Below are 55,720 nucleotides of genomic sequence, written 5' to 3'. Positions count from 1 at the left end.
GCAGCGCGCGCAAGGGCCGCCTGCTCTCGCTCTGGACTCCCGAGGACAAGCAGTTCTGGGAAAAGGAGGGCGAGGCCGTCGCCAAGCTCAACCTGTGGATCTCGGTGCCCGCGCTGTTCCTGGCCTTCGCCATCTGGCAGGTCTGGAGCGTGGTCGCCGTGAACCTGCCGGCTTTGGGCTTCAAGTACTCGACCAACCAGCTGTTCTGGCTGGCCGCGGCGCCGGCGCTGTCGGGCGCCACGCTGCGCATCTTCTACTCGTTCATGGTGCCGATTTTCGGCGGCCGGCGCTGGACGGCGCTGTCCACCGCGTCGCTCCTGATCCCGGCCATCGGCATCGGCTACGCGGTGCAGGACAACACCACCGGCTATCCCACCATGCTGATCCTGGCGCTGCTGTGCGGCCTGGGCGGGGGCAACTTCAGCTCCAGCATGGCCAACATCAGCTTCTTCTTCCCGAAGGAGCGCAAAGGCTCGGCGCTGGGCGTGAACGCCGGCCTGGGCAACCTGGGCGTGTCGGTGGTGCAGTTTTTGAGCCCGCTAGTCATCACCCTGGGCATCTTCGGCATCTTCGGCGGCGACCCACAGGTCATGGTGCGCAATGGCGACCCGCAGCACGTGTGGGCGCAGAACGCTGCCTTCATCTGGGTGCCGTGGATCGCCATCGCTGCGTTGGCCGCTTGGTTCGGCATGCACGACATCGCCGACGCCAAGGCGAGCTTCGCCGCGCAGGCGACCATCTTCCGCGCCAAGCACAACTGGATCATGTGCCTGCTGTACCTGGGCACGTTCGGCTCGTTCATCGGTTTCGCCGCCGGCTTTCCACTGCTCATCAAGGCCCTGTTCCCCTCGGTCAACCCGCTGGCCTACGCCTGGCTCGGGCCGCTGGTGGGGGCGCTGGTGCGGCCCTTCGGCGGCTGGCTGGCCGACAAGATCGGCGGCGGCGTGGTGACGCTGTGGAACTTCCTGGTCATGGCGCTGGCGGTGCTGGGCGTGCTGTACTTCCTGCCCAAGGGTTCGGGGGGCTACGCGCTGCCGTTCGGGCCGGCCGAGGGCAGCTTCACCGGCTTCTTCCTGATGTTCCTGGTGCTGTTCTGCACCACCGGCATCGGCAACGGCTCCACCTTCCGCATGATCCCGGTGATCTTCCTGAACCAGAAGCTGCGCGGTGTGCGCGAGGGCGATGCCGCCGCACAGGCCCAGGCCGTGCGCGACGGCAACACCGAGGGCGCGGCGGCCGTGGGCTTTGCCGGCGCTTTAGGCGCCTACGGCGGCTTCTTCATCCCCAAGAGCTACGGCAGCTCGATCGCCGCCACCGGCGGGCCCGAGCTGGCGCTGTGGATCTTCAGTGCCTTTTATCTGCTGTGCGTGTTCGTGACCTGGTGGTACTACGCGCGCCGCAACGCCGAGATGCCGTGCTGATGCAGCAGCGCACGACGGCCTTTGTCCCACCCTTTTTCCCCTTGCCGGCCCACCACGACAACACCATGAAGGAAACACGATGAGTCACTTCCTCGACCGCCTCACCTATTTCTCACAGCCGCGCGAGAGCTTCGCCGGCGGGCACGGCCAGGTCACCGGCGAGGACCGCACCTGGGAAGACGCCTACCGCAATCGCTGGGCGCACGACAAGATCGTGCGCTCCACACACGGTGTGAACTGCACCGGCTCGTGCTCGTGGAAGGTCTATGTCAAGGGCGGCATCGTCACCTGGGAAACCCAGCAGACCGACTACCCGCGCACGCGCTGGGACATGCCCAACCACGAGCCGCGCGGCTGCTCGCGTGGCGCCAGCTACAGCTGGTACCTCTACAGCGCCAACCGCGTGAAGTACCCGATGGTGCGCGCGCGCCTGCTGCGCTCGTGGCGCGAGGCGCGCCAGACCATGGCGCCGGTGGAGGCCTGGCGCAGCATCGTCAGCGACGACGCCAAGCGCACCGAATACCAGAAGGTGCGCGGCATGGGCGGCTTTGCGCGCTCGAGCTGGGACGAGGTCAACGAGATCGTCGCCGCCGCCAACATCCACACCATCCAGAAGCACGGCCCGGACCGCATCATCGGTTTCTCGCCGATCCCGGCGATGTCGATGATCAGCTACGCCGCCGGCACGCGCTACCTGTCGCTGATCGGTGGCGTGTGCATGAGCTTCTACGACTGGTACTGCGACCTGCCGCCGTCGTCGCCGCAGGTCTGGGGCGAGCAGACCGACGTGCCGGAGAGCGCCGACTGGTACAACTCCAGCTACATCATCGCCTGGGGCTCGAACGTGCCGCAGACGCGCACGCCGGACGCGCACTTCTTCACCGAGGTGCGCTACAAGGGCACCAAGACGGTGGCCGTGACGCCCGACTTCTCCGAGGTCGCCAAGCTGTCTGACATCTGGCTGCACCCCAAGCAGGGCACCGACGCCGCCGTGGCCATGGCCATGGGCCACGTCATCCTCAAGGAGTTCTACTTCCCGGACAACGGCGAGCGCAGCGCGTATTTCGACGACTACGTGCGCCGCTACACCGACATGCCGATGCTGGTCACCCTGAAGGAAAAGGTGCTGGAGTCGGGCGAGACGGTGCTGGTGCCCGACCGCTACGTGCGCGCCAGTGATTTCGACGAGGCGCTGGGCCAGTCCAACAACCCCGAGTGGAAGACCGTGGCGCTGGACGACAGCGGCCGCGTGGTGGTGCCGCAGGGCGCGATCGGCTTCCGCTGGGGCCCGGACGGTCGCGCCGACGAGGGCCAGTGGAACCTGGAGCAGAAGAACGCCGACGACGGCAGCGAGGTGCGCCTGCGCCTGTCGCTGCTGGAAGATGAGGCCGCCGCGCCCGAGACCGCGCGCGTGGGCTTCCCGTACTTCGGCGGCATCGCCTCCGAGCACTTCCCGAACAACCCGCAGTCCGACGTGCTGGTGCGCACCGTGCCGGTGCAGCGCCTGCAGCTGGCCGGCGGCAGCACGCTGGTCGCCACCGTGTTCGACCTGCAGGTGGCCAACTACGGTGTGGCACGTGGCCTGCCCGGCGAGTTCGCGGCCAAGGACTTCGACGACAACCACCCCTACACGCCCGCTTGGCAGGAGCAGATCACCGGCACGCCGCGTGACCAGATCGCCACCGTGGCACGCCAGTTCGCCCAGAACGCGCACGACACCGAGGGCCGCTCCATGGTCATCATCGGCGCGGCGATGAACCACTGGTACCACTGCGACATGAACTACCGCGGCGTCATCAACATGCTGATGATGTGCGGCTGCATCGGCAAGAGCGGTGGCGGCTGGGCGCACTACGTGGGCCAGGAAAAGCTGCGCCCGCAGACCGGCTGGACGCTGCTGGCCTTCGCGCTGGACTGGATCCGCCCGCCGCGCCACCAGAACTCGACCAGCTTCTTCTACGCCCACACCGACCAGTGGCGCTACGAGAAGATCGGCGTGGAAGAGGTGCTCTCGCCGCTGGCCGACAAGAGCCAGTACGGCGGCAGCATGATCGACTACAACGTGCGCGCCGAGCGCATGGGCTGGCTGCCGTCGGCCCCGCAGCTCAAGACCAACCCGCTGCAGGTGGTGCGCGACGCGCAGGCCGCCGGCCAAGACCCGAAGCAGTACACGGTGGACGCGCTCAAGAGCGGCAAGCTCAAGCTCAGCTGCATCGACCCGGACCACCCGGACAACTGGCCGCGCAACATGTTCGTGTGGCGCTCCAACATCCTGGGCTCGTCGGGCAAGGGCCACGAGTATTTCCTCAAGCACCTGCTGGGCACCGGCAACGGCGTGCAGGGCAAGGACCTGGGGCCGCAGGACGCCAAGCCCCAGGAAGTGGTCTGGCACGAGCAGGCGCCCGAGGGCAAGCTGGACTTGGTGGTCACGCTGGACTTCCGCATGAGCACCACCTGCCTGTACTCGGACATCGTGCTGCCCACCGCCACCTGGTACGAGAAGAACGACCTGAACACCAGCGACATGCACCCGTTCATCCACCCGCTGTCCACGGCGGTGGACCCGGCGTGGCAGGCGCGCAGCGACTGGGACATCTACAAGGGCTTCGCGCAGAAGTTCAGCGAGCTGTGCCCAGGCGAGCTGGGCGTGGAGCGCGAGATCGTGCTCACCCCGCTGCAGCACGACTCGCCCGCCGAGCTGGCCCAGCCCTTCGGCGTGGCCGACTGGACGCGCGGCGAGTGCGACCTGATCCCCGGCAAGACCGGCCCGCAGATGACGGTGGTCGAGCGCGACTTCCCGAACGTCTATAAGCGCTTCACGGCCCTGGGCCCGCTGATGGACAAGCTGGGCAACGGCGGCAAGGGCATCAACTGGGATACCAAGCTGGAGGTCACGCAGCTCGGCCAGCTCAACGGCGTGGTGCGCGATCCGGGTCCGACGCAGGGCATGCCGAAGATCGAGAGCGACATCGACGCCTGCGAGGTGGTGCTGCACATGGCGCCCGAGACCAACGGCCACGTAGCCGTGAAGGCCTGGGAGGCGCTGGGCAAGCAGACCGGGCGCGACCACACGCACCTGGCGCTGTACCGCGAGGACGAAAAAATCCGCTTCCGCGACATCCAGGCGCAGCCGCGCAAGATCATCAGCTCGCCCACCTGGAGCGGCATCGAGAGCGAGACGGTGAGCTACAACGCCGGCTACACCAACGTGCACGAGCTGATCCCATGGCGCACGCTGACCGGCCGTCAGCAGTTCTACATGGACCACCCGTGGATGCTGGCCTTCGGCGAGGGCTTCACCAGCTACCGCCCGCCGGTGGACCTGAAGGCCACGGCCGAGGTCATGGGCCTGAAACCCAACGGCAACCCGGAGATCCAGCTGAACTTCATCACGCCGCACCAGAAGTGGGGCATCCACTCGACCTATACGGACAACCTGCTGATGCTCACGCTGAGCCGTGGTGGTCCCATCGTCTGGGTCAGCGAGGAGGACGCCAAGCGCGCGAACATCGAGGACAACGACTGGATCGAGCTGTTCAACGTCAACGGCGCGCTCACCGCCCGCGCGGTGGTCAGCCAGCGCGTGAAGCCCGGCATGGTCATGATGTACCACGCCCAGGAAAAGATCGTGAACACCCCCGGCTCGGAGATGACCAAGGTGCGCGGCGGCATCCACAACTCGGTGACGCGCGTGGTGCTGAAACCCACGCACATGATCGGCGGCTACGCGCAGTTCAGCTACGGCTTCAACTACTACGGAACCATCGGTACCAACCGGGACGAATTCATCGTCCTGCGCAAGATGAACAAGGTGGACTGGCTCGACACCCCGGTGGCCGACCAGCTCATCAAACCCACGTTGGATCAAGGAGAGACGGCATGAAAATCCGCGCACAGATCGGAATGGTGCTGAACCTGGACAAGTGCATCGGCTGCCACACCTGTTCGGTCACCTGCAAGAACGTCTGGACCAGCCGCCCCGGCATGGAGTACGCCTGGTTCAACAACGTCGAAACCAAGCCCGGCATCGGCTACCCGAAGGACTGGGAGAACCAGGACCGCTGGAACGGCGGCTGGGTGCGCCGCGCCGACGGCTCGATCGTGCCGCGCCAGGGGGCGAAGTGGAAGCTGCTCATGCGCATCTTCGCCAACCCCAACCTACCGGAGATCGACGACTACTACGAGCCCTTCACGTTCGACTACGCCCACCTGCAGTCGGCGCCGGAGATGAGCACCTCGCCCACGGCCAAGCCGCGCAGTCTCATCACCGGCCAGCAGATGGACAAGATCGTCTGGGGCCCGAACTGGGAGGAAATCCTGGGCGGCGAATTCGCCAAGCGCAGCCAGGACAAGAACTTCGACGACATCCAGAAGGAGATGTACGGCCAGTTCGAGAACACCTTCATGATGTACCTGCCGCGCCTGTGCGAGCACTGCCTGAACCCGGCGTGCGTGGCATCGTGCCCCTCGGGCTCGATCTACAAGCGCGAGGAAGACGGCATCGTGCTGATCGACCAGGACAAGTGCCGCGGCTGGCGCATGTGCGTCTCGGGCTGCCCGTACAAGAAGATCTACTACAACTGGAAGAGCGGCAAGGCCGAGAAGTGCATCTTCTGCTACCCGCGCATCGAGGCCGGCCAGCCCACGGTGTGCTCGGAGACCTGCGTCGGCCGCATCCGCTACCTCGGCGTGCTGCTGTACGACGCGGACCGCATCCAGGAAGCGGCCAGCGTCGAGCGCGACCGCGACCTGTACCCGGCGCAGCTGGACATCTTCCTCGACCCGCATGATCCGGCCGTGATCGCCCAGGCCAGGATCGACGGCATCCCCGACAAGTGGATGGAGGCCGCACGCAAGAGCCCGGTCTACAAGATGGCCGTGGACTGGAAGGTGGCGCTGCCGCTGCACCCCGAGTACCGCACGCTGCCCATGGTCTGGTACGTGCCGCCGCTGTCGCCGATCAGCTCGGCGGCCAACGCCGGCCACCTGGGCGTGAACGGCCAGATCCCGGACGTGAACCAGCTGCGCATCCCGGTCAAGTACCTCGCCAACCTGCTCACCGCCGGCGACACCGCCCCCGTGGTGCGCGCGCTCGAGCGCATGCTCGGCATGCGCGCCTACCAGCGCGCCAAGCACGTCGAGCGGCGCATCGACACCGATGTGCTGAACCAGGTCGGCCTGACGCAGCACGAGGCCGAGGACATGTACCAGATCATGGCCATCGCCAACTACGAGGACCGCTTCGTCATCCCGACGACGCACCGCGAGTACGCCGAGAACGCATTCAACGTGCGCGGCGGCTGCGGCTTCTCGTTCGGCAACGGCTGCTCGGACGGCGTGTCCGACGTGAGCCTGTTCGGGCAGGAGAAGAAGCGCACCATCCCGATCAAGGCGGAGGTGTGAGCATGGCGCAGCAAGAACCGCACAACATCCCGGTAACGCAGCGCGTGGCCGGGCGCCACCCCGGCGCGGTCAGCCTGCGCGTGCTGGGCGCGCTGCTGGGCTACCCCGACGCCGCGCTGCGCGAGCACCTGTACGAGATGGAGGCGCTGCTGGCGGCCGACGGCGTGCTGTCGGCCAGCCGCCGCGCCGGCGTCGCCGCGCTGGTGCGCCATCTGCAGGAGGGCGAACCGCTGGCCGTCGAGACCGAGTACGTCGAGCTGTTCGACCGGGGCCGCGCCACGTCGCTGTACCTGTTCGAGCACGTGCACGGCGACTCGCGCGACCGTGGCCCGGCCATGATCGACCTGGGCGAGACCTACGCCAAGGCCGGCTTGCTGCTGGTTGAGGACGAGCTGCCCGACTACCTGCCGGCGGTGCTGGAGTTCGTCTCCACCCAGCCGCCGCGCGAGGCCAAGGGCTTCCTGGGCGAGATCGCGCACCTGCTGGACGCGGTGCACGCCGCCCTGGTGCAGCGCACCAGCCCCTACGCCGCGGCGCTGGCGGCGCTGCTCGACCTGGCCGGCCACAAGCCCAAGGCCGACACCCCGGTGCCGGTCGAACCCCCGCTGGACGAGAGCTGGCAGGAGCCCGCCGCCTTCGACGGCTGCTCCTCCGCCGGCCAGGCCCGCCCCGGCCAGCCCCAGCCCGTGCACATCGTGCGCAAGAACCCACTTCCGTCGCAAGGAGCCTGAAACCATGGACTCGCTCTACCGCTTCCTCTTCCAGGTCTACCCCTACGTGTGCTTCGTCGTGTTCATCGTGGGCAGCCTGATCCGCTTCGACCAGAACCAGTATTCCTGGAAAAGCGATTCGTCCCAGATGCTGCGCACCGGCCTGCTGCGCTGGGGCAGCAACCTGTTCCACTTCGGCATCCTGTTCCTGTTCTTCGGGCACATGGTGGGCCTGTTCACGCCGCACAGCGTGTACGGCATCTTCATGAGCGCCTCGACCAAGCAGATGCTGGCCGTCACCGCGGGCGGCATCGCCGGCGCCATCTGCTTCGTCGGCCTGACGATGCTCCTGATCCGCCGTCTGAGCGACCCGCGCATCCGCTACACCAGCCACCCCACCGACATCGCAGTGCTGGTGGTGCTGTGGGTGCAGCTGTCGCTGGGCCTGCTGACACTGCCGCAGTCGCTGCAGCACACCGACGGCAGCGCCATGCTGATCCTGGCCGACTGGGCGCAGCGCATCATCACCCTGCGCCCGGTAGACGCCGCCGCGCTGGCCGGCCTGCACTGGTCGTTCCTGGTGCACATCGTGCTGGGCGTGACCATCTTCCTGCTGTTCCCGTTCAGCCGGCTGGTGCACGTGTGGAGCGGCTTCGCTTCCATCTTCTACGTGCTGCGCCCCTACCAAGTCATGCGCTCGCGCCGCCTGAACGTGCCGGCCGGCCAGAACCTGCCCGGCCAGCCCAGCGCCGTGCCGACGCCCAACGTGGCCGACGCCATCGACAACCCGCGCGCCGCACGGTAAATAGCGCCCCGCCTAGGATACGGCCATGACCGCCACTGCCCTTGCCCCCCAGGACGCCCGCATCAACGGCGTCGCGCTGGCCGATGCCGGCGAGCAGATCACCCCCGAGGAGCTGCGCCAGCGCGCCTGCACCGAACTGCTGCGCCAGGCGGCGCAGAAAGACGGCCTGCTGGCGCAGGACGACCCGGCGCCGCAGGCCGGCGCCATCAGCGAGGCTGCCAGCGAGGCCATCGAGCAGTGGCTGGAGCGCAATCTGCAGGTCCCCGATCCGACCGAGGAGGCCTGCCAGCGCCACCACGCGGCGCACGCCGCGCGCTACCGCCAGGGCGAGCGGGTGCACGTGCGCCACATCCTGTTCGGCGTGACGCCGGGCGTGGACGTGGGCGCGCTGCGCTCGCGCGCCGAGGCCTGCCTGCTGGACGTGCGCTGCCATGACAACAGCGAGGAAAGCGGCTTCGCCAAGGCCGCGCGCGAGCTGTCCAACTGCCCGACCGGCGCACAGGGCGGCGACCTGGGCTGGCTCAGGGCCGAGGACTTCGCGCCCGAGATGGCGCAGGAGATCTTCGGCCGGGCCGAGATCGGCGTGCTGCCGCGCCTGGTGCACAGCCGCTTCGGCCTGCACGTGGTCGAGGTGCTGGCGCGCGAGCCCGGCACGCCGCAGCCCTACGAGGCGGTGCGCGGCGCGGTGCAGCTGGCGCTGCGTCAGCAGTCGTGGGTGACGGCCCTGCGCCAGTGCCTGCAGCTGCTGGCCGCCGATGCCAACGTGCAGGGCGTCGAGCTGGACGAAGCCAGCTCGCCGCTGGTGCAGTAACGCAGCAGCCCGCTGCCCGCCGCACGAGTCGACCCGTTGGCCATGGACCAGCCCGCCGGCACCGTTCCCGACGAGCTGCTGCAACGCCTGCAGCGCTTCCACTCGGACTACTTCCCGCTGCACCAGCAGCGCTTCCAGGACCTGGTGGCCCAGGGGCAGAGCCCGAAGACGCTGTTCATCGGCTGCTCGGACTCGCGCCTGGTGCCCTACATGCTGACCGGCACCGGGCCGGGCGAGCTGTTCATGGTGCGCAATGTGGGCGCCTTCGTGCCGCCGTACGACGGCTCGCACGGCCACCACGGCACGGCGGCCGCGATCGAGTTCGCGGTGCTGAGCCTGGAGGTCAGCCGCATCATCGTCTGCGGGCACAGCCACTGCGGCGCCATCAAGGCGCTGTATGGCGAGGTGCCCGACGAGGCACAGAACCTGCAGCGCTGGCTGGACTTGGGCCGCAGCGCGGTGCTGCCGGTGCAGGCCTGCGACGAGGCGCTGCGCCGCACCGAGCAGCGCGCCGTGGTGCTGCAGCTCGAACGCCTGATGGAGTACCCGATGGTGCGCAAGCGTGTCGAGGCCGGGCGCATCAGCCTCTATGGCTGGCACTACGTCATCGAGGAGGGCGAGGTGCATGTGTTCGACGTCGAGCATGGCGGCTTCGTCGCCGCCTCGCGCGCGCAGTGCAGCGGCACCGGGCCGTATGCGCCGTACGTCGAGCACGACGGGCAGGTGCTGCTGGACTGATGCCCGAACGCCCCATGCCCCAGGCTCCTGCCGGGCAACAGCCTGCCGAGGAGCTGCTGGCCGCACTGCTCACTCAGCGCCAGACCATCCTGCCCAAGCGCCTGGGCGCGCCCGGACCCGACGCGCACCAGCTGCACGCCATCCTGCAGGCCGCCAGCCATGCGCCGGACCACGGCCAGCTGCTGCCCTGGCGCTTCGTCCTGGTGCCGCTATCGGCGCGCGCGGCGCTGGGCCAGGCCTTCGTGCAGGCGCTGTTGGAGCGCGACGCCCAGGCCAACGCCGAGGAGCAGGCGCGCGCCCGCGAGAAGGCGCTGCGCGCGCCGGTGCTGCTGCTGGCGACGGTGGATGAGCGCGCGGACGACGAGGAACACGCGCAGGTCCCGGTGCCGGAGCGCATCCTGTCGGCCGGCTGCGCCGTGCAGGGCCTGCTGCTAGCGGCCACGGCGCTGGGCTATGGTTCGGCCCTGACCAGCGGCAAGGCGCTGCAGTCGGCCGCGCTGCGCACGCTGTTCGCCCTGCCGCCGCATGAGCGCGCGCTGTGCTTCGTCAGCATCGGCAACGTGCTGTCGCGCAAGCCGCCGCGCGAGCGGCCGGCCGCCTCCCAATACACCGCGCTGCTGGTGCCCGGCCAGGGCACGCAGCCGCTCGACCTCACAACCGGAAGCATTCCCCCATGACCACGCCATCCACCACCCACGAGATCCAGCACTTCGACGACCTGCTGCGCGCCGCGCGTGCGCAAGCCGAACACCAGCGCCTGCTGCTGGTGTTCGTCACCGCCGAGCTGCCCGAAGGCGCCAGCGCCGCCCAGCGCGAGGGCTTCGCGCGCGGCGAGGGCGGCGCGCTGATGCCGCTGATGTGCGTGGACAAGCTGCCTGCCGAGATCGCGTCCTTCGACACCTTGGTGCGCGAGTCGCGCGAATACCAGCTGCCGGGCCAGGACTGGCAGCTGATCTTCGCTGCGGCGCTGGTCGGCACCAGCGCCAGCGGCCCCAGCGATGCGCAGACCGACAGCGCGCTGAACCGCATGGTCGAGTCCATCAAGGGCGGCGTGGTGGACGGCTACCTGGCCTTCGACCGCAGCGGCCAGCCCGTGCAGCTGGGCCGGGCATGAGCGGCGGGGCACGCGTGTCGCTGCCGGGGCTGCGTAGCCCTGGCGCGGGCTTCGACGAGCCGTTCGCCATGCTGGACGCCTGCCACGACCGGGTGCGCCGCTCTCTCGATCTGCTGCAGCGCCTGCGCGCCTACCTGCAGGACACGGGCTGCGATGACTCCGCCCGCCAGGCGGCGCGCGACGTGCTGCGCTACTTCGACCTGGCCGCGCCGCTGCACCATGAGGACGAGGAGCTGCACGTCTTCCCGCCGCTGCTGGCGGCAGGCGATGCGCAGGTGCGGGAGGTAGTGCTCCAGCTGCAGCGCGACCATGTGGCGATGGCCGGGCGCTGGACGGCAGCACGTGGCGCGCTGCTGGCGCTGGCCGAAGGGCTACAGGACACCTTCACGCCCGGACAGGAGCAGGCACTGGAGGATTTCGCCCAGGGCTACGACGAGCACCTGCGGCACGAGGATCTAGCGGTATACCCGGCGGCCCAGGCGCTGCTGGACCAGGAGCGCCTGCAGGCCATGGGACAGGAGATGGCGCAGCGCCGCGGGGCGACCGTGCAGCTATCGAAAAAATAGCTGCAGGCCCTTAAAGCATGAAGGCTGCAGCCGAGTTTGGTTAAAAAAAGGTGCCTCAGTGCACCACCACCGGGTTCTGCGCCAGGCCAGCGTAGCTGTCCAGTGTGTCTTCCACTTCCTGCTGCGTCGGCGCGTTGCGCTGCCACGCCAGGATCTGTTCCTGGAACATCTCGGCCCAGGAGCCGTCCAGGTAGACCTCCTTGCCCGAGCGCTTGTCCACGATCTCGAAGCCGTGGCGCACCAGCTGGGGCGGCAGGGCAGCACCATCGGCCGCGGGCGCGGCGGCCTCGGCGTCCGGCTGCATGTGGACGACCACGAAGGAGTCGGAGTCGTAGAGCATGTGCATGGTGTTCTCCCTGTTGTCTGGTTGCAACCACCAGATGGCCCCAGTGTGCCCAACTTCAACCCGGCGCGCGTCGTTCGCCCCAGGCCGTCAGGGTGTAGTACGTTCCTGCAGCTTCAGGTCGGCGAAGTCGCCATTGGCCTGGGTGATGCGGATGCGCACCGGCAGATAGTCCAGCTGCGTGCCCAGCCACAGCTCGGCCTTCTGGTCGTAGTCATGGCCTTCGCGCGGCACGCGCTGCAGCTTCAGCGCGGGTGTCTCGCCGATGGGCAGCTGCAGCACCTCCGGCCCCTGCACGGTGAAGGCCCAGCGGTCGGCGCTCTTCACGCCCACCGTGGTCAGGGTGATCTGGGTGCCCGTGGGGTAGCGTTCGGGGGCGGCGGCCAGCATCGCGCCCAGCTGCAGGAACACGCTCAGCCGGTCCTGCGCGCCTGGTGCCAGCGGCGCCGGCGGGGCATTGCTGCTGAACGTCACCTGGCCCGCGCCGAAGTCGAAATGCGCCGCGCGCTCGCTGCGGAACTTGTCGCCGAAGCGCTCGGGCTGCAGGCCATGGGCGGTGATGCTGCCCCGGCTGCTCTGCGAGCGCGTGCCGACCAGGAAAGCCTTGATCTGCTGGCGCGCTTCGTAGTGCGCGCCGTCCTGGCGCCAGTCCAGCTCGGCACTGGCGTGGTATTGCAGGCGCTTGGCCTGGCCCTGCACCTCGAAGGCCAGCTGCGCCGACGCCGGCAGGCGTACCGGCGGCAGCGGGCCAAGGGGCAGCGCGCCACTGCCGCCGGGCGGACGGATCTCCACACCCGTATCCGCCAGGGCTCCTGCGGCGGGACGGGGCGCCGTCTCGCTCTCGGCCGGGGCCACCGCTGCTGCGGGCTGCACGGCAGCCTCGGGCGCAGGCGCGGCATCCGCGCCCGCCTGGCTCGCCGCCGCCCCTGCCGGTACTGGCCGCTCATCGGCGGCCGGCTCGGTGCGGGCAAGCAGCGTGTCGCCCGGCTCGGGCAACAGATCGGTCGGATAGGCGGACAGCGCGGCCGATTCGGTCGGCAGTGGAGCTGCCTCGGCCGGTAACGGCTGCGGTACGGGAACGGGACTTGAAGCGGGTGCCCGAGGGCGTGGCGCAGCCCGGCGCGGCGCTAGGCGCGCAGCCGGCGCAGGCGCGGCCGCAGGAGGTGCAGAGGGTGCGGCAGCAGCCGGCGGGGCAGGGGGCAGCAGACGCGTCTGGAAGGCCAGCGGCGCCGTCTCTCCTGGCTGGGTGCCACCGGCGCGCAGCGGCAGTGCTGCCAGCACCGCCCAGTGCCCGGCCAGCACCACGGCGGCCAGCAGCGCCAGCCGTGCGCGGCGCGGACCGGTACGCCCGGCGCCGCTCATGCGCAGGGCCTGCCACGCCGGCTCGCCCGGCCAGGGCGGCCCTGTACGCCGCCTAGAATTTCGCGTTTTTTCCGGTGTCCCATCACACTGCTGGATTGCCCGGGTGGCCGGCAGTTCCCGTGCCAGGGGCGCCGCACGTCCAAAGCCCATGAAACTTGCCACCTACCAGGACAGCTCGCGCGACGGCCAGCTGGTCGTCGTGTCGCGCGATCTGAGCCAGGCCCATTATGCGACCGGCATCGCCAGCCGCCTCCAGCAGGTGCTGGACGACTGGAGCTTCCTGGCGCCGCAGCTGGCCGATCTGTCGGCCGAGCTGAACGCCGGCCGCGCACGCCATGCCTTTCCCTTCGAACCGGCGCGCTGCCTGGCGCCGCTGCCGCGCGCCTTCCAGTGGGCCGAGGTGCAGACCGGGGCGCAGGCCGCGACGCGCGCCACGCCGCCGCTGGTGCAGGGTGCCGGCGACGCCCTGCTGGGGCCGTACGACGCACTGCGCCTGCCCGGCGACGACCTGGACATCGACTTCGAGGCGGGCCTGGCGGTCATCGCCGGCGACCTGCGCCAGGGCGCGACGCCGGCGCAGGCGCTGGACGCCGTGCGGCTGGTGATGCTGTCCAGCAGCGCCGTGCTGCGCCAGCCGGCCGAGGCCGAGCGCGCTGCCGGCCTGGCGCCGATGCGCTCGCGCCCGGGCACCGCCTTCAGCCCGGTGGCCGCCACGCCCGACGAGCTGGACGGCGCCTGGCAGGACGGGCGCGTGCAGCTGACGCTGCAGTGCAGCCTGAACGGCCGGCGCCTGGGGCTGTGCGAGGCGGGCGCCGGCATGGCCTGGCACTTCGGCGAGCTGCTGGCGTACTTGGCCGGCACGCGCCACGTGCGCGCTGGCAGCATCGTCGGCAGCGGCGCGCTGGACGGGGTGGATGCGGCGCGCGGCCAGGCCAGCATCGCCGCGCGGCGTGCGGCCGAAGTCGCCGCCACCGGCCAGCCCGTCACCGGCTACCTGCGCTTTGGCGACGCGGTGCGCGTGGAGATGAAGAACCGCGCCGGGCACAGCGTGTTCGGCGCCATCGACCAGGAAATCGCGCCACTGGCGTGAGCCATGAGTTTTCATGAGCCAAATCTGCCTTTGGCCCTTATTTTTTCTGGGCTTCTGGCTATTGTTTTGATAGTTGCGTAAGGGTGCTCGCGTGTGCTGCGCCCTATGGCCATACAAGCCTGTGCCATGCCGCAGGCGAACATGTCGTTGACGCGGCGGGCGACCGGAGCGCGGCCCGCAGGGCCGGTTCGCATGGCGGCGCAAGACGGAGCGCGCTGCAGTGGCCGGCAATGCCCCCCGCGCGTGCGCGGGACGCAGCGCGCCGCTAGACTGGCTGGCTCCCAGCATCCTTGACGCGGAGCCCGCCACCATGAAGATCATCGACTCCATTGCGCTGCAGGCCGCGGCCATCGCCGCCGTGCGCCGCGACATTCATGCCCACCCCGAGCTGTGTTTCGAGGAGGTGCGCACCGCCGACCTGATCGCCGCCAAGCTGACCGAGTGGGGCATCCCCATCCACCGCGGTCTGGGCACGACCGGCGTGGTGGGCATCGTGCACGGCCGCGACGGCGGCGCCTGCGGGCGCGCCGTGGGCCTGCGCGCCGACATCGACGCGCTGCCGATGCAAGAGTTCAACACCTTCGAGCACGCCAGCCGCCACGCCGGCAAGATGCACGCCTGCGGCCACGACGGCCACACCGCCATGCTGCTGGCGGCGGCGCAGCACTTTGCCGACCCGGCGCAGCGCGACTTCGACGGCACGGTGTACCTGATCTTCCAGCCGGCCGAGGAGGGCGGCGGCGGCGCGCGCGAGATGATCCAGGACGGCCTGTTCGAGCAGTTCCCGATGCAGGCGGTGTTCGGCATGCACAACTGGCCCGGCTTGGCGCTGGGCAGCTTCGCCGTCAGCGCCGGGCCGGTCATGGCGTCGTCCAACGAGTTCAAGATCACCATTCGCGGCAAGGGCGCGCACGGCGCCATGCCGCACTTAGGCATCGACCCGGTGCCGGTGGCCTGCCAGATGGTGCAGGCCTTCCAGGCCATCGTCAGCCGCAATAAGAAGCCTATCGAGGCCGGCGTGATCTCGGTGACCATGATCCATGCCGGCGAGGCCACCAACGTCGTGCCCGATGCGTGCGAGCTGCAGGGCACGGTGCGCACCTTCTCCATCGAGCTGCTCGACCTGATCGAGCGGCGCATGCGCGCCGTGGCCGAGCATACCTGCGCGGCGTTCGAGGCCACGTGCGAATTCGAGTTCGTGCGCAACTACCCGCCAACGGTGAACAGCGCGGCCGAGGCGGCGTTCGCCGCGCAGGTGGCCGCCGGCATCGTCGGCCAGGACAACGTGCGCGCCCAGGAGCCGACCATGGGCGCCGAGGACTTCGCCTACATGCTGCAGGCCAGGCCCGGCGCCTACCTGTTCATCGGCAACGGCGACGGCGACCACCGCAGCATGGGTCACGGCGGAGGGCCGTGCACGCTGCACAATCCCAGCTACGACTTCAACGACGAGCTGATCCCGCTGGGCGGCACCTTCTGGGTCGAGCTGGCGCGCCAGTGGCTGGCGCAGCCGTCCGCCGCCGCCTGAGCGAAGCGCCGTACCGGCGCCCAGCCCCGCCCACGTGGCGGGTTTTTTTCGCGCCAGAAAAAGCACGACCGTTCGCATCCTGACTACACTGCGGCCTTTGCCACCTTGCAGGAGACCCGCATGTCCGATCTGAACGCCACCTTCGAGGCCGCCGTCGCCAACTCCAAAACCCTGAGCGAGCGTCCCGACAACCCGACGCTTTTGAAGATCTACGCCCTGTACAAGCAGGCCACGGCCGGCGACAACCAGGACAAGAAGCCGAGCTTTTCCGACATCGTCGGGCGCGCCAAGTGGGACGCCTGGGAAAAGCTCAAGGGCACCGACGCCGACACCGCCAAGCAGCAGTACATCGACCTCATCGAATTGCTGCGCGGCTGAGCTCGGCCAGCGCCGCATCGCGCTCGGCCTGGCTGGCGGCGGCCAGCCGGCGCACGGCGGCGTGAAAGCGCGGCCAGTCGCGGCCTTCGCGTTCGAACAGCGCCAGAAAGGCCGGCACCTGGTCGTCGTAGGCGCCCTGTGCGGCAAAGCTGGCGTTGTTCGCCTCGCGCACCCAGCGGTCGGTAGGGATGAGCTGCGCCGTCGATATGCCGGCCTGCAGCCACTGCGCGCGCAGCCGGGCGTAGTCCGTAGTGAACTGCGCCAGCGCCTCGGCCTTGCGGGCGGCATGCGCGGCGTCCAGGCCGTCCGGCAGCGGGTTGTCAGCGTAGATTCCGGCCAGCCGCGTCCGGGTGCCGCCGGTCAGTTCGCGCCACTGGGCGCGGCGGGTTTCGCTGGCGGCGTACTGCCGGCGCGCGGCGGCGTCGCCGTGCGCATCCAGCCAGGCCTGTACGCCCAGGTGCTCCACGGCCGTGGCATAGGACTCGTTGAAGGCGGTGTCACCGCTGGCGTAGGCCTGCTGGTGCGCCAGCTCGTGGAACACCAGGCGCACGAAGTCGCCCTCGGGCCAGCCGATGAAGGTCGACAGCAGCGGATCGCCCCCCAGCCAGTTGCTGTAACCCAGGGTGGAATACGCCGGCACCGGGTACACGCTCACCTCCAGGCCCTGCGCCGCCAGCCGCTGCCCTTCGGCGCGCGCGTCGTCCTGCGCGAAGTAGCCACGGTAGCCGATGCAGCCGGTGACGGGAAAGCACCAGCGGTGCAGTGCCAGCGACCAGGGCGGCGCGGCGACCACGTTCCACACCGCCGCCGGGCGGTCCAGCCGCGCGTAGCGGGTGTAGCTGGCGTTGTCGGGCAGGGCCAGCTGCTGGCTGGCGAAGGCGCGCGCCTGCTGCGCCAGGCGCAGGCGCTGGCGCAGCGGCTCGGGCGTGTCGGCGTCGGCGATCCACTCGGGCAGCGGGCGGGCGGCGTGCAGCAGGTCCAGGTGCCCGCGCAGCGACTGCCAGTAGTAGCCCAGGGCGCCGTGCGGCTGGGCGCAGCCGGCCAGCAGGCCGCTGCACAGGGCCAGGATCAGGACGCAAAGGGCACGGAGAAAAGGCGGGCGGCGTGGCATTGCCCCCAGCATAGGGCGGGGCGGCCCGTGTCTCGGGTCGGCCAGGGTCAGGCGGCCGCGTCGGAACGGATGGTGATGCTGTCGAAGCCCAACGCCAGCAGACAGGCGCGCAGGATGACCACCGCGGCGGCGAAGTGCGGCGCCGCGAGTTCGCCGGGCTCGGCGTCGGACCCGGGCTGCAGCAGGCGCTGGTACAGCGCCTCCAGCGCGGACAGCGGCAACAGCAGCTCCGGCTGTGCCTCCAGCCCCGCCGCCAGGGCGATCTGGCGCACCCCGGCGTCGGTGGTGTAGAGCGACGATTGCAGCGCCAGGCGCTCGCGCAAGGGCGCGAAGGCCTGCTGCGCGGCATCGCCCGCAGCCTGCAACTCGTCCGGCAGGGGCGGCTGGTGCGCGAAGCGCGTGGCAGCAGTGACGCGCGCGCCCAGGTCCAGCGTGCGCAGCAGCAGCGGCGCCTGCGCCGCGTGTCCACTCGCCAGAGTGGTGTGCGCACCGCCGATGTGCAGCGTGGTGAGGGCGCTGCCGGCAGGCACCTCGTCCGCCAGGATGCGGTAGAGCACCGGGGCGTCTTCGGTAGTGGGGGGCGCGGGCGTATCGGTCATGGCAGGGCGCGGGCGCTGGAGTGGGATCGGGGCGATTGTGCAACAGCCCCCGCGCCGAGCCGCGGGCATGAAAAAGCCCTCGCGCGGAGGGCTGTCCTGGCAGGCATGGCGGAATGCCCGCCCGGCGCATCAGCGATGGCGCTTGCCCGGGTTCTTCTTGTGGTGCGTGTTCACGCCGCGCTCCAGGCTGACGCGCTGGCCGGTGCCCTGCTTGAGCAGCGGCATGCCGGGCATCGGGGTGGGGCGGGGAGTGGCCTTGCGGTCGGCTTCGGTGACGATTTTGTTGCCCATGGTGGCTCCTGACGATAGGTCGAAAAAACGAAAAGTCCGCTATTAGGCCATAGCCGGCGCGCCCGGCCGCGGCGCGGGGGCGTGCGCAAGCACTCTGGCATGCGCCGAGGCCCAGTATGGAGATACAAAAAATATAGCGACAGGTCCTTTTGTATCAAGGCATTGAGGCTGGTTTGACCATCATTTCTGCTGTGAGCCCGCGTCGGACAACAGCCCGCCAAACCGTCGGATGGTGCACCTTGACCCGGCGGGCGCAGCTCCCAGAATGTTCCCTGCCGTCAGCCGGGCGGCATGACTGGGGGTTGGCATGAAGAACCTGCTGCATGCGCTGGAGCGCAGTCTGGCCCTGTCGCCGGTGGGCATTGCCGTGGAGCTGCCCGACGGTACCCGTGTGGGCGCGCCCGACGCCGAGGTACGGCTGCGCCTGGCCGACCGCATGGCGCTGGTGGCGCTGGCCATGGGCGAGATCGGCAGTGTCGGTGCGGCCATCGTCGAGGGGCGGGTGGCCCTGCAGGGCAGCATGCGCCAGCTGATGGCCGCCGGCGCGGCGCTGCTGCGCACCGACCCGGCGCGCGACGGGACTACGCACTGGTGGCAGCGCGTGCTGGCGCGGGCGCGCTCGCGGGCCGCGCACACGCTGCGTGGTGACGCGCAGAACATCGAGTTCCACTATGACCTGTCGGACGATTTCTATGCCCTGTGGCTCGACCCCCGGCGCGTGTATTCCTGTGCTTACTGGCGCCAGCCCGACCTCAGCCTGGCGCAGGCGCAGGAGGCCAAGCTGGACCACATCTGCAGGAAACTGCGGCTGCAGCCGGGCGAGCGCTTCCTGGACATCGGTGCCGGCTGGGGCGGGCTGCTGCTGTGGGCCGCCGAGCACTACGGCGTGCAGGCCACGGGCATCACCCTGTCGCACAACCAGCATGCCCACGTGCAGCGGCTGATCGACGCGCGCGGCTTGGCCGGCCGCGTGCGCATGCTGCGGCTGGACTACCGCCAGCTGCAGGCGCCCGAGCCGTTCGACAAGGTGGCCTCGGTGGGCATGTTCGAGCATGTCGGGCGCGCGCAGATGGACGACTACTTTCGCACCGTGCACCGGCTGATGCGCCCAGGCGGTCTGGTGCTGAACCACGGCATCACCGCCGGCGGGCTGGACAACGATGGTCTGGGTGCCGGCATGGGCGACTTCATCGAGCGCTACATCTTCCCCGGCGGCGAACTGCTGCACGTCAGCAGCGCGCTGGCGCACCTGGCGCGCGCCGGGCTGGAGATGGTGGACACCGAAAACCTGCGCCCACACTACGCCCGCACGCTGTGGGCCTGGTCGGATGCGCTGGAAGCGCGCCAGGACGAGGCGCTGGCCATCCTGTCCGCCCAGCACGGCCCCGAACACGGTGCGCGGGCGCTGCGTGCCTACCGGCTGTACCTGGCCGGCTGCGCCCTGGCCTTCGAGCGCGGCTGGATCGCGCTGCACCAGATCCTGGCCGTGCGTCCCAGTGGGCACATCGAGGGCGGGCCGCTGCCGGGCATGCAGGGTGACTATCCGTTCAACCGTTCCTACATGTACGAGGGCGCCGGGGCGGCAGCGCCGTGAGCGCGGGTCGGCTTATCCTCGACACTGATCTTTCATTCTTCACCGCAGGACCGCCGCATGCTCTACAAATTCAAATCCCGCGCCACCGCCGACGTCATCATGCTGGAGGCCAATGCGCGCCAGCTCCTGAAGATCGCCGGCAAGGGTGACGAGCCGCACGGCATCATCACCGCCGCGCAGATCCCGGCCGCCATCGAGGCGCTGCAGTCGGCCGTCGCCGCCGACGAGGCCGCCGACCGCGCGCAGGACGCGCAGCCCGGTGCGCAGGACGAACGCGAGGCGCAGCAGGACGAGGGCGCGCCGCGCGAGCCGGTGCGCCTGCATCAGCGCGCCGCGCCCTTCATCGACATGCTGCGGCGCAGCGCCGCCGAGGGGCACGACGTCATCTGGTGAGGCCTGCGCGCGCCGGGCGTACGGCGCGCCCGCGCACCGCCGCACGGTGCCTCGCCATCAGCGGTAGCTGCGCGCGTCCTCGATGACCTTGCCGTCGTTGGGCAGGGTGCCCGGCGGCAGCATCTGCACCTCGCCGCGCAGCTTGGTCACCTCGCGCAGCGCCTCCTGCAGCTGCGTGGCCAGGCCGGGGGCGGTCTCGGTGGTCTCGACCTGCAGCAGCATGCTGTCGCTGGCCATCTCGCCGCTGACCACCAGGCGGGCGCGCTGCACCTGCGGAAAGCGCCGCGCCACCTCGGCGATGTGCCCGGGCTGGACGAACATGCCGCGCACTTTGGTGGTCTGGTCGGCGCGGCCCATCCAGCCACGGATGCGGGTGTTGGTGCGGCCGGTGGGGCAGGGTCCCGGCAGTACCGCTGACAGGTCGCCGGTGCCGAAGCGGATCAGCGGGTAGTCCGGGTTCAGCGTGGTCACCACCAGCTCGCCCACTTCGCCCTCGGGCACCGGGTCACCCGTGCCGGGGCGCACGATCTCGACGATCACGCCCTCGTCCAGCACCAGCCCCTCGCGCGCCTCGGTCTCGTAGGCGATCAGCCCCAGGTCGGCCGTGCCGTAGCACTGCAGCGCGCTCACGCCCTGCTGCGCGAACCAGTCGCGCAGGGACGGCGGCAGCGCCTCGGCCGAGAGCATGGCCTTGGTCAGGCTGGGTAGCTGCACGCCCATCTCGGCGGCCTTTTCCAGAATGATCTTCAGAAAGCTCGGCGTGCCCACGTAGCCGGCGGGCCGCAGCTGCGCCATGGCCTGCACCTGCTGCTCGGTCTGGCCGGTGCCGCCGGGGAACACCGTGCAGCCCAGGGCCTGCGCGCCGGTCTCCATCATCGAGCCGGCCGGCACGAAGTGGTAGGAAAAGCAGTTGTGCACCAAGTCGCCCGCGCGAAAGCCGGCCGCATGCAGGGCGCGCGCCATGCGCCAGTAGTCGGGCCGCGCGCCTTCCGGCTCGTACAGCGGGCCGGGGCTGGAAAACACGCGCGGCATGCCCGGGCCCCAGCCCTGCGTGGCGAAGCCGCCGAACACGTCGCCGGGTGGGCCATTGGTGCGCGCGGCCTGCTGGCGCGCCTGCAGCTCGGACTTGCGCGTCACCGGCAGGCGCGCCAGCGCCGCGCGGCTGGTGACGGCCTGGGCGTCCACGCCGGCCAGGATCTGCGCGAAGGCGCCCGTGCCTTGCCGGGCCTGCGCCACCTGGCGCGGCAGCGCCGCCATCAGCTGCGCCTCGCGCTCGGCCGGCGAGCGTGCTTCCAGGGAATCGTAGAACTGCTGCTGCATGCCGGGCTCCCTACAGTCGTTTTTGGAGTGAAACAGGCCGCCAGCCCATGCAGCACATGGGCCTGCAGCTATGAAAATGTGAGTGGGGTGGTGTTTCAGGCGAGCCAGCGCTTGCGCCGCTTGTAGCTCTTGACGTCGCGGAAGCTCTTCCGCTCGCCGCCGCCCACGCCCAGGTAGAACTCCTTGACGTCTTCGTTGCTGGCCAGCTCCTGCGCCGGGCCGTCCATGACGATGCGCCCGCTTTCCATGATGTAGCCGTAGTTGGCGTACTTCAGCGCCATGTTGGTGTTCTGCTCGGCCAGCAGGAAGGTCGTGCCTTCCTTGTCGTTCAGGTCTTTGACGATGTTGAACACCTCCTCGACGATCTGTGGCGCCAGGCCCATGGAGGGCTCGTCCAGCAGCACGATGGAGGGGTTGCACATGATGGCCCGGCCGATGGCGCACATCTGCTGCTCGCCGCCCGAGGTGTAGGCCGCCTGGCTGGTGCGGCGCGTCTTCAGGCGCGGGAAATAGGCGTAGACCTTCTCCAGGTTGGCGGCGATTTCGCCCTTGTCGGCGCGGGTGTAGGCGCCGGTGAGCAGGTTTTCCTCGATCGTCAGGTGGGCGAAGCAGTGCCGGCCCTCCATCACCTGCACCACACCGCGACGCACCAGGTCGGCCGGCGAGAGGTTCTCGATGCGCTCGCCGCGCAGCTCGATGCTGCCCTTGGTGACTTCGCCGCGCTCGCCGCGCAGCAGGTTGGAGATTGCCCGCAGGGTGGTCGTCTTGCCGGCGCCGTTGCCGCCCAAAAGCGCCACGATGCCGCGCTCGGGCAGCTGCAGCGACACGCCCTTGAGCACCAGGATCACGTGGTTGTAGATGACCTCGATGCCGTTGACGACGATCAGGGGCGCGGCCGTGGCAGAGGAAGCGTTCGCGGGAGGGCTGTCGGTCATAGGGTCACCAGGAGGTTGTGCGTTGTGCGTTGTGGTTGTGCGTCGGGAAGAGGTGCGTTGGGCATTTCGCAAAACGCCCAACGCATCACGCAAAACCGCTCTCAGCTGCAGCTGCGCACCTTGATGTTCTTCTCCTTGGCGTACTTCTCGCCGTACTCCTTGATCAACGGATCGACCATGGACTTGTCGGCTTGGTACCAGTCGGAAACCACCTTGAATTTGCTGCCGTCCCATTGCGCGATGCGCGACCAGTCGGTGCCCAGGTGGTTCTCGCAGCTGGTCTTGATAGGCCGCAGGACTTTGCCAAAGCCCAGCTCATCGAGGCGCTCCTGCGTCAGGTTCAGGTTCTCCAGGCCCCAGCGCACCTGCTCGGGGGTCATGACCTTGCCCTTGCCGTACTTGTCCTGCGCGGTGCGAATCGCCTCGACCTGCAGCATGGAGATCACCATGCCGCGGGTGTGCGCCATGGCGCCCAGCTCGGACACGTCCTTGGCCGTGCCCTGGCCCTTGTCGTAGACCTGCGCCTTGACCTCGTCGTGCACCTTGTCGCGCTCGGCGGTGTTGTGGATGGTCACGGTGTTGTAGCCCTTGGCGCCGGCGCCGATGTCCTTCACGTCGTGGTCGGAGCCGGCCCACCACACGCCGTAGACCTTCTCGCGCGGGTAGCCGGTGGCCTGCGCCTCGCGCACGGCGGTGGGCGTCATCACCCCGGCCGACCACAGCAGCACGTAGTCCGGGCGCTGCTGGCGGATCTGCAGCCAGGTGGACTTTTGCTCGACGCCCGGCGCCGTCACCGGCAGCTTGAGCAGTTCGAAGCCGTCCTTGGCGGCGCGCTTTTCCAGCAGCGGAATCGGCTCCTTGCCGTAGGGCGAGTCGTGGTAGACCAGGGCGATCTTCTTGCCCTTCAGGTTGCCCTTTTCCTTCTTCAGGATGTCCTGCACGATGGAATCGGCAGCGGTCCAGTAGTTGCCCAGCAGCGGGAAGTTCCACTCGAACACGCGCCCGTCGGCCGACTGCGACAGGCCGTAGCCGGCGGTCACGATGCTGGCCTTGTCGGCCGGGGCCTTGTCGCTCACGGCGAAGGTGATGCCAGTGGACTGGGTGTCGAAGCTGGCGGTGCCGTTCGGGCGGTTCTTCAGGCGCTCGTAGCACTCCACGCCCTTGGCGGTGTCGTAGGCGGTCTCGCACTCCTCATAGGTGATCTTCACGCCGTTGACGCCGCCGCGGGCGTTCACCAGCTTCAGGTAGTCCTGCTTGCCGTCGGCCCAGGGGATGCCCAGCGGGGCGAACTGGCCGGTGCGGTACACCAGCAGGGGCATGAACTGCTCCTGGCCCTGCGCGTGGACGGCCGGGGTGGCGACCAGCGCGCCCATGCCGGCGGCCACGGTGGCCACTGCCAGTGCGATGTTGCGTTTGAAAGTCATGCTCAGTCTCCTTGGGTTGTGGGGGCGGCAGGCAGGCCCGCCCGGTTGGCAATCGATCAATGCGGGAACGGCCAGACGCGCAGCTTCTGCCGGGCCGTGGACCACAGCTTGGCCAGACCGTGGGGCTCGACAATCAGGAAGAACACGATGAGCGCGCCGAAGATCATGTGTTCCAGGTAGGTGGCGGTGGCCGTGGACAGCGGCAGGCCCAGCCAGTGCGGCACCTGGTTGAGCAGCAGCGGCAGCAGCACGAAGAACGCCGCGCCGAACAGGCTGCCGACGATGGAGCCCAGCCCGCCGATGATGATCATGAACAGCAGTTGCAGCGAGCGGTCCAGGCTGAACGCGGCCGGCTCCCAGGCGCCCAGGTGCACGAAGCCCCACAGCGCGCCGGCGATGCCGACGATGAACGAGCTGACGGCGAACGCTGACAGCTTGGCATACACCGGGCGGATGCCGATCACGGCGGCGGCCACGTCCATGTCGCGCATGGCCATCCACTCGCGCCCGACCGAGCTGCGCACCAGGTTCTTCGCCCCCAGGCCGAGCACGCACAGGATGGCCAGACACAGCAGATACTTTTCCATCGGCGTGTCGATCTGCCAGCCGGCGATCTCCAGCGCCTTGGCGCTGACCGAGCCCGACGAGGAGTTGTTCGTCACCCAGGCCGCGCGCGTGGCCAGCCAGTCGACGAAGAACTGCGCGGCCAGCGTCGCCACTGCCAGGTACAGCCCGCGGATGCGCAGGGAGGGCAGGCCGAACACCACGCCGAAGACCATCGCCACCAGCCCGCCGCCGACCAGCGCCAGCAAGAGCGGCATGCCGTCGAAGCGCGCCTGTAGGTTGTAGGCCGCGTACGCCCCCACGGCCATGAAGGCCGCCGTGCCCAGCGAGATCTGGCCGCAGTAGCCCACCAGGATGTTCAGCCCCAGCGCGCCCAGCGACATGATCAGGAAGGGGATCAAGACCGCCTGGAAGGTGTAGTCGCTGGCGATGAAGGGCACCACCAGGAAGGCGAAGGCGACGATGGCCAGCACGGTATAGCGGTCCTGCGCCACGCCGAAGATTTGCTGGTCGGAGGCGTAGGTCGTCTTGAACTGGCCGTTTTCACGATAGAACATTCTTTTCTTCCTCTCGGCTCAGACACGGTCAATGATGTTGTGGCCGTGGGCGCAGCCTGCGGCTGCCCCGTGCGCCTGGGCGGCGCACTGCCCGTCTTCGCTGCGCGAAGCCGTTGCCGACTTTGCAAGATCCTTGATCGTGTCCGTCATACGCGATCAATGATCTTGTCGCCGAACAGGCCCTGCGGGCGCACCAGCAGGAAGCACAGCGCCAGGCCGTAGGCGAACCAGGTTTCGATGCCGCCACCGACCATGGGCCCGAGGTACACCTCGGAGAGTTTTTCGCCCACGCCGATGATCAGCCCGCCGATGATGGCGCCGGGCAGCGAGGTCAGGCCGCCCAGGATGACCACCGGCAGGGCCTTGAGCGCCACCAGCGACAGCGAGTACTGCACGCCCAGCTTGGAGCCCCAGATGATCCCCACCACCAGCGCCACGCCGCCGGCCACCGACCAGACGATGACCCAGATGCGCGACAGCGGGATGCCGATGGACTGCGCCGCCTGGTGGTCGTCGGCCACGGCGCGCAGCGCGCGCCCGGTCTTGGTCTTCTGGAAGAACACCGACAGGCCGGCGACCAGCACCGCGGCGATGCCGGCGGCGTACAGGTCCTCCAGGCTGATCATCACGCCGCCGGGGAACATGCCGTCCAGGATGAACACCGGGTCCTTGGGCATGCCGACGTTGATGCTGTAGACCTGGCTGCCGAAGACCATCGGGCCCAGGCCGTCCAGCAGGTAGGCCACGCCCAGCGTTGCCATGAGCAGCGTGATCGGCTCCTGGTTGACCAGGTGGCGCAGCGCCAGTCGCTCGATCAGCCAGGCCACCACCACCATCAGCACCAGCGTGACGACGATGGCCAGCAGGTTGCCCACCACCTGGCTGTCCGTGCCCAGCCACTGCGGGATCCACTCGGCAAAGCGCGCCATGGCCAGCGCCGAGAACAGCACCATCGCCCCTTGCGCGAAGTTGAACACGCCCGAGGCCTTGAAGATCAGCACGAAGCCGATGGCGATCAGCGCGTACAGCGTGCCCACCATCAGGCCGCCGAACAAGGTTTCCAGAAAAAAGCCCATGCTCCGGTACTCCTGTTCGTGCTTTTAGTGGGTGGTGCCCAGATAGGCGCGGATCACATCCTCGTTGGCGCGCACCTCTTCGGGGGCGCCGTCGCCGATCTTCTTGCCGTAGTCCAGCACCACCACGCGGTCGCTGATGTCCATCACCACCCCCATGTCGTGCTCGATCAACACGATGGTGGTGCCGAACTCGTCGTTCACGTCCAGGATGAAGCGGCTCATGTCCTGCTTTTCCTCGACGTTCATGCCGGCCATGGGCTCGTCCAGCAGTAGCACCTGCGGCTCCATGGCGAGGGCACGCCCCAGGTCGACGCGCTTTTGCAGGCCGTAGGGCAGCTGGCCCACGGGCGTCTTGCGCCAGGCCTGGATCTCCAGGAAGTCGATGATGTGCTCGACGAACTCGCGGTGGCGGATCTCCTCGGCCTGCGCCGGGCCGATGCGCAGCGCCTGCAGCAGCAGGTTGCTTTTGATCTGCATGTTGCGCCCGGTCATGATGTTGTCGATCACGCTCATGCCCTTGAACAGCGCCAGGTTCTGGAACGTGCGCGCCACGCCCATCTCGGCCACCTGGCGGCTGTTCATGTGGCTGAAGGTCTTGCCGCGGAAGGTGATCGAGCCGTCCTGCGGCGTGTACACGCCGTTGATGCAGTTGAGCATGGAGCTCTTGCCGGCGCCGTTGGGGCCGATGATCGAGCGGATCTCGTGCTCGCGCACATCGAACGAGATGTCGGTGAGGGCCTTCACGCCGCCGAAGCGCAGGCTGATGTTCTGCACGTCCAGGATGACGTCGCCGATGGTTCTCTGGGTCATGTCGTCGGTGCCTCGGATGTCAGGCGGCCGCGCGCTGCGCCGGCCAGGTCTTGGCGTCCACCAGGGCCAGCGTGGCGCTGACGCTGCCGGTGCGCCCGTCCTCGAACTTCACCTGGGTCTCGATGAACTGTTCGCCCTTGCCGGCGTACAGCGCATCCACCAGCACGCCGTACTTGTCGGCGATGAAGCCGCGGCGTACCTTGCGCGTGCGCGTCAGCTCGTCGTCGTCCGGGTCCAGTTCCTTGTGCAGCACCAGGAAGCGCGCCACCTGCGTGTCCTCCATGCCGGCTTCCCCGGCCAAGTCGGCGTTCACCTGGGAGACGCAGTCTGCGATGAGCTGCAGTACCTGCGGCTTGGTCGCCAGGTCCACATAGCCGGCGTAGGGCAGGTTCTGCCGCTCGGCCCAGTTGCCTACGGCCTCGAAGTCGATGTTGATGAAGGCGCAGACCCGCTCGCGCCCGTGGCCGAAGCACACTGCCTCCTTGATGAAGGAGAAGAACTTGAGCTTGTTCTCGATGTAGTTAGGCGCGAACATCGCGCCGCCCGTCAGGTGGCCCACGTCCTTGGCGCGGTCGATGATGCGCAGCTGCCCGTCGGTGCCGATCACGCCAGCGTCGCCGGTCTTGAAGTAGCCGTTCTCGTCGAACACCTCGGCCGTGGCGTCCGGGCGCTTGTAGTACTCCTTGAGCACCGACACGCCCTTGACCAGCACCTCGCCGCTGGCGGCGATCTTCAGCTCGATGCCGGGCGCGGCCTGGCCGACGCTGGCCAAGTTCACTTGCCCGTCGCGCTGCAGGCACACATACGCGCAGGTCTCGGTCTGGCCGTAGAACTGCTTGAGGTTGATGCCAATGGAGCGAAAGAAGCGGAACAGGTCCGGCCCGATCGCCGCGCCCGCGGTGTAGGCCACGCGGATGCGCGACAGGCCGATGACGTTGCGCAGCGGGCCGTAGATGGCCAGGTCGGCCAGCCGGTACTTGAGGCGGTCGAGCGCGCCGACCGGCTTGCCGTCCAGGATGTCCGAGCCGACGCGGCGTGCCAGCTGCATGCAGCGCTCGAACAGCCAGCGCTTCGGGGCCGAGGCATCTTCCATGCGGATGGACACCGAAGTCAGCATGGCCTCGAAGATGCGCGGCGGGGCGAAGTAGTACGTCGGGCCGATCTCGCGCAGGTCGATGGTCACCGTGCTGGCCGATTCGGGGCAGTTGATGGTGAAGCCCGCGACCAGCCACTGCGCCACCGAGAACAGGTGGTCGCCCACCCAGGCCGGCGGCAGATAGGAGATCACGTTGTCCTGCGGGCCCAGGCGGTCCACCTCGACGCCGCCCTGGGCGGAGGCGGCGAACGCGGCGTGCGTCAGGCACACGCCCTTGGGCTTGCCGGTGGTGCCCGAGGTGTAGAGGATCACCGAGACGTCATCGGGCGTGATGCCGCCCAGCAGCGCCTCGAAGATGCCGGGGTTGGCACGATCCCACTCGGCACCGCGCGCCACCAGCTCGGCCGTGCTGATCAGGCCCGGCTGGTCATAGTGGCGCAGGCCGCGCGGGTCGTCGTAGATGATGTGGCGGATGCCGGGCACTGTCTCGCGCACCTCCAGCAGCTTGTCCACCTGCTCCTGGTTCTCAGCGAAAGCGAAGGCGATGTCGGCGTCCTGCACGACAAAGGTCATCTCGGCGGCCACTGCGTCCTGGTACAGCGGGATGGGCACGCCGCCCACGCTCTGCACCGCCAGGAAGCCCAGGTACACGTGCGGCCGGTTGTCGCTGATGAGGGCCAGGTTCTGCCCGCGCTGGAAGCCCAGCGCCAGCAGTCCGCAGGCCATGTGGCGCACCTCGGCGGCCGCGGCCTGCCAGCTCCAGGTCTGCCAGATGCCGTATTCCTTCTCGCGCAGCGCCGGCGCGCGGGGGCGCTCGGCGGCGTGGCGCAGCAGCAGATGGGGGAGCGTGGTGGTCATGTCCTCTTGCCTTGCGAGTGGAGGGAGATGGCGCATGGCTGCAGGGCACATGGCGATCGAGTTGCAACCGATGGTAGGCAGGACTTTGACGCCATCATGTCCGTGTGGCGACATTTCGCGGGTTAGTCCCCAGGGGTCAAACCCTGAAGCCTTGCGCCAGGCCGCTGGCGCGCGGCACGCTGTCGGTTAGCGCAAAGAGGGCGCGGCGCTATCCTCGCGCCCCATGTACGCCCCGTTCTTCGGCCTGGAGCAGCCGCCGTTTTCCATTGCACCCGACCCGCGCTATCTCTTCATGAGCGAACGTCACCGCGAGGCGCTGGCGCACCTGCTGTACGGGCTGGAGGCCGGCGGCGGCTTCGTGCTGCTGACGGGCGAGATCGGCGCCGGCAAGACCACCGTCTGCCGGTGCTTCCTGGAGCAGGTGCCGGCCAGCTGCCATGTGGCCTACATCTTCAACCCGCGTCTGACGGTGCCCGAGCTGCTGCGCACCATCTGCGACGAGTTCGGCGTGGCGCATGCGCCGGCCGCGCCCGGCGCCGAGACCGTGAAGGACTGCATCGACCCGCTGAACGACTTTCTGCTGCGCGCGCACGCCCAGGGGCGCTCGTGCGTGCTGGTCATCGACGAGGCGCAGAACCTGGCGCCGCAGGTGCTGGAGCAGCTGCGCCTGCTGACCAACCTGGAGACCAACGAGAAAAAACTGCTGCAGATCATCCTGATCGGCCAGCCCGAACTGCGCGACCTGGTGGCGCAGCCGCAGCTGGAGCAGTTGGCGCAGCGCGTCATCGCGCGCTACCACCTGGGCCCCTTGAGCCGCGCCGAGACGGCGCAGTACGTCGCGCACCGCCTGGGCGTGGCCGGGCTGCGCGGCCCGTCGCCGTTCGGCGCGCGCGTGCTGGCGCGGGTGCACGCGCTCAGCCAGGGAGTGCCCCGGCGCATCAACCTGCTGTGCGACCGGGCGCTGCTGGGCGCCTACAGCCGGGGCGAGCGCGAGGTGCGCCCGGCCACGCTGCGGCGCGCGGCGCGCGAGGTGTTCGGCAGCGCCGGCAGCGCATGGCATGCGGCGCGCTGGCCGGCCTGGGCCGGCGGTGCGCTGGCAGGCGCGGCGGTCACGGCGGCATTGGCCTGGGCGCTGGCGCCGCAGGGCATGCAGCCGCCCGGCACCGCACAGGCGCAGGCCGCAAGGGGCGTGTCCGGCACCCAGGCGGCCGGTGCACCGCAGGCCACGGAAGATGCCGCAGAGGCTGCCCCAGGCGCCGCCGCAGCCGCGCCTGACGCGCGGCAACCGCCGCCTTCCACACCCGCCCTGGCGCCATTCCTGCAGGCCCAGCCGGATGCGGCCGCCGGCGAGGCCGCCGGCTGGCGCACCCTGGCGCTGGCCTGGCAGGCGCCGCTGCCGGCCGGCGCTGGCGATGCCTGCGCCGCGCTGGCGCGCCAGGACCTGCGCTGCTGGCGCACGCGCCGCGCCAGCCTGGCGCAGCTGCGCCTGCTGGACCGGCCCGCGCTGCTGACCCTGGCGCCCGCTGGCGCGGGCGACGCGGCGCCGGTGGTGGTGGCGCTGCGCCAGCTCGATGGCGAGCAGGCGCTGCTGGTCGGCGCCGACGGACGGACCCCGGCCGTGCCCCTGGCCGCGCTGGCCCCGCTGTGGCGCGGCGAGATGGCGACGCTGTGGAAGGCCCCGGCCGGGCTGCCCGACGCGGCCGACGCCGCCGCCAGCCGCGCCGGCGCCGCCTGGCTGGCGCAGCAGCTGGACCGGGTGCAGGGCGACGCCGCGGCAGCCGGCGCCGGCACCGCCCGCACCGCACCGCCCGACCCCGCCGCGCTGCGCGCGCGCATCCGCCGCTTCCAACTGGCACAGGGCCTGACGCCCGACGGCCAGGCCGGCCCGCTGACCCTGATGCTCCTGAACCGCGCCCTGGGCGTGACCGAGCCGCGCCTGGCGCGCGGCGGCTGAAAAACCACCATGTCCTACATCCTCGATGCGCTGCGGCGCGCCCAGGCCGAGCGCCAGCGCGGCGCCGTGCCCGATCTGCACTCTCCGGCCGTGGCCGGCCCCGCGCCGCTGCCGCCCGAGCGCGCCGCGCCGCTGCCCTGGTTGCTGCTGGCGGCCCTGGGGCTGGCGGTGGTGGCGGCGGGCGGCTGGTGGCTGGCGCGCCCGCAGGCTGGCGCCCTGGAGGGCGCGGCGCCGGCCACTGCCGTGGCGCCCGCGCCGGCTCCGCCCGGCACTGACGCAGCGCTGCCACCAACCGCCGCCAGCGCTGCCGCCGCGGCGCAGCCGCTGACGGCGCCGCCGCCGGTGCTGGCGTTGCCCGACCTGCCGGCCAGCCCTCCCAAGGGGGCGGCTGCAGCCGCCGGTGAACGCGCCCGCGCCGCAGCGGGCAGGGCGCCGGCCGCCGCCGAGCTGCCTGCCGCGCGCGCGCCGGCGGCCCCGGCGCCAGGGCAGGGCGCCATCCGCCAGGCGCCGGGCGCAGCCGCGCCAGCCGGCCCGCCGCCGGCGGCCCGCCCCGGCGCCGGCGGCCCGCCCGCCGGCGCCATCTTCACGCTGGACGAGCTGCCCCCCGCCGTGCGCGCCCAGTTGCCGGCGCTGAAGCTGGCGGGCATCAGCTACTCAGCCAACCCGCTGCACCGCATGGCCATCATCAACGGCCAGGTCCTGCACGAGGGCGAGGCGGCGGCGCCCGGCCTGGTGCTGGAGCGCATCGAGCCCGGCCGCGCCGTCTGGCGCTTCCGGGATTACCGCTGGGCCCTGACCGCGCCGTAAGCCGGTTTCAAGTCAAATTGGCCTCTGACCCTTTGTTTAAAAGGGCATATAGCTATTATTTTGATAGCTTTTGCGGGGCGGCCCGGCTGTCGCGCGGATGCCAGTGGGTCGTGGTATTCCCTGGGGCCGCGGCGGGAACTTTTTCGCCAAGCTCGCCGGATGACGCAAGACGCCTCGCTGCACCAGCGCCGCCGCCCGCCCACCGCCGACGAGCTCGCCGGCATCCCCTGGCTGGGCCGGCTGCAGCCGGCCGAGCGCGCGCGCGCGGTGGCGGCCATCGTCGTCGGCGACGCGCGCGCCGGCGACTTCGTCTGCCGCGTCGGCCGGCCGGTGACGTACTGGTTCGGCGTGGTCGAGGGCCTGCTGAAGATGAGCGCCGACAACGCCGACGGCCTGACCATGACGTTTGCCGGCCTGCCTCCCGGCGGCTGGTTCGGCGAGGGCACGGTGCTCAAGCGCGAGCCTTACCGCTACCACATCCAGGCGCTCAGGAAGAGCGTGGTCGCCGGCCTGCCCATCGATACCTTCCACTGGCTGCTGGACCACTCCATCGGCTTCAACCGCTTCGTCATGCACCAGCTCAACGAGCGGCTGGGGCAGTTCATCGCCGCGCGCGAGATCGACCGCATCGCCAGCCCCGACCTGCGCGTGGCGCGCAGCCTGGCGGCGCTGTTCAACCCGGTGCTCTACCCCGGCCTGGGCGACGTGCTGCGCATCACCCAGCAGGAACTGGCCTACCTGGTCGGCCTGTCGCGCCAGCGCGTGAACGAGGCGCTGGCCTGTCTGGAGGCGCGCGGTGCGATCCGCGTGGAGTACGGCGGGCTGCGCGTGCTGGACTTGCAGGCGCTGCGCCACGGCGCCTTCGCGCGCACCGAGCCGGGCGGCGGCGCCCACGCGCACCGCGCGCCACGCGCCGCATCGGCCCGCCAGCGCGACGCGGACGGCGCCGCGCCGCCGCCCTGACGCACCGGGCCGGCGCGCGACAATACGCCCCATGTCCGACCGGCCGCCCTCTCCGCCCCCCGTTCCCCCCGGCGCCGCGCCGCGTGCGCGCCTGCGCCTGCGTCCGCCGGGCGCACCTGCGCCCACGCCGGCTCCGGCTCCCGCGCCCCGCGCCGCAGCGCGGCCGGGCCCGGTGCGCCCCCCGGCGCCCCGGCCCAACGTGGCGCATGCCGGTCCGCCGGCTTCGCGCACCGCCTCCCGGCCGGCGCCGGCCGGGGCACCCGCGCCGCGGCCCAACGTAGCGCACGCGGACGCGCCGCGGCGCCCACCCGCGCCGGCGCGGGCGGCCGCGGGTGGCGATACCCAGCGGCTGAACAAGCGCATGGCCGAGCTCGGCCTGTGCTCGCGCCGCGAGGCCGACGCTTGGGTCGAGCGCGGCTGGGTGCGCGTGGACGGTCAGGTAGCGCAGATGGGCCAGCAGGTCGGTCCACAGGCGCGCATCGAGATCGACCGCGCCGCGCAAGGCCAGCAGCGCGAGCAGGTGACCATCGTGCTGCACAAGCCCATGGGCTACGTCAGCGGCCAGGCCGAGGACGGGCACACCCCGGCTGTCACCCTGATCGGCCCGCGCAGCCACTGGGCGGGCGACGCCAGCCGCACGCGCTTTTCGCCGGCGCAGCTGCGGGGCCTCGCGCCCTGCGGGCGGCTGGACATCGATTCGGTGGGCCTGCTGGTGCTGACGCAGGATGGGCGCGTGGCGCGCCAGCTGATCGGCGAGGATTCGACCATCGACAAGGAATACCTGGTGCGCGTGCACTACGGCGATGTGGCGCAGGACGTGCGCGCCGCGTTCCCGCCGGACCAGCTCGCCCTGTTGCGCCATGGCCTGAGCCTGGACGGCAAACCCCTGAAGCCCGCCCAGGTGGACTGGCAAAACCCCGAGCAGCTGCGCTTCGTGCTGACCGAGGGCAAGAAGCGTCAGATCCGCCGCATGTGCGAGCAGGTCGGGCTGAAGGTGGTGGGCTTGAAGCGCATTCGCATCGGCCGGGTGGTGCTGGGGCAGCTGCCGGTGGGGCAGTGGCGCTACCTGGGGGCGGACGAGCGCTTCTAGGCGTCCGTGCCCAGCGCTTTGATGGCGGCGGCCAGCGCCAGCAATTCGTGGTCGCGCCCGCGCGGCGCGACCAGCATCAGGCCGAAAGGCAGGCCCGCTGCCTGGCCGAAGGGCAGCGACAGCGCCGGCAGGTCGTAGAAGTTGAACACCGACGGATTGCGCAGTACCAGCGCGTTGGCGCGCATGAAGGCGGCGTCGTCGCGCTCCAGTTCTGCAATGCATGGCGGTGCGATAGGCACGGTGGGCAGGGCCAGCAGGTCCACGCCGGTGGCCTCCAGCTGCGCGTCGAAGGCCACCTGCAGCCGCGTGCGCTCGCGCAGTACGCCGATGTAGTGCGGTGCGGGCACGCTCTGGCCGGGCACGATGCGCGCCAGCACGCGAGGGTCGAGCTGTTGCGGCGCGCGCGCCAGCACCTCGCGGTGCACGTGCGCAGCCTCGGCGGCGGCGATGCTGCCGTTTTGCTGCAGCAGCGCCGGTGCTTTCATCCACTCGTCCAGTGCCAGGTCCGTCAGGCGCGCACCGGCGCCGGACAAGCGCCGCAGCGCGGCCTCGAAGGCGTCCAGCACGGCGGTGTCGGCCTCGCGCAGCAGCCAGCCGCGCGGCACGCCGATGCGCAGGCCGGCCACGTCGCGCACGGGCAGCGGCTGCCAGGGCTGGCCGCTCAGCACCGCGTCGGCGCGGGCACAGTCGTGCACGCTGGCGGCCAGCGGGCCGATGGTGTCCAGCGTGTACGACAGCGCCAGCGCGCCGTCCCGCGACACGCGCGCCTGCGTCGGCTTGAAGCCGGCGATGCCGGCAAAGGCCGCCGGGATGCGGACTGAGCCGCCGGTGTCGGTGCCGATGGCGATCTCGGCCATGCCGCGTGCCACGCTGACGCCCGCGCCGCTGGACGAGCCGCCCGGGATGCGCGCCGCATCGTGCGCGTTGCCCGGCGTGCCGAAGTGCGGATTGAGACCGATACCGGAGAACGCGAACTCGGTCATGTTGGTCTTGCCGATCAGCACGCAGCCGGCCGCGCGCAGGCGTTGGACCACGACGGCGTCCTGTGCCGCGGGCGGCGCGTTCCGCAGCGCCGCCGAGCCGGCGGTGGTCGGCTCGCCGGCCACATCCAGCAGATCCTTGATCGAAACGATGCGCCCGTCCAGCGGCCCCAGCGTGATGCCGCTGGCCGCGCGCTCGTCCGCCGCGCGTGCCGCCTGCAGCGCGGCGCGGGCGTAGACCCGGGTGAAAATCCGCCGGCCCTCGTCGCCGGCGGCCTCGATGGCGGCCAGGGCGCGCTCGGTGCGCTGCACGGCGCTGCCGGTGGGGAAGGGTGCGTGGTTGCTGGGGTCGTGTGCCATGCGCCCAGTGTGCCGCAGCTGCGCCCGCGCCCTTGAAGCACCCGGCAATGCCTCCATATGCCCTGGCGTTCCGGCTGCGCCGGCTTTTGTTTTTTCTGTCCAACCCTTTTTTGTCCTGACCGCATGAGCACTGCCAAACACCAGCACCAGTTCCAGGCCGAAGTCGCGCAACTGCTGCACCTGGTCACCCACTCGCTGTACTCCAACAAGGAGATCTTCCTGCGCGAGCTGGTCTCCAACGCCTCCGATGCCTGCGACAAGCTGCGCTTCGAGGCGCTGAACAACCCGGCCCTGTACGAGGACCAGCCGAACCTGGAAGTGCGCGTGTCCTTCGACAAGGCCGCGCGCACCCTGACCATCACCGACAACGGCATCGGCATGAGCCAGCAGGAGGCCATCGAGCACCTGGGCACCATCGCCAAGAGCGGCACCAAGGACTTCATGAGCCGCCTGTCCGGCGACCAGAAGGCCAGCGCCACCGAGCAGGGCCAGCTGATCGGCCAGTTCGGCGTGGGCTTCTATTCGGGCTTCATCGTCGCCGACCGCATCACCGTCGAGAGCCGCCGCGCCGGCCTGCCAGCCTCCGAGGGCGTGCGCTGGTCCAGCACCGGCACGGGCGAGTTCGAGGTCGAGCAGATCGAGCGCCAGCAGCGCGGCACCAGCGTCATCCTGCACCTGCGCGAGGACGCCGACGAGTTCCTGAACGCCTGGAAGATCAAACAGGTCATCGCCAAGTATTCCGACCACATCAGCCTGCCCATCCTGATGGAAAAGGAAGAGTGGAAGGAATCCGAGAAGGAAGGCGAGCCCGGCGAGATGGTCAAGACCGGCGAATGGGAGCCGGTGAACAAGGCCAGCGCGCTGTGGACGCGGCCGAAGAAAGACATCACCGACGAGCAGTACAAGGAGTTCTACAAGGCCATCAGCCACGACCACGAGGATCCGCTGGCCTGGAGCCACAACCGCGTCGAGGGCAATACCGAGTACACGCAGCTGCTGTACATCCCCGGCAAGGCGCCGTTCGACCTGTGGAACCGCGACAAGGCCGCGGGCGTGAAGCTGTACGTCAAGCGCGTGTTCATCATGGACGACGCCGAGGCGCTGATGCCCAGCTACCTGCGCTTCGTCAAAGGCGTGATCGATTCGAGCGACCTGCCGCTGAACGTCAGCCGCGAACTGCTGCAGGAGTCGCGCGACGTGCGCCTGATCCGCGACGGCTCGACCAAGCGCGTGCTGTCGATGCTGGAAGACCTGGCGCGCCACGACCGCCACGAGGCCTCCGCTGCCGAAGGTGACGTACAGGACGTGGTGAGCGAGGAGGACAAGGCCAAGGAGGGCAAGTACACGCGCTTCTACACCGAGTTCGGCAGCGTGCTGAAGGAAGGGCTGGGCGAGGACTTCGCCAACCGCGAGCGCATCGCCAAGCTGCTGCGTTTTGCCTCGACCAGCAGCGACACCCCCAGCGTCAGCCTGGAGCAGTACAAGGCGCGCATGAAGGAGGGCCAGGAGGCGATCTACTACATCACCGCCGACACCCTGGCCGCGGCCAAGCACAGCCCGCAGCTGGAGATCTTCAAGAAAAAGGGCATCGAGGTGCTCTTGATGACCGACCGCGTGGACGAGTGGGCGCTGGGCTACCTGAACGACTTCGACGGCACGCCGCTGCAGTCCGTCGCCAAGGGTGCGGTGGACCTGGGCAAGCTGCAGGACGAGCAAGAGAAGAAAGCCGCCGAGGAAGCCGCCGAGGCCTTCAAGCCGATGCTGGCCAAGCTCAAGGAAGCGCTGAAGGACAAGGCCGAGGACGTGCGCGCCACTACCCGCCTGGTGGACTCGCCCGCCTGCCTGGTGGTGCAGGAGCACGGCATGAGCACGCAGCTGGCGCGCATGCTCAAGCAGGCCGGCCAGAGCGCGCCCGAGTCCAAGCCGGTGCTGGAGGTGAACCCCGAGCACCCGCTGGTCAAAAAGCTGGACGGCAGCGTGCACTTCCACGACTTGGCCAACATCCTGTTCGATCAGGCGCTGCTGGCCGAGGGCGGCCTGCCCGAGGACCCTGCCGCCTACGTGCGCCGGGTGAACGCGCTGCTGGTGTGACGCCTGTCCCGGCTCCAGGCGCAGCCAGCGCCTGGGCCGCCGGCGACGCCTGAGCGACAGCGGCTACAGGCTATCCCTACTGCCTCCTTGCCGTGCTGCGGTGAACATGCAGGTCCCGCGCCGCATGCGCGCGGCAGCAGGAGGCAACATGGGTTTCGCGAAATGGATGGCCGGGGCGGCCCTGGCATGGGTCGCCGCAGGTGGGTTGCACGCCCAGACGGCGGGTGCCGAGGCTGGCTGGCCGCGCCGGCCCATCACCATGGTGATACCGGCGGGCGCCGGCGGCGGCACCGACGTGGTCGGTCGGGTGCTGGCCGAGGAACTGGGCAAGCGCCTGGGGCAGGCGGTGGTGGTGGACAACAAGACCGGCGCCTCAGGCATGCTGGGCACCAGCGCCGTCGCCCGCGCCGCGCCCGATGGCTACACGCTGCTGGTGTCGTACTCCACGCCGGTGTTCTACGCGCACCATGTGTTCGCCAAGGTGCCCTACGACATCCGCAAGGACTTCGAGTTCATCACCGAGATCGCGGCCACCAGCCTGGTGCTCACCGTCAACGCCGATGTGCCGGTGCACAACATGAAGGAATTCATGGCCTGGGCGCAGCAGAACAAGGGCAAGGTCAACTACGGCTCGTACGGCACCGGCTCGCCCGGCCACCTGATGAGCGCCTACCTGAGCGACTCGCGCAAGCTGCAGATGACCCACGTGGCCTACAAGAGCGAGGCGCCCTACGTGCAGGACCTGACCGCCGGCGTGGTGTCATGGGGCATGGGCACGCTGGCCGCCGCGCAGGGCCAGATCAAGGCCGGGCGGCTGCGCCCCATCGCCATCCTGGGCCCGCGGCGGCTGGCTGACCTGCCCGACGTGCCGACCATGGCCGAGCAGGGCTTTCCCGACCCTGAGTTCAAGACCATCGCCTGGTTCACCATGCTGGCGCCGGCGGGCACCCCGCGGCCGATCGTGCAGCGGCTGGAGAAGGAGGCGGTGGACATCATCCACTCCACCGCCATGAAGGCGCGGCTACAGGTCTTCGGCCTGGAGCCGGTACAGGGCGGCGCGGCGGAGTTCCGCCGCGACTTCGAGTCCTCCAACGCCATCATCGACAAGCTGGTGAAGATCTCCGGGGCGCGGCAGGAGTGAGCGGCTGCGGAGTGCCGCTCCTTCGCAGGCGCGCCTTTCACGCCGCCAGCGGCTCCTCTTGCATCGCCTCGACCTGATCCTGCAGCAGCACCACCTGCCCGGCCCAGTAGTCCGGCGTGCCGAACCACGGAAAGTTCACGGCGAAGATCGGGTCGCCCCCGGCCACGCGCCGCGCCAGCCAGGCGCTGTAGTGGATCAGGCGCAGCGTGCGCAGCGGCTCGATCAGCGCCAGCTCGCGCCGGTCGAACGGACGCAGCTGCTCGTAGCCCTCCAGCAGCGCCGACAGCTGCAGCGTGCGTTCGCGCCGCTCGCCCGACAGCAGCATCCACAGGTCCTGCACGGCCGGGCCGGTGCAGGCGTCGTCCAGGTCGACGAAGTGCGGCCCGCCGCCGGTCTCATCAGGTGGCGTCCACAGGATGTTGCCCGGGTGGCAGTCGCCGTGCAGCCGCAGCAGCGCCGCATTTTGCAAGCCAAAAGTGCCACTGACCCCGGTGGATGAAGGGCCTCTAGCTATTAATTCGAGAGCTTCGTCGCACGCCGCGCGCCAGGCGCCGGCGTGCTCGGGCGCCACCGCGCCGTGCTCCAGCAGCCAGTCGCGCGGCGCGCGGCCGAAGCGCTGCAGGTCCAGCGCCGGGCGGTGGTCGAAGGGCCGCGCCGCGCCGACGTTGTGCAGCCGGGCGATGAAGCGGCCGATCCACTCCAGCATCTCCCAGTCTTGGTCCTCCTGCAGCTCGGGCTGGCGCCCGCCGCGCCAGGGGCTGACGGAAAACTCGAAGCCGGCGTGCGCGTGCAGCGTGCCGCCGTCCAGCACCAGGGGCGCCACCACCGGCACCTCGGCCGCGTGCAGCTCCTGCGCGAAGGCGTGCTCCTCCAGGATCTGCGCGCGGCTCCAGCGCCCGGGGCGGTAGAACTTGGCGACCACGCGCTGGCCGTCCTCCAGCACCGCCTGGTACACGCGGTTCTCGTAGGAGGACAGCGCCATCAGCCGGCCGTCGCCGTGCAGGCCGACACGGGCCAGGGCGTCCAGCACCACGTCGGGGGTGAGAAGCGAATAGGGATGCGGTGCAGCGGTGTTGCCGGTGGCGTCAGGGAAAGGACTGTGCATCCCCGGCATTGTCGCCAGCGGCGGCGCCCAGCGCGCCGAACGGCAGCTGCTGCTTGACCAGGATGACCGTGCACGGCGCGTCGCGCGCCACGCGCATGGGCACGGTGCCCACGAAGCGCTGCAGCTGCAGCCCGTGCGTGGCCGCGCCCAGGATCATGAGGCCGACGCGGTTGGCCGCGGCGTAGCGCAGCAGCGCCTGTGCCACGTCGCCGGCCTCCAGCACGTGGTGGCTGACGGCGTGCCCGGCCAGCGGCAGCGGCTGCGACCAGGTTTTCAGGCGTGCCAGGTGCAGGCGGCGCAGCGCGGTCTCGCTGCGCTCGCCGTCCGAGGTGCTGGCGGCCGATGGCGAAAGCACCGTGACGCAGGCCAGCCGCGCGCCGGGCCGGATGCCCAGCGAGCGCGCGACGGCTTCGCGCAGCGAGTACAGCGTTGCGTCGCTCACGTCCTGGTGCGGCACGGCGACCATGACGATGGGCGACAGTTCGATCTGGTCATGCGGCAGGGGGCTGGGCTGGTAGTGCATGCCGGCGGCGCGGATCCAGCGCCTGACATGCGCCCGCACGCCGGGTCCGCGCGTGCGCTGGCCACGCTCGGTGACAGCCACCTGCTCGGGGTTGGCCAAGTCGAAGGCCAGCTGCGCGGCCGACGGATAGCGCTCGGCCGCGGCCGGCTCCAGGCAGCGCAGGATGATGTCCTGCAGCCACGCGGGCAGGTCGGGCCGGTGCGCGCGCGGTGGTTGCGGCGTCATCCACAGCCGCTGGCGCAGGCCGCCGGGCGTGGTCGGAGCGCCAAAGGGCAGCGCACCGGTCGCCATCTCGTACAGCATCACGCCGATGGCGAAAATGTCGCTGCGCAGGTCGCCGCGCACGCCCACCACCTGCTCGGGGGCGATCCAGGCGGGCGAGCCGACGGCGCGCCGCATCTCCTCTGCCAGCAAGTCGGGGTAATGCGCGTGGCACGACAGGCCGAAGTCCAGCAGCACCGCGCTGCCGTCCGGGCGCAGCAGCACGTTGGCGGGTTTCAGGTCCAAGTGGCAGACGTTCTGCTCGTGCAGGCTGTGCGCGGCGATGGCCAGCGCGGCGCCGATGCGGGCAATGGTTTCGGGGCTGCGCGCGGCGTGGTCCCGCGCCGGGTGCGCGTCCAGCCAGTGCTGCAGCGTGTGGCCCTCGAGGTATTCCATGACCAGGTAGGGCAGGCGCACCAGGTCGCCGGCGGCGACAAAGCGCGGCGCGTGCGGGCCGGACAGGGTGGGCAGAACGGTCAGCTCGACCTCGAAGCCGACGATGTTCTCCGCGCCGTCCAGCACCGTCATGCGCGGGATCTTCATGACCAGCGGAAAGCCTGTATCGCGCGCCGTGCTGCCAGGGCCCACGCGGTAGATGTGGGCCATGCCGCCAGAGTGGATGCACCCGTGCACGACGAAGCCGTCGATCTCGGAGCCGGGGGCGAGCAGGTGCATGGCGGCGCGATGCGGAGAGTGGCGAAGCGGCCACAGCATAGACGGCGCCGCGCGCGCGGGCCGATTCGCGGCGAGAATCCGTCGCCCCGCGTCCGGGGTGCCCCGTGCGACTGCCGCCCCTTGCGCCATGTGTTCCGCTATTTTTCGCATCAAAATGCCTTGCAGCCCATGTAGATTAATGGCTTGCAGCTATCAAAACGGGAGTCATCGCCTGCCGCCCGCAGAGCGCAGGAGGCGCCTGTGAGCACCGCGCGCATGGGCATCGCGCACCCGGGCGCAGGGCCGCTGGCCTCTGTCCTGTCGATGCTGCTGCGCGGCGCCGGTCAGGTCATCTTCCTGGACAACCCCTGGACCGGCCTGCTGCACCTGGCGGCCTTCTGCTGGGCCGCCTGGACCGGCGGCAGCGGCTGGGAGGTGGCGCTGGGCGCAGTGCTGGGTACTGCCGCTTCGACGGTCACGGCGCGCATGCTGCGCGTGCCGCCCGAGGCGCTGCGCACCGGGCTGTACGGCTTCAACGGCCTGCTGGTGGGCGCGGGCGTGGCAACCTTCCTGGCACCGGTGCCGGCGCCGGAGATGTGGGCGCTGCTGGTACTGGCGGCGGCGCTGTCCACGCCGGTGGCGCTGCTGCTGGGCCGGGCGCTGGCGCGCTGGCGCCTGCCGGGGCTGACCATGCCGTTCATCGTCTGCACCTGGCTGGCGCTGCTGGCGGCGCGGCACGTGCTGGGGCTGGAGCCCGCGCCGGCCCGGCCCCTGCCCGAGGTGCGGGTGGCCTGGAGCGCGGCGCAGCTGCTGCCCGCCACGCTGGCCGGCGTGGCGCAGATATTTTTCATCGACAACCCCGTCAGCGGTGCGCTGGTGCTGCTCGGCCTGGCGCTGCATTCGCGCGCCTGTGCGCTGCTGACGCTGGCCGGCGCCGCCATCGGCACGGCCTGCGCGCTGGCCGCCGGCGCGCCGGGTGTCGCCGTCGCGCACGGGCTGTGGGGCTACTCGGCGGCGCTGGTGGCGCCAGCAGTGGGCTGCGTCTTCCGCGCGCCCGGCCGGCGCTCGCTGGCGCTGGCGCTGGGCGCGGTGCTGTTGGCGCTGGCGCTGCAGGCGGTGCTGCCCGGCCTGCTGCAGGTGGTCGACCTGCCGCCGCTGACGCTCACCTTCGTGCTGGCGACCTGGGTCTTTCTGTTGCCGCCCCGGCCGGCCACGCCGGCCTGAGCCGCCGCATGCAGCGGCGTAGCCGGACAGGATGATGGCGCTCGCGGCGGCGTGGCTGTCGGCCTGCCGTCCCAGGCTCAGCGCCCCTTCTCCAGCCGCTCGGCAAAAAATTCCGGCAGGCCGCTGGCGCGCACCGCCGCCGCTGCCGCCAGATGGTCGTAGGCCACGCGGTGGAAGGTCAGGGTGGCGGCACCGGCGTCGAACAGCGCGTACATGGCGCGCGTGTCGCCGTCGCGCGGCTGGCCGCAGGAGCCGACGAGGGCCAGCCACTGGCGGTGAGGCGGCACCGGTACCGGCACCCCGGGCTGGGGCGCGAAGCGCATCAGCTTGGCGGTGGGGGTGAGGAAGTACAGCGCCTGCTCGTGCACATGGCCGCTGAAGACGTAGCGGATGGCCGGATCGAGCCGCGTGGCCGCGGCCATGCTGCGCTCGGCGGCGTTGCCGTCGGTGACGTAGTGCCAGCGTTCGGGGCCGTCGGCGCTGGCGTGCACCAGCAGCACGTCGGGGCCGGCACGCGCCGTCAGGGGCAGGCCGGCCAGGAAGGCGCGCTGCGACTCGTCCAGGCGCGGCGCGGTCCACTGGGCGCTTTGCTCGCCCAGGTTCTGCGCCGCGCCGACGGGCGGCGCCAGCGCGGCGGCGTCGTGGTTGCCCTGCACCGCCAGGGCGCCTTCCTCGGCCACCAGGCGCATGCAGAGCTGCAGTACCGGCCCCGGCTCGGCGCCGTAGCCCACCAGGTCGCCCAGCAGCGCGAACTGCCGCGCACCTTGCCCCCGCGCGTGCGCCAGGCAGGCGTCGAGCGCGGGCAGGTTGGCGTGCAGGTCGGACAGCAGGGCCATTTTCATGGTGTTTTCCGGCTTCAGCCCTTGATTCACAAGGAACTGCAGCTATGGATAAAGGAGCGTTGGGCGGTCAGTAGGCGTACACGCCATGTCCCGTCTTGCGGCCCAGGCGGCCGGCGGCGACGTACTCCTTGAGCAGCGGGCAAGGGCGGTATTTGCTGTCGCCGAACTCGGCCAGGTACACCTCCATCACCGCCAGGCACACGTCCAGCCCGATCATGTCGGCCAGGGCCAGCGGGCCGATGGGCTGGTTGCAGCCGAGCTTCATGCCGGCGTCGATGTCCTCGGGCGTGGCCAGGCCCTCGGCCAGCACGAAGAAGGCCTCGTTGATCATCGGCACCAGGATGCGGTTGACGACGAAGCCGGGCGCGTTCTTCACGGTGATGGGCGTCTTGCCCAGGCGCTCAGCGAGGTCCTTGACGGCGTCGTGCGTTGCGTCCGAGGTCTGCAGGCCGCGGATCAGCTCGACCAGCGCCATCATCGGCACCGGGTTGAAGAAGTGCATGCCGATGAACTTGTCGGCGCGGCTGGTGGCGGCGGCCAGCTTGGTGATCGAGATCGATGAGGTGTTGGAGGCGATCAGCACCTCGGGCGCCAGCAGCTTGTCCAGCTGCTGCAGGATCTTCAGCTTCAGCTCGCAATTCTCGGTCGCGGCCTCGATCACGATCTGCGCGCGCTGCAGGTCCTCGTAGCGCGACGAGCCCTGGATGCGCGCCAGCGCCGCATCGCGCGCCTCGGCGGTGAGCTTGTCGCGCTTGATCAGCCGGTCCAGGCTGGCGGCCACTGCCGCCTGGCCCTTGTGCACGGCGGCGTCGGAGATGTCCACCATCACCACGTCCAGCCCGGCCACGGCGCAGGCCTGCGCGATGCCGTTGCCCATGGTGCCGGCGCCGATGATGCCCACGGTCGAAATCGTCATGTGAAAGTCCTTTGAAGGGAAAAGCAAAAAGCAAAAAGCGGTGCGCGATCGTATCGGCTTCGTATCGCGCCGCGCCCGGCAGCGGCGGGCCGCGCGCCACGGGACAGCCGCCCGCGCGACAGGGCGTGGCCGGCCGCCGGGGAAGCCGGACCCAGCGCCCCCGGGGAGCCCGCCATGCAGGCCACGCCAAGGCCCAGCAGCAGGGGCCGTGCGCCCGCCCAGGGTGCCCGGTCGTGACCGTGAGCCGGGGGCGCAGGTCCGGCGCCAGGCCCGCCCGGGCGCCGGCCGCAACGGCCTGCTTACTGGAACGCTACTTCGGCGAAGCTGCGCAGCTTGCGGCTGTGCAGTCGGTGCGTGCCGCCGGCGCGCAGGATGTCGATGGCGCGCATGCCGATGCGCAGATGCTGGTCGACGCGCTCGCGGTAGAAGTGGTTGGCCATGCCGGGCAGCTTGATTTCGCCGTGCAGCGGCTTGTCGGACACGCACAGCAGCGTGCCGTAGGGCACGCGGAAGCGGAAACCGTTGGCGGCGATGGTGGCGCTTTCCATGTCCAGCGCCACCGCACGGCTCTGGCTGAAGCGCCGCTGCGGCAGGTTGTCGGGCAGCAGCTCCCAATTGCGGTTGTCGGTGCTGGCCACGGTGCCGGTGCGCATGATGCGCTTGAGCTGGTCGCCGGGCATCTGCGTGACCTCGGCCACCGCCTGCTGCAGCGCCACCTGGATCTCGGCCAGCGCGGGAATGGGCACCCACAGCGGCAGCTCCTCGTCCAGCACATGGTCCTCGCGCACGTAGGCGTGCGCCAGCACGTAGTCGCCCAGCTGCTGGCTGTTCCTCAGGCCCGCGCAGTGGCCCAGCATCATCCAGGCGTGCGGGCGCAGCACGGCGATGTGGTCGGTGATGGTCTTGGCGTTGGCCGGGCCGACGCCGATGTTGACCATGCTGATGCCGCTCTGGTCGGCACGCACCAGGTGGTAGGCCGGCATCTGCGGCAGGCGCGGCGGCGGGCTGCCGAGCTCGTCCACCGCCTCCGGGGCGAGGCCGGCGCGGCGCGTGACGACGTTGCCCGGCTCGATGAAGGCGATGTACTCGCTGTCCGGGTTCTCCATCTCGGCGCGCCCCAGGCGCACGAACTCGTCGATGTAGAACTGGTAGTTGGTGAACAGCACGAAGTTCTGGAACCACTCGGGCTGGGTGCCGGTGTAGTGGCGCAGGCGGTGCAGCGAGTAGTCCACGCGCGGCGCGGTGAACAGCGACAGCGGCATGGCCTCGCCCGGGCGCACCACATGGCTGCCGTTGGCGATGCCGTCGTCCATGGCCGAGAGGTCGGGCAGGTCGAACACGTCGCGCATCAGCAGGCGCCGCTCGGCGCTCAAGCTGCCTTCGATGTGGTCGTGCTCGGCGAACGAGAAGTGGATGGGAATCGGCTGCTCGGACAGGCCGACTTCCAACTCCACGCCGTGGCTGGCGCGCAGCAGGCGCAGCTGCTCCAGGTAGTAGCGCGCGAACAGGTCGGGGCGGGTCAGCGTGGTTTCGTAGCGGCCCGGCCCCTCCACGAAGCCGTAGGCCAGCTGCGTGGGTGCGCGCGCCACGGTGGCGGTCTGCAGGCGCACATAGGGATAGAAGGCGCGCACCGGGCTGGCCGGCGTCTCTCCGGCGACGAAGCGCTGCATGGCGCCGCGCAGGTGCTCGATCTGCTGCTGGTACAGGTGCTGCACCTGCGCCAGGGCCTCGGCCGGGTCGCTGTGCAGGGTGGGGGAGGGGAGGTCGGGGAGCTGGGCCATGGCGCGTATTTTCCACGCGCGGCGGGCGTGCTCAGCGGCTGCGCTCGCGCATCCAGGCTTCGGCCTGCGCTGCCGTCAGCGGGCGCGAGATGCCATAGCCCTGTGCCAGGTCGCAGCCCAGGCGGCGCAGCAGCTGCAGCTGGGCCTCGGTCTCCACGCCTTCGGCCACCGAGCGCAGCTGCAGGCTGCGCGCCAGCTGCACCACGGCGGTGACGATGGCCACGTCGTCGCTGTCGCCCGGCGTGTCCATGACGAAGGAGCGATCCACCTTGATCTTGTCCAGCGGGTAGCGCTTGAGATAGGCCAGCGACGAGTAGCCGGTGCCGAAGTCGTCGATCGCCACTGACACCCCCAGCGCCTGCAGGCGGCTGAGCGTGGCGCGCGCCTGGCCGGCGTCCAGCATCAGCGCCGACTCGGTGATCTCCACCTCCAGGTAGCGCGGCGACAGGCGGCACTCGCGCAGCACCTGGGCAATGTCCTGCGCCACGTCGCGCTGGCGGAACTCGATGGCCGACAGGTTCACCGCCACCGGCACGCGCGGCAGGCCGGCGGCGTGCCAGGCGCTGGCCTGGCAGCAGGCCTCGCGCAGCACCCAGTGGTCGATGGCGGCGATCAGCCCGCGCGACTCGGCCAGGGGGATGAAGTCCGCCGGCCCGACCAGCCCGCGTTCGGGATGCTGCCAGCGCACCAGCGCCTCGAAGCCGCACAGCCGCCCGCTGGCCACCTCCACCTGCGGCTGGTAGTGCAGCACGAAGGACTGCTGCACCAGCGCCTGGCGCAGCAGGTGCTCGTCGTGCAGCAGCGCCGCGGGCGCGCCTTCCATGCCGGCGGTGTAGAAGGCCCAGCTGCCGCGCTGGTCGTCCTTGGCGCGGCGCAGGGCGATGGCGGCGCGGCGCAGCAGCTCGTCGGCACTGTCGCCGTCCTGCGGGGACAGACTGATGCCCAGCGACGGCGAGACCGGCAGCGGCGTGCCGCCGATGGACAGCGGCGCGCGCAGTCGTGCCAGCAGTGCCTGGGCCTCGTGCGCGGCCTGGGCGCGCCCGCGCGGCACCGGCAGTAGCGCCACGAACTGGTCGCCGCCGACACGCGCCACGAAGCCCTCGCCCGGCGCCGCGCCGTCCTGCAGCCGCCGCGCCACCTCGCACAGCAGCTGGTCGCCGGCCTCGTGCCCGAGCGAGTCGTTGACGGTGCGGAAGTGGTCCAGGTCGAAGAACAGCAGCGCCAGCGGCGGGCGCTGCGGGGCCGCCAGCAGCTGGCCCAGCTGCTGCATCAGGTGGCGGCGGTTGGGCAGCTGGGTCAGCGCGTCGTGCAGCGTCAGGAACTCGGCGCGCTGCTGCGCCTGCTTGCGCGCCGAGGTGTCTCGCACAACCACCACGCGTGAGCCGCCGGCGGCGCGCGGCAGCGTCTTGCCCACCACCTCCAGCGCCAGCACCTGCGCGTCCTTGCAGACGATGCCGACCTCGTACGGGTCCTCGCGTCCCTGCGCCATGTAGTCGCGCACCGACTGCTGGTCGTGCGGGTGCACGAAGTCCAGCATGTGCCGGCCCAGCACTTCCTCGCGCGTGTAGCCGGTCAGGCGCAGCAGCGCGTCGTTGCAGTCGCTGATGATGCCGTCGTGGTGGAACGAAATGCCTTCGCCGGATGCGGCGGAAAAGCGCTGCAGTCGCTCTTCGCTGGCCTGCGCGGCGCGCTCGGCCTGCAGGCGCAGGGCCGCGTCGTGCAGCAACATGAAAAAGCCCGCCCCTGGCTGCGGCAGCAGGTGGATGTCCAGCACCCGCGGCTGCCCGTCCGCGCCGGTGTCCTCGTGGCGCAGCTGCGCCTCGTGGCCGGCCAGCGCCTGGTGCAGCGCCGGCGCCAGCTGTGCCCACAGCGTGGTGCCCGCCAGCTGCGCTAGCGTGCGGCCCGCCGCGGCAGCGGCACCCTCCAGCCCGGCCCAGTGGGCGAAAGCGGCGCTGGCGAAGCTGCAGCACAGCGTGTCCGCGTCGAAATGCGCCAGCAGCGCAGTGCCTGGCGGCGATGCGGGCAGGGGCGCCAGGCCGGGCGGGGCGTTGGCAGGATGGTCAAGGGTGGGCGTGAGGGACATGGCTGGGCAAAACTTATAGCCCGGAAACGCGGCCCTGGCGAGTCTGGCAAACCAGCGCTGCCGCGCCCGGCCGGATAATCGCCGGCATGCGCGATACTGCCCCTGCCGCCCGTCTGGCCCGCTGGATGACGCCGCTGCACCTGCTGCGCGCGTCGGTGGCGGTGGCGCTGCTGACCATCGCGCTCAAGACCCTGGCCTGGTGGGTCAGCGGCTCGGTGGGACTGCTGTCAGATGCGCTGGAGTCCTTCGTCAACTTGGCCGGCGCCGTGTTCGCCCTGGCCATGGTCACGGTGGCGCGCCGCCCGGCCGACGACTGCCACCCCTACGGCCACCACAAGGCGGAATATTTCTCGTCGGGCTTCGAGGGCATCCTGATCCTGGGCGCGGCCGTGGCCATCCTGGTGGCGGCGGCGCTGCGCCTGCTGCAGCCGCAGCCGGTGCAGGCGCTGGACTGGGGCGTGGGCCTGGCGCTGCTGAGCACGGCGCTCAACGCCGCGCTGGCGCGCGGCATGCTGCGCGCGGCGCGCGTGCACCGCTCGGCGGCGCTGGAGGGCGATGCGCGCCACCTGATGACCGACGTCTGGACGACGCTGGGGGTGGTCGCCGGGCTGCTGGCGGTGCGCGCCACCGGCTGGCTGTGGCTGGACCCGCTGGTGGCCATCGGCGTGGCGCTGAACATCCTGCGCGAGGGCGCGCGGCTGCTGTGGAGCGCCTCGCAGGGCCTGATGGACGAGGCCATGGCGCCCGCGCAGCTGGCACGCGTGCAGGCGGTGCTGGACGCGCATGCGCAGGCCAGCGCCGGCGCGGTGCACTTCGACGGCCTGGTCTCGCGCCGCGCCGGCGCGCGCAGCCACCTGGAGCTGCACATGCACCTGCCGCACGACTGGACGCTCTCGCGCGCCGCGCGCGAGCGCCGCGCCGTCGAGCAGGCACTCCTGCACGCCGTGCCGGGCCTGCGCGCCACCATCGAGCTGCTGCCGCGCGGCCACGCCACGGTCTTCGAAGTGCTGCAGGCGCGCCGCGAGCCCGCGCCCGGGCGCGGCAGCGAACCCGCCACCGCACACGGGGCGGCGCCCCGGGAGGACCTTCCATGATCAGCGTGCTGCAGCGCGTGCGCCAGGCGCATGTGGAGATTGATGGCCAGGTGGTCGGCCGCATCGACGCCGGCCTGCTGGTGCTGCTGTGCGCCGAGCAGGGCGACACCGAGGCGCAAGCCGAGCGCCTGCTGGCCAAGGTGCTGAAGCTGCGCGTGTTCGCCGACGACGCCGGCAAGATGAACCGCAGCCTGCAGGACGTGGGCGGCGGGCTGCTGGTGGTGAGCCAGTTCACCCTGGCCGCCGACACGCGCAGCGGCAACCGGCCGGGCTTCAGCCAGGCCGCCGCGCCGGCCGAGGGCGAGCGGCTGTACGCGCATTTCGTGGCGCTGGCGCGCGCGGCGCACCCGCAGGTGGAGACCGGCGAGTTCGGCGTCGACATGCAAGTCCATCTGGTGAACGACGGGCCGGTGACCATCCCGCTGCGCATCGCGCCGGAAGGCGATTTGCTTCGGAAAGCATAGCTGCAGGCCCTTGTGGAACAAGGGCTGGAGCCGCAAAATACCTCAAAGGCGGGTCACTGCTTCCAGAAGAACAGCGCCGTCATCACCAGCCCGGTGGCGACGATGCCCCAGCGCAGCACGGCCGGGGGCAGCTTGCGCGCCAGGCGTGCGCCGCCGTAGCCGCCGGCGGTGGCGGCGACCATCATCACCAGCGCCTGGTACCAGAAGACCTTGCCGCCGGCGGCGTAGATGACCACGGCGATGGCGGTGAGCAGCGCCGAGACCAGGTTTTTCATGCCGTTCATGGCGTTCAGCTGCGTCTGCCCCAGCAGGCCGAACAGCGCCAGCAGCAGGATGCCCAAGCCGCCGTTGAAGTAGCCGCCGTAGATCGCCACCACCAGCATGCCCAGCCCGGCCTTGAGCGGCGACGCGCCGGCGTGCGCGGCGCCCGAGCCAGCGGCCCACTGGCGCAGCTGCGGGCCGAAGGCGAACATGGCAGTGGCCGCCAGCAGCAGCCACGGCACGACCTGGTTGAACACCTCGTCCGAGGTCACCAGCAGCAGCGCCGCGCCGGCCGAGCCGCCGATCAGCGACAGCGCCACGGTGGAGCGCATCGACAAGCCGGGGGGCGCCTGCATGTCCTCGCGAAAGCCCCAGGCGCCGGCCATGTAGCCGGGAAGCAGCGCCACGGTGCCGGTGGCGTTGGCGATCACCGGCGGCACGCCGGTGACGACCAGCGCCGGCAGCGTCAGAAAGCTGCCGCCGCCGGCCACCGAATTGAGGGCGCCGGCCACGAAGGCGGCGGCAAGGAGCAGGGCAAGGTCGAACATCGGGCGGTCACAGGGGCGAAAAACAGGGAAGGGTCTTGATCTTAGGCAAGCCCGGCGGCGCCATTGGTCGTGCCCGGGGTTGCAGAGCTTTCACGCGCTGGCGGCGCGCCTGCCCAGGCTCCTAGCCGGCGTAGGGGTCGGCGAAGCCGAGCTCCCGCAGGATGGCGCTCTCGTAGTCCTCCATCTCCTGCGCATCCTGCTCGCTGGTTTCGTGGTCCCAGCCCTGGGCATGCAGCGTGCCGTGCACCAGCAGGTGGGCGTAGTGCTCCTCGAGCGTCTTGCCCTGCTCGCGCGCCTCGCGCTCGACCACCGGGGCGCACAGCACCAGGTCGGCCAGCACCGTGGGCGCCTGCTGGTAGTCGAACGTGAGCACGTTGGTGGCGTAGTCCTTGTGGCGGAACTCGCGGTTCAGGCGCCGGCCTTCCTGCTCGCCGACGATGCGCACGGTGATTTCCGCGTCCAGGCTGAGCGCATGGCGGATCCAGCGCGCTACGCGGTGGCGCGCCAGCAGCGCACGGTGCGCGGCCGAGTCGGCATCGCCGCGCGCGAACTGCAGCGACAGGGAAAGTTGGTTCAGCGCCATCGTTTCAGGTGTTTTGTGCCTGCAGCCCTTTGTTTTCAAGGGCCTCCAGCTATGTTTTTGAAAGCAATCAGCCGGTGCTGCCGGCGCGCCGCCCGCTGCCCTGCGCGTCGTAGGCGTCGACGATGCGCGCCACCAGCGGGTGGCGCACCACGTCGGCGCTGGTGAAGCGCGAGAAGGCGATGCCCTGCACGCGCTTCAAGACCCGCTCGACGTCGATCAGGCCGCTCAAGCTGCCCTTGGGCAGGTCGATCTGGCTCACGTCGCCGGTGACCACCGCGCGCGAGCCGAAACCGATGCGCGTGAGGAACATCTTCATCTGCTCGGGCGTGGTGTTCTGCGCCTCGTCCAGGATGACGAAGGCGTTGTTCAGCGTCCTGCCGCGCATGAAGGCCAGCGGCGCGATCTCCAGCGCGTTGCGCTCGAAGGCCTTGAGCACCCGCTCGACGCCCATCAGGTCGTACAGCGCGTCGTACAGCGGACGCAGGTAGGGATCCACCTTCTGCGTGATGTCGCCGGGCAGGAACCCCAGGCGCTCGCCGGCTTCCACCGCCGGGCGGGTCAGGACGATGCGCTGCACACTGCTCCTCTCCAGCGCATCCACGGCGCAGGCCACGGCCAGGTAGGTCTTGCCGGTGCCGGCCGGGCCGATGCCGAAGGTGATGTCGTGCGTGGCGATGTGGGACAGGTACTGCGCCTGGCCGCTGGTGCGCGCGCGCAGGTCGGCCCGGCGCGTGTGCAGCGGCGCTGGTGCGTCGGCGCCGCCTTCCTGCAGGTCGGGGTCGCCAGCCAGCATCAGCTGGATCTGGTCGTCCCGCAACGGGCGCTCGGCCATCTCGTACAGCGCCTGCAGCAGCTCCATGGCCTGCGTGGCCGCGGCCTTGGGGCCCTCGACCTTGAACTGCTCGTGCCGGTGGGCGATCTGGACCTGCAGCGCCGCCTCGATGGTGCGCAGGTGCGCGTCGGCCGGGCCGCACAGGTGGGACAGGCGCACGTTGTTGTGCGGAAGAAAGGTGTGGCGCAGGATCACGCTGATAATTTCTGCAGGCTAGGGTCAGACAGGAACACAGGGCGGCGCGTGCAGGGCACGGCGCGCCCGATGAAGGACATCCATGATAGGCAAACTCACCGGCACGCTGCTGGAGAAGAATCCCCCCGAGGTGCTGCTGGACTGCCACGGCGTGGGCTACGAAGTGCAGGTGCCGATGAGCACCTTCTACAACCTGCCGGGCGTAGGCGAGCAGGTTTCGCTGCTCACCCACTTCATCGTGCGCGAGGACGCGCAGCTGCTCTACGGCTTCGGCAGCGCGCCCGAGCGCCAGACGTTCCGCGAACTGATCAAGGTCGCCGGCGTGGGCCCGCGCACGGCGCTGTCCATCCTGTCCGGCATGGGCGTGCAGGAGCTGGCGCAGGCGGTGACGCTGCAGGAGGGCGGGCGCCTGGTCAAGGTGCCCGGCATCGGCAAGAAGACCGCCGAGCGGCTGCTGCTGGAGTTGAAGGGCAAGCTGGGCGCCGACATGGGCGGCGCGCGCGCACACGTGACCAGCGACGCGCAGGCCGACATCCTGCAGGCGCTGCTGGCCCTGGGCTACAACGACAAGGAAGCGGCGGCGGCGCTGAAGGCGTTGCCGGCGGAGGTGGGGGTGAGCGAGGGGATCAAGCTGGCGCTGAAGGCGCTGGCGCGCTGAAGCGGGCCGGCGCGCGACAGTGCGCGCGTCCGCTACGATGGCTGCCCGGTCCGGACACAAGAATTTTTCAAGGAGAGGAGAGCCATATGCAGCGATGGTTGGTAGCAGCGGCCCTGGCAGGCGCCACATGCGGCGCGCAGGCGCAGGGACAGGTGAACGTGATCTGCTCGGTGCAGGCCGAATGGTGCAACACCATGGCCACCGTCTACAGCAAGACCACCGGTGTGAAGGTGAACATCACGCAAAAAGGTTCGGGCGAGGCCCTGGCCCAGCTGAATGCCGAGAAGGCCAATCCCAAGACCGACCTGTGGTTCGGCGGCACCGGTGACACGCACCTGCAGGCCGCCGAGATGGGGCTGACGCTGGAATACAAGTCGCCCCTGCTCAAGGATCTGTACCCCTGGGCAGTGCGCCAGGCCGAGGACGCGAAGTTCCGCACCGTGGGCGTGTACCTGGGCCCGCTCGGCTTCGGCTTCAACAACGAGCTGCTGGCCAAGAAGAAGGCATCCGCGCCCACTTCGTGGGCCGACCTGCTCAAGCCCGAATTCAAGGGCGAGATCCAGATGGCCAACCCGGCCTCCAGTGGCACCGCCTACACGGTGATCGCCACGCTGGTGCAGATCATGGGCGAGGACAAGGCGTTCGATTACCTGCGCGCGCTGAACAAGAACATCAGCACCTACACCCGCTCGGGAACGGCGCCGGTGAAGGCGGTGGCACGCGGCGAGACCATGGTCTCCATCAGCTTCGTGCACGACGTGACGACCGAGGCCGTGCAGGGCTTCCCGGTCGGCTCCAGCACCCCGTCCGAGGGCACGGGCGCCGAGATCGGCTCGATGAGCATCGTCAAGTTCGGCCCCAACACCGACAACGCCAAGAAGTTCTACGAGTGGGCGCTGACCCCGGGCGGCCAGCAGTTCGGCCTGGCGGCCAAGCAGTTCCAGCTGCCCAGCAACAAGCATGTGCCAAAGGACCCGCGCGTGGTCGATCCGGCCAAGATCAAGCTGATCAATTACGACTATGCGAAGTACGGCGCCAGCGCCGAGCGCCGCCGCCTGATCTCCAAGTGGGAAAAGGACGTGCAGGACGCGCGCTGATCGGTGCCGCGGCCTGAAGCTCTGCGCCCCATGCCGGACGTTGCCTTGGTGGCCGAGCCCGCGCGCCCGACCGCTGCCCACGCGCATGCCAGCGCCGGTGCCAACCAGGCGCTGTGGGCCTGGGCGTTGGTGGGGCTGGCGGCCTTCGTGCTGCTGCCCTGGTTCGCGGTGCAGGACGGCAACGGGCTCGCCCGGCTGGCACAGGGCTGGAGCGACGAGCGCACGGGCAACGGCCTGGTGCAGGTCCTGCGCTGGCAGCGCGTGTGGCTGCTGGCCGCGCCCGCCGGGCTGCTGGTGGCGGCGCTGGCGGCCATGCTGGCGCCCGGGCGGCGCCAGGGCGCGCTGCTGCTGGCCGGGCCCGGGCTGGCGCTGCTGGTGTTGCTGGCCAGCGGTTTCAGCATCGGCGCGCGCGGCTGGTCGTTCGGGTGGATGAACCAGGCCTGGGGCGAGCTGGCGGTGCGCCAGTGGGGCCTGGGCTGGGGCGCGTTCGGCGTGCTGTGCAGCCTGCTGATGCTCACCGCCTTTGGCTTGGCGCGGCGCGGGCTGTTCCGTGGCGACCTGTTCGTCGCCGCCGCGGTGCTGGGCTGCGCGGCGCTGCTGGCGCTGTTCATCGTTTTTCCCGTGGCCAAGGCGCTGAGCGCGGCCTTCTTCACCGAGGACGATCGGCTGACCTGGAGTGCGCTGGGCGAGCGGCTGCTTTCCGAGCGCAACTTCGGGCTGTCGTGCCTGTCGGGCGGGCGCCGCTGCGGCGTGGCCTGGAATACCCTGTTCATCGGCCTGCTGACGGCCGCCAGCACCACGCTGCTGGGCACGCTGCTGGCGCTGCTGGCCGAGCGTTCGCGCCTGCGCGGCAGCCGCGTGCTGCAGCTGCTGGCCCTGGCGCCCATCGTCACGCCGCCCTTCGTGGTCGGCCTGGGGCTGATCCTGCTGTTCGGCCGCGCCGGCGTGGTCAACGCTGCGCTGGAGGCCTGGCTGGGCGTCGAGCCCACGCGCTGGTTCTACGGCTGGCTGGGCATCTGGCTGGCGCAGACCTTCGCCTTCACCCCCATCGCCTTCCTGATCATGCGCGGCGTGGTGCAGGGCGTCGCGCCCAGCATGGAGGAAGCCGCGCAGACCCTGCGCGCCAGCCCGGCGCAGACCTTCCGCTCAGTCACGCTGCCGCTGCTGCTGCCCGGGCTGGCCAACGCCTTTCTGGTCGGCTTCATCGAGAGCATGGCCGACTTCGGCAACCCCATCGTGGTCGGCGGGCAGTTCTCGGTGCTGTCCACCGAGATCTTCTTTTCCATCGTCGGCGCCCAGTACGACCAGGGCCGCGCGGCGTCGCTGGCGTGGGTGCTGATGGCGTTCGCGCTGGTGGCCTTCGCGCTGCAGCGGCGCCTGCTGGGCCGCGCGCGCTTCACCACCGTCTCGGGCAAGGGCGACGCGGGCGTGCCCCTGGCGCTGCCGGCCGGGCTGGCGCGCGTGGCGCACGCGGTGGCGCTGCCCTGGATGGCGTTCACGCTGGTGATCTACCTGCTGGCGTTCGCCGGCGGCTTCGTGCAGACCTGGGGGCGCGACTGGACGCCCACGCTGGCGCACTTCCGTTCGGCCTTCGACGTGCAGTGGGGCGCGTTCGGCATCGTCTGGGCCGGCACCGCCTGGAACTCGTTCTTCACCACGCTGCGGCTGGCAGCGATCTCGGCGCCGCTGACGGCCACGCTGGGGCTGCTGATCGCCTGGCTGCTGGCGCGCACGCAGTTCCGCGGGCAGGGGGCGTTCGAGTTTTCGGCGCTGCTGGCCTTCGCTATCCCCGGCACGGTGCTGGGCGTGAGCTACATCCTGGCGTTCAACGTGCCGCCGTTCGAGCTGACCGGCACCGCGCTGATCATCGTGCTGTGCTTCCTGTTCCGCAATCTGCCGGTGGGCGTGCGCGCCGGCACGGCGGCGTTCGGCCAGCTGGACCGCTCGCTCGACGAAGCCTCGCTGATGCTGCGCGCCGGCAGCCTGCAGACGCTGCGCCACGTGGTGCTGCCGCTGCTGCGCCCGGCGCTGGTGACGGCGCTGGTCTACAGCTTCGTGCGCTCCATCACCACTTTGAGCGCGGTGATCTTCCTGGTCACCGCCGAGAACGAACTGGCCACCGCCTACATCATCGGCCGCGTGGGCAATGGCGACTACGGCGTGGCGCTGGCGTACTGCACGGTGCTGATCGCGCTGATGGCGCTGGCGACCGCGGCCATCCAGCGGCTGGTGGGCGAGCGCAATCTGGGCCGGCGTGCGGCCTGATGCGAGCGGGAAGGAAGGGACAGGGCAGCATGGCGGGAATCGTGTTCGAGT

Annotated in this window: 51 protein-coding genes (2 of these 51 cut by a window edge); 28 read left to right on the top strand and 23 right to left on the bottom strand. The window is 70.3% G+C overall.

Annotated features, from left to right (window positions below):
* From BLQ61_RS08905 to BLQ61_RS08860, 10 genes are all read left to right on the top strand, one after another.
* On the top strand, positions 1-1,421 hold the 3' portion of the coding sequence (locus BLQ61_RS08905) for an MFS transporter (RefSeq protein WP_091569004.1). The gene continues 25 nt to the left of window position 1, outside the view; only the last 1,421 of its 1,446 coding nucleotides appear in the window; its start codon lies off the left edge, out of view; its stop codon occupies positions 1,419-1,421.
* Between the two features lie 79 nt (positions 1,422-1,500).
* On the top strand, positions 1,501-5,304 hold the full coding sequence (locus BLQ61_RS08900; protein ID WP_091569002.1) for a nitrate reductase subunit alpha: 3,804 nt from the start codon (positions 1,501-1,503) through the stop codon (positions 5,302-5,304).
* The gene (gene narH, locus BLQ61_RS08895; protein ID WP_091569000.1) at positions 5,301-6,824 is read left to right on the top strand and encodes a nitrate reductase subunit beta; all 1,524 of its coding nucleotides are present in this window, start codon (positions 5,301-5,303) and stop codon (positions 6,822-6,824) included. The genes BLQ61_RS08900 and narH overlap by 4 nt, the downstream gene beginning before the upstream one ends.
* A 2-nt stretch (positions 6,825-6,826) precedes the next feature.
* Complete coding sequence (narJ, locus tag BLQ61_RS08890) at positions 6,827-7,555, top strand: nitrate reductase molybdenum cofactor assembly chaperone (RefSeq protein WP_091568998.1); 729 nt, start codon at positions 6,827-6,829, stop codon at positions 7,553-7,555.
* Positions 7,556-7,559: 4 nt separating this feature from the next.
* Positions 7,560-8,339, top strand: coding sequence for a respiratory nitrate reductase subunit gamma (gene narI / locus BLQ61_RS08885; protein WP_091568997.1), 780 nt, complete (start codon positions 7,560-7,562; stop codon positions 8,337-8,339).
* Between the two features lie 25 nt (positions 8,340-8,364).
* Entirely contained in the window at positions 8,365-9,150 is a 786-nt protein-coding gene (locus BLQ61_RS08880) for a peptidylprolyl isomerase (protein WP_091568995.1), read from the top strand.
* Positions 9,151-9,192: 42 nt separating this feature from the next.
* Positions 9,193-9,888 (top strand): carbonic anhydrase, encoded by a 696-nt coding sequence (locus BLQ61_RS08875; protein ID WP_091568993.1) that lies wholly within the window; start codon positions 9,193-9,195, stop codon positions 9,886-9,888.
* Between the two features lie 14 nt (positions 9,889-9,902).
* Positions 9,903-10,565, top strand: a complete 663-nt coding sequence (locus tag BLQ61_RS08870) for a nitroreductase family protein (RefSeq protein ID WP_091569140.1) — start codon at positions 9,903-9,905, stop codon at positions 10,563-10,565.
* Complete coding sequence (locus BLQ61_RS08865) at positions 10,562-11,002, top strand: ribonucleotide reductase subunit alpha (protein WP_091568992.1); 441 nt, start codon at positions 10,562-10,564, stop codon at positions 11,000-11,002. The genes BLQ61_RS08870 and BLQ61_RS08865 overlap by 4 nt, the downstream gene beginning before the upstream one ends.
* A complete protein-coding gene (locus tag BLQ61_RS08860; RefSeq protein WP_091568990.1) occupies positions 10,999-11,568 on the top strand; it encodes a hemerythrin domain-containing protein in 570 nt (189 codons plus the stop codon). The genes BLQ61_RS08865 and BLQ61_RS08860 overlap by 4 nt, the downstream gene beginning before the upstream one ends.
* Positions 11,569-11,623: 55 nt before the next feature.
* Here BLQ61_RS08860 and BLQ61_RS08855 read toward each other — a convergent pair whose 3' ends face one another.
* Together BLQ61_RS08855 and BLQ61_RS08850 are read right to left on the bottom strand one after the other, a co-directional pair.
* Positions 11,624-11,914, bottom strand: a complete 291-nt coding sequence (locus BLQ61_RS08855; protein WP_091568988.1) for a BTH_I0359 family protein — start codon at positions 11,912-11,914, stop codon at positions 11,624-11,626.
* An 87-nt stretch (positions 11,915-12,001) separates the two neighbouring features.
* Entirely contained in the window at positions 12,002-13,273 is a 1,272-nt protein-coding gene (locus BLQ61_RS08850) for a DUF3108 domain-containing protein (RefSeq protein ID WP_091568987.1), read from the bottom strand.
* A gap of 148 nt (positions 13,274-13,421) precedes the next feature.
* Between BLQ61_RS08850 and BLQ61_RS08845 the strand changes: the two genes are divergently transcribed.
* From BLQ61_RS08845 to BLQ61_RS08835, 3 genes are all read left to right on the top strand, one after another.
* The gene (locus tag BLQ61_RS08845) at positions 13,422-14,363 is read left to right on the top strand and encodes a fumarylacetoacetate hydrolase family protein (RefSeq protein ID WP_091568985.1); all 942 of its coding nucleotides are present in this window, start codon (positions 13,422-13,424) and stop codon (positions 14,361-14,363) included.
* Between the two features lie 310 nt (positions 14,364-14,673).
* On the top strand, positions 14,674-15,891 hold the full coding sequence (locus tag BLQ61_RS08840) for a M20 aminoacylase family protein (protein ID WP_091568983.1): 1,218 nt from the start codon (positions 14,674-14,676) through the stop codon (positions 15,889-15,891).
* Positions 15,892-16,011: 120 nt separating this feature from the next.
* Positions 16,012-16,269 carry an acyl-CoA-binding protein gene (locus tag BLQ61_RS08835; protein ID WP_091568981.1) on the top strand — a complete coding sequence of 86 codons (258 nt, stop codon included), beginning with the start codon at positions 16,012-16,014 and terminating at the stop codon, positions 16,267-16,269.
* Here BLQ61_RS08835 and BLQ61_RS08830 read toward each other — a convergent pair.
* The 3 genes from BLQ61_RS08830 to BLQ61_RS17360 form a co-directional block, all read right to left on the bottom strand.
* Entirely contained in the window at positions 16,247-17,380 is a 1,134-nt protein-coding gene (locus BLQ61_RS08830) for an aminopeptidase (protein ID WP_091568980.1), read from the bottom strand. The two genes, BLQ61_RS08835 and BLQ61_RS08830, sit on opposite strands and share 23 nt — an antisense overlap.
* A gap of 47 nt (positions 17,381-17,427) precedes the next feature.
* On the bottom strand, positions 17,428-17,979 hold the full coding sequence (locus BLQ61_RS08825; RefSeq protein WP_091568978.1) for a hypothetical protein: 552 nt from the start codon (positions 17,977-17,979) through the stop codon (positions 17,428-17,430).
* A gap of 129 nt (positions 17,980-18,108) precedes the next feature.
* Complete coding sequence (locus tag BLQ61_RS17360; RefSeq protein ID WP_175488259.1) at positions 18,109-18,270, bottom strand: hypothetical protein; 162 nt, start codon at positions 18,268-18,270, stop codon at positions 18,109-18,111.
* 307 nt (positions 18,271-18,577) lie between these two features.
* Between BLQ61_RS17360 and BLQ61_RS08820 the strand changes: the two genes are divergently transcribed.
* Positions 18,578-19,864, top strand: coding sequence for a class I SAM-dependent methyltransferase (locus BLQ61_RS08820; RefSeq protein WP_091568977.1), 1,287 nt, complete (start codon positions 18,578-18,580; stop codon positions 19,862-19,864).
* Between the two features lie 57 nt (positions 19,865-19,921).
* Positions 19,922-20,257, top strand: a complete 336-nt coding sequence (locus tag BLQ61_RS08815) for a DUF1840 domain-containing protein (protein WP_091568975.1) — start codon at positions 19,922-19,924, stop codon at positions 20,255-20,257.
* A gap of 57 nt (positions 20,258-20,314) precedes the next feature.
* Here the strand turns inward: BLQ61_RS08815 and BLQ61_RS08810 are convergent, their stop codons facing one another.
* The 8 genes from BLQ61_RS08810 to BLQ61_RS08780 form a co-directional block, all read right to left on the bottom strand.
* Positions 20,315-21,577, bottom strand: a complete 1,263-nt coding sequence (locus BLQ61_RS08810; RefSeq protein WP_091568974.1) for a phenylacetate--CoA ligase family protein — start codon at positions 21,575-21,577, stop codon at positions 20,315-20,317.
* A gap of 95 nt (positions 21,578-21,672) precedes the next feature.
* Positions 21,673-22,512, bottom strand: coding sequence for an ABC transporter ATP-binding protein (locus tag BLQ61_RS08805; protein WP_091568972.1), 840 nt, complete (start codon positions 22,510-22,512; stop codon positions 21,673-21,675).
* A 101-nt stretch (positions 22,513-22,613) separates the two neighbouring features.
* Positions 22,614-23,936, bottom strand: a complete 1,323-nt coding sequence (locus BLQ61_RS08800; protein WP_091568971.1) for an ABC transporter substrate-binding protein — start codon at positions 23,934-23,936, stop codon at positions 22,614-22,616.
* Between the two features lie 56 nt (positions 23,937-23,992).
* Positions 23,993-25,057, bottom strand: a complete 1,065-nt coding sequence (locus tag BLQ61_RS08795) for a branched-chain amino acid ABC transporter permease (RefSeq protein WP_091568969.1) — start codon at positions 25,055-25,057, stop codon at positions 23,993-23,995.
* A gap of 18 nt (positions 25,058-25,075) precedes the next feature.
* Positions 25,076-25,207: a hypothetical protein gene (locus BLQ61_RS17715; RefSeq protein WP_281218500.1), complete on the bottom strand. Its 132-nt coding sequence runs from the start codon at positions 25,205-25,207 to the stop codon at positions 25,076-25,078.
* The gene (locus BLQ61_RS08790) at positions 25,204-26,133 is read right to left on the bottom strand and encodes a branched-chain amino acid ABC transporter permease (protein ID WP_091568967.1); all 930 of its coding nucleotides are present in this window, start codon (positions 26,131-26,133) and stop codon (positions 25,204-25,206) included. The genes BLQ61_RS17715 and BLQ61_RS08790 overlap by 4 nt, the downstream gene beginning before the upstream one ends.
* 24 nt (positions 26,134-26,157) lie before the next feature.
* Positions 26,158-26,943 carry an ABC transporter ATP-binding protein gene (locus tag BLQ61_RS08785; protein ID WP_091568965.1) on the bottom strand — a complete coding sequence of 262 codons (786 nt, stop codon included), beginning with the start codon at positions 26,941-26,943 and terminating at the stop codon, positions 26,158-26,160.
* 19 nt (positions 26,944-26,962) lie between these two features.
* Complete coding sequence (locus BLQ61_RS08780) at positions 26,963-28,897, bottom strand: AMP-dependent synthetase/ligase (protein WP_091568964.1); 1,935 nt, start codon at positions 28,895-28,897, stop codon at positions 26,963-26,965.
* A gap of 223 nt (positions 28,898-29,120) precedes the next feature.
* Here BLQ61_RS08780 and BLQ61_RS08775 point away from each other — a divergent pair, with 223 nt between their 5' ends.
* From BLQ61_RS08775 to BLQ61_RS08760, 4 genes are all read left to right on the top strand, one after another.
* Positions 29,121-30,851: an ExeA family protein gene (locus tag BLQ61_RS08775; RefSeq protein ID WP_091568962.1), complete on the top strand. Its 1,731-nt coding sequence runs from the start codon at positions 29,121-29,123 to the stop codon at positions 30,849-30,851.
* A 9-nt stretch (positions 30,852-30,860) separates the two neighbouring features.
* Positions 30,861-31,658, top strand: coding sequence for a general secretion pathway protein GspB (locus BLQ61_RS08770; RefSeq protein ID WP_091568960.1), 798 nt, complete (start codon positions 30,861-30,863; stop codon positions 31,656-31,658).
* 159 nt (positions 31,659-31,817) lie between these two features.
* Complete coding sequence (locus BLQ61_RS08765; RefSeq protein WP_091568958.1) at positions 31,818-32,621, top strand: Crp/Fnr family transcriptional regulator; 804 nt, start codon at positions 31,818-31,820, stop codon at positions 32,619-32,621.
* A gap of 361 nt (positions 32,622-32,982) precedes the next feature.
* Entirely contained in the window at positions 32,983-33,711 is a 729-nt protein-coding gene (locus BLQ61_RS08760) for a pseudouridine synthase (protein ID WP_342672236.1), read from the top strand.
* On the opposite strand, the gene BLQ61_RS08755 is transcribed toward BLQ61_RS08760, so the two are convergent.
* On the bottom strand, positions 33,708-35,051 hold the full coding sequence (locus tag BLQ61_RS08755; RefSeq protein ID WP_091568955.1) for an amidase: 1,344 nt from the start codon (positions 35,049-35,051) through the stop codon (positions 33,708-33,710). The genes BLQ61_RS08760 and BLQ61_RS08755 overlap by 4 nt on opposite strands.
* Before the next feature lie 123 nt (positions 35,052-35,174).
* On the opposite strand from BLQ61_RS08755, the gene htpG reads away from it, so the two are divergent.
* Positions 35,175-37,142: a molecular chaperone HtpG gene (gene htpG, locus BLQ61_RS08750; RefSeq protein WP_091568954.1), complete on the top strand. Its 1,968-nt coding sequence runs from the start codon at positions 35,175-35,177 to the stop codon at positions 37,140-37,142.
* A 148-nt stretch (positions 37,143-37,290) separates the two neighbouring features.
* Positions 37,291-38,283 (top strand): Bug family tripartite tricarboxylate transporter substrate binding protein, encoded by a 993-nt coding sequence (locus tag BLQ61_RS08745; protein WP_245703928.1) that lies wholly within the window; start codon positions 37,291-37,293, stop codon positions 38,281-38,283.
* A gap of 37 nt (positions 38,284-38,320) precedes the next feature.
* Here the strand turns inward: BLQ61_RS08745 and BLQ61_RS08740 are convergent, their stop codons facing one another.
* The gene (locus BLQ61_RS08740) at positions 38,321-39,388 is read right to left on the bottom strand and encodes a serine/threonine protein kinase (RefSeq protein ID WP_091568952.1); all 1,068 of its coding nucleotides are present in this window, start codon (positions 39,386-39,388) and stop codon (positions 38,321-38,323) included.
* Positions 39,369-40,847 (bottom strand): serine/threonine protein kinase, encoded by a 1,479-nt coding sequence (locus BLQ61_RS08735; protein WP_091568951.1) that lies wholly within the window; start codon positions 40,845-40,847, stop codon positions 39,369-39,371. The genes BLQ61_RS08740 and BLQ61_RS08735 overlap by 20 nt, the downstream gene beginning before the upstream one ends.
* Positions 40,848-41,087: 240 nt before the next feature.
* Here BLQ61_RS08735 and BLQ61_RS08730 point away from each other — a divergent pair, with 240 nt between their 5' ends.
* Positions 41,088-42,050, top strand: coding sequence for an urea transporter (locus BLQ61_RS08730; RefSeq protein ID WP_091568949.1), 963 nt, complete (start codon positions 41,088-41,090; stop codon positions 42,048-42,050).
* Positions 42,051-42,127: 77 nt separating this feature from the next.
* On the opposite strand, the gene BLQ61_RS08725 is transcribed toward BLQ61_RS08730, so the two are convergent.
* The 4 genes from BLQ61_RS08725 to BLQ61_RS08710 all read right to left on the bottom strand — a co-directional run bounded on the left by BLQ61_RS08725 (position 42,128) and on the right by BLQ61_RS08710 (position 47,672).
* A complete protein-coding gene (locus BLQ61_RS08725) occupies positions 42,128-42,892 on the bottom strand; it encodes a metallophosphoesterase family protein (RefSeq protein ID WP_091569137.1) in 765 nt (254 codons plus the stop codon).
* 67 nt (positions 42,893-42,959) lie between these two features.
* On the bottom strand, positions 42,960-43,808 hold the full coding sequence (locus tag BLQ61_RS08720) for a 3-hydroxybutyryl-CoA dehydrogenase (RefSeq protein WP_091568947.1): 849 nt from the start codon (positions 43,806-43,808) through the stop codon (positions 42,960-42,962).
* A 299-nt stretch (positions 43,809-44,107) separates the two neighbouring features.
* Positions 44,108-45,589: an AMP nucleosidase gene (locus BLQ61_RS08715; protein ID WP_091568946.1), complete on the bottom strand. Its 1,482-nt coding sequence runs from the start codon at positions 45,587-45,589 to the stop codon at positions 44,108-44,110.
* Between the two features lie 31 nt (positions 45,590-45,620).
* Positions 45,621-47,672: a putative bifunctional diguanylate cyclase/phosphodiesterase gene (locus BLQ61_RS08710; protein WP_091568944.1), complete on the bottom strand. Its 2,052-nt coding sequence runs from the start codon at positions 47,670-47,672 to the stop codon at positions 45,621-45,623.
* Between the two features lie 86 nt (positions 47,673-47,758).
* On the opposite strand from BLQ61_RS08710, the gene BLQ61_RS08705 reads away from it, so the two are divergent.
* Together BLQ61_RS08705 and dtd are read left to right on the top strand one after the other, a co-directional pair.
* Positions 47,759-48,766, top strand: coding sequence for a cation diffusion facilitator family transporter (locus tag BLQ61_RS08705; protein ID WP_245703927.1), 1,008 nt, complete (start codon positions 47,759-47,761; stop codon positions 48,764-48,766).
* Positions 48,763-49,230, top strand: coding sequence for a D-aminoacyl-tRNA deacylase (gene dtd / locus BLQ61_RS08700; protein ID WP_091568941.1), 468 nt, complete (start codon positions 48,763-48,765; stop codon positions 49,228-49,230). Before BLQ61_RS08705 ends, dtd begins: the two co-directional genes overlap by 4 nt.
* Positions 49,231-49,283: 53 nt before the next feature.
* Here dtd and BLQ61_RS08695 read toward each other — a convergent pair whose 3' ends face one another.
* From BLQ61_RS08695 to BLQ61_RS08685, 3 genes are all read right to left on the bottom strand, one after another.
* Complete coding sequence (locus BLQ61_RS08695) at positions 49,284-50,039, bottom strand: sulfite exporter TauE/SafE family protein (RefSeq protein WP_091568940.1); 756 nt, start codon at positions 50,037-50,039, stop codon at positions 49,284-49,286.
* 121 nt (positions 50,040-50,160) lie between these two features.
* On the bottom strand, positions 50,161-50,622 hold the full coding sequence (ybeY, locus tag BLQ61_RS08690; RefSeq protein ID WP_091568938.1) for an rRNA maturation RNase YbeY: 462 nt from the start codon (positions 50,620-50,622) through the stop codon (positions 50,161-50,163).
* Positions 50,623-50,689: 67 nt separating this feature from the next.
* Positions 50,690-51,649, bottom strand: a complete 960-nt coding sequence (locus tag BLQ61_RS08685) for a PhoH family protein (protein WP_091568936.1) — start codon at positions 51,647-51,649, stop codon at positions 50,690-50,692.
* Positions 51,650-51,731: 82 nt separating this feature from the next.
* On the opposite strand from BLQ61_RS08685, the gene ruvA reads away from it, so the two are divergent.
* From ruvA to BLQ61_RS08665, 4 genes are all read left to right on the top strand, one after another.
* A complete protein-coding gene (gene ruvA, locus BLQ61_RS08680) occupies positions 51,732-52,307 on the top strand; it encodes a Holliday junction branch migration protein RuvA (protein ID WP_091568935.1) in 576 nt (191 codons plus the stop codon).
* Positions 52,308-52,393: 86 nt separating this feature from the next.
* Positions 52,394-53,404, top strand: a complete 1,011-nt coding sequence (locus BLQ61_RS08675; protein WP_091568933.1) for an ABC transporter substrate-binding protein — start codon at positions 52,394-52,396, stop codon at positions 53,402-53,404.
* Between the two features lie 30 nt (positions 53,405-53,434).
* Positions 53,435-55,669 carry an ABC transporter permease gene (locus BLQ61_RS08670; protein ID WP_091568932.1) on the top strand — a complete coding sequence of 745 codons (2,235 nt, stop codon included), beginning with the start codon at positions 53,435-53,437 and terminating at the stop codon, positions 55,667-55,669.
* A 29-nt stretch (positions 55,670-55,698) separates the two neighbouring features.
* On the top strand, positions 55,699-55,720 hold the beginning of the coding sequence (locus tag BLQ61_RS08665; RefSeq protein ID WP_091568930.1) for an ABC transporter ATP-binding protein. 1,022 nt of this gene lie beyond the right edge of the window; 22 of the gene's 1,044 nt are visible here — the first part of the coding sequence; it begins with the start codon at positions 55,699-55,701; its stop codon lies beyond the right edge, outside the window.

Source organism: Oryzisolibacter propanilivorax (assembly GCF_900103645.1).
GTDB lineage: Bacteria > Pseudomonadota > Gammaproteobacteria > Burkholderiales > Burkholderiaceae_C > Melaminivora > Melaminivora propanilivorax.
Note: the sequence above shows the minus strand (reverse complement) of the source record. Positions and strands in the feature narration are given on the sequence as shown.

Coding starts and splice junctions, on each gene's coding strand:
- BLQ61_RS08790 (WP_091568967.1), bottom strand. CDS start 26,133: ATGGGCTTTTTTCTGGAAACCTTGTTCGGCGGCCTGATGGTGGGCACG.
- BLQ61_RS08725 (WP_091569137.1), bottom strand. CDS start 42,892: ATGAAAATGGCCCTGCTGTCCGACCTGCACGCCAACCTGCCCGCGCTC.
- ruvA (WP_091568935.1), top strand. CDS start 51,732: ATGATAGGCAAACTCACCGGCACGCTGCTGGAGAAGAATCCCCCCGAG.
- BLQ61_RS08710 (WP_091568944.1), bottom strand. CDS start 47,672: ATGTCCCTCACGCCCACCCTTGACCATCCTGCCAACGCCCCGCCCGGC.
- BLQ61_RS08800 (WP_091568971.1), bottom strand. CDS start 23,936: ATGACTTTCAAACGCAACATCGCACTGGCAGTGGCCACCGTGGCCGCC.
- BLQ61_RS08780 (WP_091568964.1), bottom strand. CDS start 28,897: ATGACCACCACGCTCCCCCATCTGCTGCTGCGCCACGCCGCCGAGCGC.
- narI (WP_091568997.1), top strand. CDS start 7,560: ATGGACTCGCTCTACCGCTTCCTCTTCCAGGTCTACCCCTACGTGTGC.
- BLQ61_RS08870 (WP_091569140.1), top strand. CDS start 9,903: ATGCCCCAGGCTCCTGCCGGGCAACAGCCTGCCGAGGAGCTGCTGGCC.
- BLQ61_RS08880 (WP_091568995.1), top strand. CDS start 8,365: ATGACCGCCACTGCCCTTGCCCCCCAGGACGCCCGCATCAACGGCGTC.
- BLQ61_RS08810 (WP_091568974.1), bottom strand. CDS start 21,577: ATGCAGCAGCAGTTCTACGATTCCCTGGAAGCACGCTCGCCGGCCGAG.
- BLQ61_RS08720 (WP_091568947.1), bottom strand. CDS start 43,808: ATGACGATTTCGACCGTGGGCATCATCGGCGCCGGCACCATGGGCAAC.
- BLQ61_RS08765 (WP_091568958.1), top strand. CDS start 31,818: ATGACGCAAGACGCCTCGCTGCACCAGCGCCGCCGCCCGCCCACCGCC.
- BLQ61_RS08745 (WP_245703928.1), top strand. CDS start 37,291: ATGGGTTTCGCGAAATGGATGGCCGGGGCGGCCCTGGCATGGGTCGCC.
- narH (WP_091569000.1), top strand. CDS start 5,301: ATGAAAATCCGCGCACAGATCGGAATGGTGCTGAACCTGGACAAGTGC.
- BLQ61_RS08695 (WP_091568940.1), bottom strand. CDS start 50,039: ATGTTCGACCTTGCCCTGCTCCTTGCCGCCGCCTTCGTGGCCGGCGCC.
- BLQ61_RS08670 (WP_091568932.1), top strand. CDS start 53,435: ATGCCGGACGTTGCCTTGGTGGCCGAGCCCGCGCGCCCGACCGCTGCC.
- narJ (WP_091568998.1), top strand. CDS start 6,827: ATGGCGCAGCAAGAACCGCACAACATCCCGGTAACGCAGCGCGTGGCC.
- BLQ61_RS08825 (WP_091568978.1), bottom strand. CDS start 17,979: ATGACCGATACGCCCGCGCCCCCCACTACCGAAGACGCCCCGGTGCTC.
- BLQ61_RS08845 (WP_091568985.1), top strand. CDS start 13,422: ATGAAACTTGCCACCTACCAGGACAGCTCGCGCGACGGCCAGCTGGTC.
- BLQ61_RS08775 (WP_091568962.1), top strand. CDS start 29,121: ATGTACGCCCCGTTCTTCGGCCTGGAGCAGCCGCCGTTTTCCATTGCA.
- BLQ61_RS08705 (WP_245703927.1), top strand. CDS start 47,759: ATGCGCGATACTGCCCCTGCCGCCCGTCTGGCCCGCTGGATGACGCCG.
- BLQ61_RS08840 (WP_091568983.1), top strand. CDS start 14,674: ATGAAGATCATCGACTCCATTGCGCTGCAGGCCGCGGCCATCGCCGCC.
- dtd (WP_091568941.1), top strand. CDS start 48,763: ATGATCAGCGTGCTGCAGCGCGTGCGCCAGGCGCATGTGGAGATTGAT.
- BLQ61_RS08735 (WP_091568951.1), bottom strand. CDS start 40,847: ATGCACCTGCTCGCCCCCGGCTCCGAGATCGACGGCTTCGTCGTGCAC.
- BLQ61_RS08855 (WP_091568988.1), bottom strand. CDS start 11,914: ATGCACATGCTCTACGACTCCGACTCCTTCGTGGTCGTCCACATGCAG.
- BLQ61_RS08760 (WP_342672236.1), top strand. CDS start 32,983: ATGGCCGAGCTCGGCCTGTGCTCGCGCCGCGAGGCCGACGCTTGGGTC.
- BLQ61_RS08770 (WP_091568960.1), top strand. CDS start 30,861: ATGTCCTACATCCTCGATGCGCTGCGGCGCGCCCAGGCCGAGCGCCAG.
- BLQ61_RS08820 (WP_091568977.1), top strand. CDS start 18,578: ATGAAGAACCTGCTGCATGCGCTGGAGCGCAGTCTGGCCCTGTCGCCG.
- BLQ61_RS17715 (WP_281218500.1), bottom strand. CDS start 25,207: ATGACGGACACGATCAAGGATCTTGCAAAGTCGGCAACGGCTTCGCGC.
- BLQ61_RS08740 (WP_091568952.1), bottom strand. CDS start 39,388: ATGCACAGTCCTTTCCCTGACGCCACCGGCAACACCGCTGCACCGCAT.
- ybeY (WP_091568938.1), bottom strand. CDS start 50,622: ATGGCGCTGAACCAACTTTCCCTGTCGCTGCAGTTCGCGCGCGGCGAT.
- BLQ61_RS08805 (WP_091568972.1), bottom strand. CDS start 22,512: ATGACCGACAGCCCTCCCGCGAACGCTTCCTCTGCCACGGCCGCGCCC.
- BLQ61_RS08875 (WP_091568993.1), top strand. CDS start 9,193: ATGGACCAGCCCGCCGGCACCGTTCCCGACGAGCTGCTGCAACGCCTG.
- BLQ61_RS08815 (WP_091568975.1), top strand. CDS start 19,922: ATGCTCTACAAATTCAAATCCCGCGCCACCGCCGACGTCATCATGCTG.
- BLQ61_RS08900 (WP_091569002.1), top strand. CDS start 1,501: ATGAGTCACTTCCTCGACCGCCTCACCTATTTCTCACAGCCGCGCGAG.
- BLQ61_RS08835 (WP_091568981.1), top strand. CDS start 16,012: ATGTCCGATCTGAACGCCACCTTCGAGGCCGCCGTCGCCAACTCCAAA.
- BLQ61_RS08675 (WP_091568933.1), top strand. CDS start 52,394: ATGCAGCGATGGTTGGTAGCAGCGGCCCTGGCAGGCGCCACATGCGGC.
- BLQ61_RS08830 (WP_091568980.1), bottom strand. CDS start 17,380: ATGCCACGCCGCCCGCCTTTTCTCCGTGCCCTTTGCGTCCTGATCCTG.
- BLQ61_RS08860 (WP_091568990.1), top strand. CDS start 10,999: ATGAGCGGCGGGGCACGCGTGTCGCTGCCGGGGCTGCGTAGCCCTGGC.
- BLQ61_RS17360 (WP_175488259.1), bottom strand. CDS start 18,270: ATGGGCAACAAAATCGTCACCGAAGCCGACCGCAAGGCCACTCCCCGC.
- BLQ61_RS08715 (WP_091568946.1), bottom strand. CDS start 45,589: ATGGCCCAGCTCCCCGACCTCCCCTCCCCCACCCTGCACAGCGACCCG.
- htpG (WP_091568954.1), top strand. CDS start 35,175: ATGAGCACTGCCAAACACCAGCACCAGTTCCAGGCCGAAGTCGCGCAA.
- BLQ61_RS08795 (WP_091568969.1), bottom strand. CDS start 25,057: ATGTTCTATCGTGAAAACGGCCAGTTCAAGACGACCTACGCCTCCGAC.
- BLQ61_RS08755 (WP_091568955.1), bottom strand. CDS start 35,051: ATGGCACACGACCCCAGCAACCACGCACCCTTCCCCACCGGCAGCGCC.
- BLQ61_RS08850 (WP_091568987.1), bottom strand. CDS start 13,273: ATGAGCGGCGCCGGGCGTACCGGTCCGCGCCGCGCACGGCTGGCGCTG.
- BLQ61_RS08865 (WP_091568992.1), top strand. CDS start 10,562: ATGACCACGCCATCCACCACCCACGAGATCCAGCACTTCGACGACCTG.
- BLQ61_RS08785 (WP_091568965.1), bottom strand. CDS start 26,943: ATGACCCAGAGAACCATCGGCGACGTCATCCTGGACGTGCAGAACATC.